General features: G+C 66.0%; 53 protein-coding genes, 3 tRNA genes and 2 pseudogenes (1 of these 58 running past the window's edge). 30 read left to right on the forward strand and 28 right to left on the reverse strand.

Going from position 1 to position 55,187, the window contains the following annotated elements; all coding sequences use genetic code 11:
* The 5 genes from SRAH_RS00850 to hrcA form a co-directional block, all read right to left on the reverse strand.
* Positions 1 to 1,628, reverse strand: a 1,628-nt coding sequence (locus SRAH_RS00850; protein ID WP_369403331.1) for a DNA methyltransferase, incomplete at its 3' end; no start/stop codon positions are given.
* Positions 1,629 to 1,691: 63 nt separating this feature from the next.
* Positions 1,692 to 2,105, reverse strand: coding sequence for a type IIL restriction-modification enzyme MmeI (locus SRAH_RS12920; protein ID WP_232840957.1), 414 nt, complete (start codon positions 2,103 to 2,105; stop codon positions 1,692 to 1,694).
* A gap of 83 nt (positions 2,106 to 2,188) precedes the next feature.
* The gene (locus SRAH_RS00855; RefSeq protein ID WP_029461468.1) at positions 2,189 to 3,247 is read right to left on the reverse strand and encodes a Fic family protein; all 1,059 of its coding nucleotides are present in this window, start codon (positions 3,245 to 3,247) and stop codon (positions 2,189 to 2,191) included.
* Between the two features lie 133 nt (positions 3,248 to 3,380).
* A tRNA-Ile gene (locus SRAH_RS00860) sits at positions 3,381 to 3,459 on the reverse strand.
* A gap of 127 nt (positions 3,460 to 3,586) precedes the next feature.
* Entirely contained in the window at positions 3,587 to 4,612 is a 1,026-nt protein-coding gene (gene hrcA / locus SRAH_RS00865; protein WP_029461469.1) for a heat-inducible transcriptional repressor HrcA, read from the reverse strand.
* A gap of 36 nt (positions 4,613 to 4,648) precedes the next feature.
* On the opposite strand from hrcA, the gene SRAH_RS00870 reads away from it, so the two are divergent.
* From SRAH_RS00870 to rapZ, 3 genes are read left to right on the forward strand one after another with little or no spacing between them, the layout of a single operon-like run.
* A complete protein-coding gene (locus tag SRAH_RS00870; RefSeq protein WP_045475708.1) occupies positions 4,649 to 5,569 on the forward strand; it encodes an NAD kinase in 921 nt (306 codons plus the stop codon).
* On the forward strand, positions 5,566 to 7,221 hold the full coding sequence (recN, locus tag SRAH_RS00875; protein WP_029461471.1) for a DNA repair protein RecN: 1,656 nt from the start codon (positions 5,566 to 5,568) through the stop codon (positions 7,219 to 7,221). The genes SRAH_RS00870 and recN overlap by 4 nt, the downstream gene beginning before the upstream one ends.
* A gap of 8 nt (positions 7,222 to 7,229) precedes the next feature.
* Positions 7,230 to 8,072 carry an RNase adapter RapZ gene (rapZ, locus tag SRAH_RS00880; protein WP_052369035.1) on the forward strand — a complete coding sequence of 281 codons (843 nt, stop codon included), beginning with the start codon at positions 7,230 to 7,232 and terminating at the stop codon, positions 8,070 to 8,072.
* A 21-nt stretch (positions 8,073 to 8,093) separates the two neighbouring features.
* Here the strand turns inward: rapZ and mutY are convergent, their stop codons facing one another.
* From mutY to mutM, 3 genes are read right to left on the reverse strand one after another with little or no spacing between them, the layout of a single operon-like run.
* Positions 8,094 to 9,164 carry an A/G-specific adenine glycosylase gene (gene mutY, locus SRAH_RS00885; RefSeq protein ID WP_045475711.1) on the reverse strand — a complete coding sequence of 357 codons (1,071 nt, stop codon included), beginning with the start codon at positions 9,162 to 9,164 and terminating at the stop codon, positions 8,094 to 8,096.
* 9 nt (positions 9,165 to 9,173) lie between these two features.
* Positions 9,174 to 11,171 (reverse strand): dynamin family protein, encoded by a 1,998-nt coding sequence (locus SRAH_RS00890; RefSeq protein WP_029461474.1) that lies wholly within the window; start codon positions 11,169 to 11,171, stop codon positions 9,174 to 9,176.
* 54 nt (positions 11,172 to 11,225) lie between these two features.
* Positions 11,226 to 12,041 (reverse strand): bifunctional DNA-formamidopyrimidine glycosylase/DNA-(apurinic or apyrimidinic site) lyase, encoded by an 816-nt coding sequence (mutM, locus tag SRAH_RS00895; protein WP_029461475.1) that lies wholly within the window; start codon positions 12,039 to 12,041, stop codon positions 11,226 to 11,228.
* Between the two features lie 116 nt (positions 12,042 to 12,157).
* On the opposite strand from mutM, the gene SRAH_RS00900 reads away from it, so the two are divergent.
* The 7 genes from SRAH_RS00900 to pth all read left to right on the forward strand — a co-directional run bounded on the left by SRAH_RS00900 (position 12,158) and on the right by pth (position 18,103).
* Entirely contained in the window at positions 12,158 to 13,945 is a 1,788-nt protein-coding gene (locus SRAH_RS00900; RefSeq protein WP_149028895.1) for a tetratricopeptide repeat protein, read from the forward strand.
* Positions 13,942 to 14,478: a lipoprotein insertase outer membrane protein LolB gene (locus SRAH_RS00905; protein ID WP_029461477.1), complete on the forward strand. Its 537-nt coding sequence runs from the start codon at positions 13,942 to 13,944 to the stop codon at positions 14,476 to 14,478. Before SRAH_RS00900 ends, SRAH_RS00905 begins: the two co-directional genes overlap by 4 nt.
* A gap of 66 nt (positions 14,479 to 14,544) precedes the next feature.
* Positions 14,545 to 15,399 carry a 4-(cytidine 5'-diphospho)-2-C-methyl-D-erythritol kinase gene (gene ispE / locus SRAH_RS00910; RefSeq protein WP_029461478.1) on the forward strand — a complete coding sequence of 285 codons (855 nt, stop codon included), beginning with the start codon at positions 14,545 to 14,547 and terminating at the stop codon, positions 15,397 to 15,399.
* 87 nt (positions 15,400 to 15,486) lie between these two features.
* Positions 15,487 to 15,563 (forward strand) — tRNA-Gln (locus tag SRAH_RS00915).
* A gap of 45 nt (positions 15,564 to 15,608) precedes the next feature.
* Complete coding sequence (locus SRAH_RS00920) at positions 15,609 to 16,574, forward strand: ribose-phosphate pyrophosphokinase (protein WP_029461479.1); 966 nt, start codon at positions 15,609 to 15,611, stop codon at positions 16,572 to 16,574.
* A 115-nt stretch (positions 16,575 to 16,689) separates the two neighbouring features.
* Positions 16,690 to 17,316 carry a 50S ribosomal protein L25/general stress protein Ctc gene (locus tag SRAH_RS00925; RefSeq protein WP_029461480.1) on the forward strand — a complete coding sequence of 209 codons (627 nt, stop codon included), beginning with the start codon at positions 16,690 to 16,692 and terminating at the stop codon, positions 17,314 to 17,316.
* Positions 17,317 to 17,485: 169 nt separating this feature from the next.
* Positions 17,486 to 18,103 carry an aminoacyl-tRNA hydrolase gene (gene pth, locus SRAH_RS00930; RefSeq protein ID WP_029461481.1) on the forward strand — a complete coding sequence of 206 codons (618 nt, stop codon included), beginning with the start codon at positions 17,486 to 17,488 and terminating at the stop codon, positions 18,101 to 18,103.
* Here the strand turns inward: pth and SRAH_RS00935 are convergent.
* The 5 genes from SRAH_RS00935 to SRAH_RS00955 all read right to left on the reverse strand — a co-directional run bounded on the left by SRAH_RS00935 (position 18,083) and on the right by SRAH_RS00955 (position 22,461).
* The gene (locus tag SRAH_RS00935) at positions 18,083 to 18,343 is read right to left on the reverse strand and encodes a YfhL family 4Fe-4S dicluster ferredoxin (protein WP_029461482.1); all 261 of its coding nucleotides are present in this window, start codon (positions 18,341 to 18,343) and stop codon (positions 18,083 to 18,085) included. The genes pth and SRAH_RS00935 overlap by 21 nt on opposite strands.
* A 13-nt stretch (positions 18,344 to 18,356) precedes the next feature.
* The gene (gene coaD / locus SRAH_RS00940; protein ID WP_082209995.1) at positions 18,357 to 18,905 is read right to left on the reverse strand and encodes a pantetheine-phosphate adenylyltransferase; all 549 of its coding nucleotides are present in this window, start codon (positions 18,903 to 18,905) and stop codon (positions 18,357 to 18,359) included.
* A gap of 75 nt (positions 18,906 to 18,980) precedes the next feature.
* Positions 18,981 to 19,682: a 16S rRNA (guanine(966)-N(2))-methyltransferase RsmD gene (gene rsmD, locus SRAH_RS00945; protein ID WP_082209996.1), complete on the reverse strand. Its 702-nt coding sequence runs from the start codon at positions 19,680 to 19,682 to the stop codon at positions 18,981 to 18,983.
* On the reverse strand, positions 19,679 to 21,046 hold the full coding sequence (locus SRAH_RS00950; protein ID WP_082209997.1) for a M16 family metallopeptidase: 1,368 nt from the start codon (positions 21,044 to 21,046) through the stop codon (positions 19,679 to 19,681). Before SRAH_RS00950 ends, rsmD begins: the two co-directional genes overlap by 4 nt.
* Positions 21,043 to 22,461, reverse strand: a complete 1,419-nt coding sequence (locus SRAH_RS00955; RefSeq protein ID WP_149028896.1) for a M16 family metallopeptidase — start codon at positions 22,459 to 22,461, stop codon at positions 21,043 to 21,045. The genes SRAH_RS00950 and SRAH_RS00955 overlap by 4 nt, the downstream gene beginning before the upstream one ends.
* A gap of 93 nt (positions 22,462 to 22,554) precedes the next feature.
* Here SRAH_RS00955 and ftsY point away from each other — a divergent pair, with 93 nt between their 5' ends.
* The 4 genes from ftsY (at position 22,555) to SRAH_RS00975 (ending at position 26,261) form a co-directional block, all read left to right on the forward strand.
* Positions 22,555 to 23,664, forward strand: coding sequence for a signal recognition particle-docking protein FtsY (gene ftsY / locus SRAH_RS00960; RefSeq protein WP_029461487.1), 1,110 nt, complete (start codon positions 22,555 to 22,557; stop codon positions 23,662 to 23,664).
* 227 nt (positions 23,665 to 23,891) lie between these two features.
* The gene (locus tag SRAH_RS00965) at positions 23,892 to 24,254 is read left to right on the forward strand and encodes a c-type cytochrome (protein WP_052369032.1); all 363 of its coding nucleotides are present in this window, start codon (positions 23,892 to 23,894) and stop codon (positions 24,252 to 24,254) included.
* A 16-nt stretch (positions 24,255 to 24,270) separates the two neighbouring features.
* Complete coding sequence (locus tag SRAH_RS00970; RefSeq protein WP_029461489.1) at positions 24,271 to 25,557, forward strand: NAD(P)/FAD-dependent oxidoreductase; 1,287 nt, start codon at positions 24,271 to 24,273, stop codon at positions 25,555 to 25,557.
* An 83-nt stretch (positions 25,558 to 25,640) separates the two neighbouring features.
* Positions 25,641 to 26,261, forward strand: coding sequence for a c-type cytochrome (locus SRAH_RS00975; protein WP_029461490.1), 621 nt, complete (start codon positions 25,641 to 25,643; stop codon positions 26,259 to 26,261).
* Positions 26,262 to 26,265: 4 nt separating this feature from the next.
* On the opposite strand, the gene SRAH_RS00980 is transcribed toward SRAH_RS00975, so the two are convergent.
* The 7 genes from SRAH_RS00980 to msrA form a co-directional block, all read right to left on the reverse strand.
* A complete protein-coding gene (locus tag SRAH_RS00980) occupies positions 26,266 to 27,594 on the reverse strand; it encodes a DUF3422 family protein (RefSeq protein ID WP_029461491.1) in 1,329 nt (442 codons plus the stop codon).
* Positions 27,591 to 27,947, reverse strand: coding sequence for a 50S ribosomal protein L19 (gene rplS, locus SRAH_RS00985; RefSeq protein ID WP_029461492.1), 357 nt, complete (start codon positions 27,945 to 27,947; stop codon positions 27,591 to 27,593). The genes SRAH_RS00980 and rplS overlap by 4 nt, the downstream gene beginning before the upstream one ends.
* Before the next feature lie 125 nt (positions 27,948 to 28,072).
* Positions 28,073 to 28,846 (reverse strand): tRNA (guanosine(37)-N1)-methyltransferase TrmD, encoded by a 774-nt coding sequence (trmD, locus tag SRAH_RS00990; protein WP_045475715.1) that lies wholly within the window; start codon positions 28,844 to 28,846, stop codon positions 28,073 to 28,075.
* A gap of 42 nt (positions 28,847 to 28,888) precedes the next feature.
* Positions 28,889 to 29,476, reverse strand: a complete 588-nt coding sequence (gene rimM, locus SRAH_RS00995; protein ID WP_029461494.1) for a ribosome maturation factor RimM — start codon at positions 29,474 to 29,476, stop codon at positions 28,889 to 28,891.
* 56 nt (positions 29,477 to 29,532) lie between these two features.
* A complete protein-coding gene (gene rpsP / locus SRAH_RS01000; RefSeq protein ID WP_029461495.1) occupies positions 29,533 to 29,793 on the reverse strand; it encodes a 30S ribosomal protein S16 in 261 nt (86 codons plus the stop codon).
* Positions 29,794 to 29,925: 132 nt separating this feature from the next.
* Positions 29,926 to 30,897 carry an AEC family transporter gene (locus SRAH_RS01005; RefSeq protein WP_029461496.1) on the reverse strand — a complete coding sequence of 324 codons (972 nt, stop codon included), beginning with the start codon at positions 30,895 to 30,897 and terminating at the stop codon, positions 29,926 to 29,928.
* A 64-nt stretch (positions 30,898 to 30,961) separates the two neighbouring features.
* Positions 30,962 to 31,489 (reverse strand): peptide-methionine (S)-S-oxide reductase MsrA, encoded by a 528-nt coding sequence (gene msrA / locus SRAH_RS01010; protein WP_029461497.1) that lies wholly within the window; start codon positions 31,487 to 31,489, stop codon positions 30,962 to 30,964.
* A gap of 410 nt (positions 31,490 to 31,899) precedes the next feature.
* Here msrA and SRAH_RS01015 point away from each other — a divergent pair, with 410 nt between their 5' ends.
* From SRAH_RS01015 to SRAH_RS01045, 7 genes are all read left to right on the forward strand, one after another.
* On the forward strand, positions 31,900 to 33,717 hold the full coding sequence (locus SRAH_RS01015) for an NAD(P)H-dependent oxidoreductase subunit E (RefSeq protein WP_029461498.1): 1,818 nt from the start codon (positions 31,900 to 31,902) through the stop codon (positions 33,715 to 33,717).
* On the forward strand, positions 33,714 to 34,436 hold the full coding sequence (locus SRAH_RS01020) for a 2Fe-2S iron-sulfur cluster-binding protein (protein ID WP_045475720.1): 723 nt from the start codon (positions 33,714 to 33,716) through the stop codon (positions 34,434 to 34,436). Before SRAH_RS01015 ends, SRAH_RS01020 begins: the two co-directional genes overlap by 4 nt.
* On the forward strand, positions 34,420 to 35,058 hold the full coding sequence (locus SRAH_RS01025; protein ID WP_029461500.1) for an NADH-quinone oxidoreductase subunit B family protein: 639 nt from the start codon (positions 34,420 to 34,422) through the stop codon (positions 35,056 to 35,058). The genes SRAH_RS01020 and SRAH_RS01025 overlap by 17 nt, the downstream gene beginning before the upstream one ends.
* A gap of 22 nt (positions 35,059 to 35,080) precedes the next feature.
* Positions 35,081 to 36,547, forward strand: a complete 1,467-nt coding sequence (locus tag SRAH_RS01030) for a Ni/Fe hydrogenase subunit alpha (protein ID WP_029461501.1) — start codon at positions 35,081 to 35,083, stop codon at positions 36,545 to 36,547.
* The gene (locus tag SRAH_RS01035) at positions 36,531 to 37,022 is read left to right on the forward strand and encodes a hydrogenase maturation protease (RefSeq protein WP_045475724.1); all 492 of its coding nucleotides are present in this window, start codon (positions 36,531 to 36,533) and stop codon (positions 37,020 to 37,022) included. The genes SRAH_RS01030 and SRAH_RS01035 overlap by 17 nt, the downstream gene beginning before the upstream one ends.
* 21 nt (positions 37,023 to 37,043) lie before the next feature.
* Positions 37,044 to 37,547 carry a Crp/Fnr family transcriptional regulator gene (locus SRAH_RS01040; RefSeq protein ID WP_029461503.1) on the forward strand — a complete coding sequence of 168 codons (504 nt, stop codon included), beginning with the start codon at positions 37,044 to 37,046 and terminating at the stop codon, positions 37,545 to 37,547.
* Positions 37,548 to 37,612: 65 nt separating this feature from the next.
* On the forward strand, positions 37,613 to 39,133 hold the full coding sequence (locus SRAH_RS01045; RefSeq protein ID WP_045475727.1) for a potassium/proton antiporter: 1,521 nt from the start codon (positions 37,613 to 37,615) through the stop codon (positions 39,131 to 39,133).
* Between the two features lie 29 nt (positions 39,134 to 39,162).
* Here the strand turns inward: SRAH_RS01045 and SRAH_RS01050 are convergent, their stop codons facing one another.
* On the reverse strand, positions 39,163 to 40,374 hold the full coding sequence (locus SRAH_RS01050) for an FAD-dependent monooxygenase (protein WP_029461505.1): 1,212 nt from the start codon (positions 40,372 to 40,374) through the stop codon (positions 39,163 to 39,165).
* Between the two features lie 48 nt (positions 40,375 to 40,422).
* Positions 40,423 to 41,388, reverse strand: a complete 966-nt coding sequence (locus SRAH_RS01055; protein ID WP_052369033.1) for a S49 family peptidase — start codon at positions 41,386 to 41,388, stop codon at positions 40,423 to 40,425.
* 318 nt (positions 41,389 to 41,706) lie between these two features.
* Here SRAH_RS01055 and SRAH_RS01060 point away from each other — a divergent pair, with 318 nt between their 5' ends.
* The 4 genes and pseudogenes from SRAH_RS01060 (at position 41,707) to SRAH_RS01070 (ending at position 43,638) form a co-directional block, all read left to right on the forward strand.
* Entirely contained in the window at positions 41,707 to 42,474 is a 768-nt protein-coding gene (locus SRAH_RS01060) for an oxygen-binding di-iron domain-containing protein (protein ID WP_029461507.1), read from the forward strand.
* Between the two features lie 81 nt (positions 42,475 to 42,555).
* A pseudogene (locus SRAH_RS12520) lies at positions 42,556 to 42,732 on the forward strand (YgjP-like metallopeptidase domain-containing protein); the annotation flags it as partial.
* A gap of 127 nt (positions 42,733 to 42,859) precedes the next feature.
* Entirely contained in the window at positions 42,860 to 43,147 is a 288-nt protein-coding gene (locus SRAH_RS01065; protein ID WP_029461508.1) for a type II toxin-antitoxin system TacA family antitoxin, read from the forward strand.
* A complete protein-coding gene (locus tag SRAH_RS01070; RefSeq protein ID WP_029461509.1) occupies positions 43,144 to 43,638 on the forward strand; it encodes a GNAT family N-acetyltransferase in 495 nt (164 codons plus the stop codon). The genes SRAH_RS01065 and SRAH_RS01070 overlap by 4 nt, the downstream gene beginning before the upstream one ends.
* A gap of 112 nt (positions 43,639 to 43,750) precedes the next feature.
* Here SRAH_RS01070 and SRAH_RS01075 read toward each other — a convergent pair.
* Positions 43,751 to 43,827, reverse strand: a tRNA-Arg gene (locus tag SRAH_RS01075).
* A gap of 197 nt (positions 43,828 to 44,024) precedes the next feature.
* On the opposite strand from SRAH_RS01075, the gene SRAH_RS01080 reads away from it, so the two are divergent.
* Positions 44,025 to 44,924: a recombination-associated protein RdgC gene (locus SRAH_RS01080; protein WP_029461510.1), complete on the forward strand. Its 900-nt coding sequence runs from the start codon at positions 44,025 to 44,027 to the stop codon at positions 44,922 to 44,924.
* Here the strand turns inward: SRAH_RS01080 and SRAH_RS01085 are convergent.
* Positions 44,921 to 45,982 (reverse strand): MBL fold metallo-hydrolase, encoded by a 1,062-nt coding sequence (locus SRAH_RS01085; protein WP_045475730.1) that lies wholly within the window; start codon positions 45,980 to 45,982, stop codon positions 44,921 to 44,923. The two genes, SRAH_RS01080 and SRAH_RS01085, sit on opposite strands and share 4 nt — an antisense overlap.
* A gap of 25 nt (positions 45,983 to 46,007) precedes the next feature.
* Positions 46,008 to 47,228, reverse strand: coding sequence for a bifunctional phosphopantothenoylcysteine decarboxylase/phosphopantothenate--cysteine ligase CoaBC (coaBC, locus tag SRAH_RS01090; protein ID WP_029461512.1), 1,221 nt, complete (start codon positions 47,226 to 47,228; stop codon positions 46,008 to 46,010).
* Positions 47,229 to 47,302: 74 nt separating this feature from the next.
* Here coaBC and SRAH_RS01095 point away from each other — a divergent pair, with 74 nt between their 5' ends.
* Positions 47,303 to 47,590, forward strand: a complete 288-nt coding sequence (locus SRAH_RS01095; protein ID WP_029461513.1) for a BrnT family toxin — start codon at positions 47,303 to 47,305, stop codon at positions 47,588 to 47,590.
* Positions 47,583 to 47,897, forward strand: a complete 315-nt coding sequence (locus SRAH_RS01100) for a hypothetical protein (protein WP_029461514.1) — start codon at positions 47,583 to 47,585, stop codon at positions 47,895 to 47,897. The genes SRAH_RS01095 and SRAH_RS01100 overlap by 8 nt, the downstream gene beginning before the upstream one ends.
* Before the next feature lie 72 nt (positions 47,898 to 47,969).
* Here SRAH_RS01100 and SRAH_RS01105 read toward each other — a convergent pair whose 3' ends face one another.
* The 3 genes from SRAH_RS01105 to SRAH_RS01115 form a co-directional block, all read right to left on the reverse strand.
* On the reverse strand, positions 47,970 to 49,475 hold the full coding sequence (locus SRAH_RS01105; protein ID WP_029461515.1) for an amidase: 1,506 nt from the start codon (positions 49,473 to 49,475) through the stop codon (positions 47,970 to 47,972).
* Between the two features lie 86 nt (positions 49,476 to 49,561).
* Positions 49,562 to 52,153, reverse strand: coding sequence for an ABC transporter permease (locus tag SRAH_RS01110; RefSeq protein ID WP_082209998.1), 2,592 nt, complete (start codon positions 52,151 to 52,153; stop codon positions 49,562 to 49,564).
* 44 nt (positions 52,154 to 52,197) lie between these two features.
* Complete coding sequence (locus tag SRAH_RS01115) at positions 52,198 to 54,045, reverse strand: acetate--CoA ligase (protein ID WP_082209999.1); 1,848 nt, start codon at positions 54,043 to 54,045, stop codon at positions 52,198 to 52,200.
* A 26-nt stretch (positions 54,046 to 54,071) separates the two neighbouring features.
* Here SRAH_RS01115 and SRAH_RS01120 point away from each other — a divergent pair, with 26 nt between their 5' ends.
* A complete protein-coding gene (locus SRAH_RS01120) occupies positions 54,072 to 55,052 on the forward strand; it encodes an alpha/beta fold hydrolase (RefSeq protein WP_029461518.1) in 981 nt (326 codons plus the stop codon).
* Between the two features lie 72 nt (positions 55,053 to 55,124).
* Positions 55,125 to 55,187: pseudogene (locus tag SRAH_RS01125) on the forward strand (type II toxin-antitoxin system RelE/ParE family toxin) (it continues 315 nt past the right edge of the window).

Genomic DNA, 55,187 nt, shown 5'->3' on the forward strand with positions numbered 1-55,187 from the left:
CCGGCGCCCGCCCGCCCCGCCGCCGCCTCAACCGCCCCAGCCCCAGCCCCAGCCACCGAAGCCAAAGCCGAAGCCGAAGCCGCCGATAAGGCCCCATCCAAGGCCGCCTGCACCACCCGCCGGTTGAAGGTCTGCCGCAAGCTGTTGGTGGTGATCAGACCCATGCGCTGCACCGCGCCGGCCCCCACGAGCGCCGCCGCCCGAGCCCACCAGAACATCACAAAGTCGGCACTGTCCGGCACATCCGGCCACGCGGCGCGCAAAGCGTCCACATACCCATCGCCTAACGCCGCCCGCATCGTGGACGCGCCTATAAACGGCGGGTTGCCCACTATGAAATCGGCCTGCGGCCAATCGGCCTGCCGGGGGTTCACGTAGCGCCACTGCAGCACCTGCGCGGCCTCGTCGGGTACCCGCTGGCCAGTGACGGGGTGCGGCTTGAAGGCAGCGCCATCCCACCGGGTTAGAACCTTGCCGCTGGCGTCGGTCATCGGCTCTTGGCGGTCGTAGGCCAACACCGCATCGCGGTGCTCAATGTTGCCGTAATCGTGCACCACCGGCTCAACCATGCTGGCGCGGCCATAAGTGCGGATGTGCCACTGCAAAAAGCCTATCCACAGCACCAACTCGGCCAGCGCAGCGGCGCGCTGGTTCAGCTCCACCCCGCGCAACTGCTGCAAGGTCACGGTCTCGCGGCCCAGGTCCAGCGCATCTTGCGTATCGCCCAAGGCGTTGAGTTGGTTCAACACCTCGCCCTCTAGGCGCTTGAGGTGCTCCAGCGTCACATACAAAAAGTTGGCACTGCCGCAGGCCGGATCCAGCACACGCAGGGTACACAGCCGGTGCAAAAAATCTTTCACCTGCTGACGCGCCTCGGCCCACTTGGCACGCACGGCGGCGTGGTGGCGGTCCAGCGCGGCAAAATCTTTTTTGATCTTGACTTCGGGCGGATGCGCTTCCAGCTCGGCGGCTTCGTGCGCCAGCAGCAAGGCGGCAGCCTGGGCGTTGGCCCACTCGGCGCGCAGGGGCTCAATCACGGCGGGCAGCACCAAGCGCTCCACATAGGCGCGCGGCGTGTAGTGTGCGCCCAAGGCGTGGCGCTCGGTGGGGTCCAGCGCACGCTCCAGCAAAGTGCCAAAAATAGCAGGCTCCACCTCGCGCCAATTGGCCCGGGCGGCTTGGAGCAGCAGATCGATTTGCTCGGGCCGCAGCAACAGGCTGTAACCGTCGGCGCTGCTGCCCTTGAACAGCTTGCCGTTGAATTTGAGCACGTCTGCAGTCAGCGCCGCCGAAAAACCGCCTCGGTCCATGTCGGCCCACAGGATGCGCAGCATCTGTTGCAAGGTGGCGGGGCTTGCGCGGTGCTTGAGCAACAAGTCTTGGAACGCGCCCTTGGGCAACAGCTCCACATCCTCGGCAAACATGGAGAACAGGCAGCGCGACAGGTAGGCCGCCACCGTGTGGGGGTCGTGCCCGTCCTGCTCCAAAGAGCGGGCCAGCAAGGCCAACTGCTGGGACACCTCCCGAGTGACTTGCGCGGCAATCAGCGCCGGGTTTAGGTCATTGGGTTGCGTCCAAATCAGGCGCAGCCGCTCCTGCACTTCTGGCTTGGCCAGGTCGGCCAGCAAGATGCGGTGGCTGCGCGGGTCGGGGAACGGCGTGTAGGTGCCGCCACTGCGGCTGAACTCGGCCTACACCTCGATCACGGTGCCCACGTCCAGCACCAGCACAAAGGGCGGCCGCCCTTCGTCGGCGGGCAAGGCGCGGGCGTAACCCTCGCCTTGGCTGCGGGCGCGCAACAAGCCATCATCAAAGCCTTTGGTGTGGGCCAGCGCTTTAAGCTTCTTGGCTTCCAGCACGAAGTGGCCGCGCTTGTAGCAGTCGATGCGGCCCGCGCTGGTCGAGCCGTCGCCGTGGCTGAAGCTGACGGGGCGCTCGAACATATAGTCTTGCGCGGGCGTGGGGTGCGGCTTGGGCACGCCCAGCAACTCGCACAGGTCGATGACGAAGGATTGAGCCGTGGCCAGCTCGCTCGCGCTGACTCCCTGCCAGCGTTGAATGAAGGCCTGCGCCGTGGTGCTTGTCGTTGTTGTGCTTGTGCCCATCTGGCAAATGATAGTCGCAGGCAGCATGGGGCAAGGGCCAGTTCAATTCCCAAAACGGAAATCGATGCCGCGTCCCGCAGCCCTTAGCGCAGGCCGTACCAGACTCCCCGGCCACTGCCGTGCTGATCAAGCGTGCCGCGCTCGACCAAGGCCCGGAAATGCTGCTTGAGCGTGTTGCGGCTGGCCCCGCTTAGTTTGATGGCCTCGCCGATGGTAACGCGGCCGTGCTCGCGGGCAAACTCGACGATCTGTAGCTGCAGTTCCGGCAGGGCCGCCAGCACGATCTTCTCGCGCTCGACTTTTTTCTCTAGGCGCCGCACTTGCTCGGCCAAGGAGCGCAGAAAAAACACCAGCCACGGCTGCCAGTTTGGCGACTCCGTGCGGATCGTGCCTTGGGTCTGCCGCAGCGCTTTGTAATAGGCTTCCTTGCTCTGCTCGATCACACTCTCCAGCGAGCTGTAAGGCACGTAGGCATAACCGGCCTGCACAAGCAGCAGCGTGGTCAACACGCGGGAGAGTCGCCCGTTGCCGTCCTGAAACGGATGGATCTCCAGGAACACGACGATGCACAGGGCAATCATCAGCAGCGGGTGCAAGCGGGCCCCATCCTGGCGTTGGCGCTCCTGGTTCACCCAGGCGACCAGCTCCGCCATCAGGCGGGGCGTGTCGAAAGGCGCGGCCGTCTGAAACACAATTCCAATCTGCGCGCCGGTTTCGTCGAAAGCGGCGACGCTGTTCGAGTGGGTCTTGTAATTGCCGCGATGCCAACTGTCCTTCTCGCTGTAGCGCAGCAGGATCTGGTGCAACTGCTTGAGGTGGTTCTCGGTGAACGCAATATCCCGCCAAGACGAGAACACCAAGTCCATCAGTTCGGCGTAGCCGGCCACCTCCTGCTCGTCGCGGCTGGCGAAGGACTGGATTTCTAGGTTCGACAGCAACTGCTCCACCTCGCGGTCGGTCAGCTTGCTGCCCTCTATGCGGGTCGATGAGCCGATGCTCTCGATGGTGGCCACGCGGCGCAATGCCGACAGGCGGTCGGGTGCGAGCGTGCCCAAGGCGCGCCAAGCGCCCTTGAACTCTTCGATCCTGGCGATGAGGCTCAGGATCTCCGGGGTGATCTGAATGGCGTCGGCTCGCAGCATGAACCAATACTACACCCATTTACACCCAATACCGCGCCGGCACAAATCGGCGCGTCTGACTACATGGTGGCTACATGGCGTCCAAGCAACAAAAAAGGCCAGTCCGAAAACCTGCCTAAGTTGTTGATTTATTTGGTGGGCCTCCCGTGAGTCGAACACGGCACCAACGGATTATGAGTCCGCTGCTCTAACCAAGCATGAGCTAGAGGCCCGTCTGGCAATCTCTGCGGCAGGGTTGCCGTGGCAAGGTCAGGCAGGCTGGGCAAGCCGTTTTGCCTGACACATGGCGCAGAAACACACAAAGCCGGGATTTTATCTCTTGCGCCACCGACTTGGGCTTTATTGCCGCGGCTGGCTCAGGGCGTTGCCCACCAGCTTGGCCGTGATGTCCACGATCTGGATCATGCGCTCGTAGGGCATGCGCTGCGGGCCGATCACGCCCAGGGTGCCCACCACGGTGCCATCTACGGTGTAGGGGGCACTGACCACCGACAAATCCTCGAAGGGCACGCCGCCTTGGCTGTCGCCACCGATGTAGATGCGCACCCCATCGGCCTGGTGCGAGACTTCAAGCAGGCGCATGAGCTGTGTTTTTTGCTCGAACAGGTCAAAAAGGCGCCGCAACTGCCCCAGGTCGTGCGTGAAATCGCTCACCGACAGCAGGTTGCGTTCGCCTGCCACCACCACGGCGTCTTGTTGCGCATCCGACTCGCTGCCCAGCTCGACCGCTTGCAGCATGAGGGAGGAAATTTCACCGCGCAGGCTCTCGACCTCGGTGCGCAGGCGGTCGCGCACTTCGGTCAGCGTCAGGCCCGCGTAATGGGCGTTGAGAAAGTTGGCGGCTTCTTGCAGTCGGCTTTGCTCCAGTTCGGTCTGGGTGTGGATGACGTGGTTTTGCACCTCGCCATCGGGCGAGACCAAAATCACCAGCACGCGCCGTTGCGACAGGCTGAGAAATTCGATGTGCCTAAACACGCTGGCGCGCTTGGGCACCCGCACCACCCCGACGAAATGCGACAGGCTGGAGAGCAGTTGCGCCGCCTGGTTGATCACCTGCCGCGGTTGTTCGCCTTGCAAGGTGGCTGGGGGCATGGCATCGACGGCCTGCATGTCGTCGCGGCGGGCGGTGAGCATGGTGTCGACGAACAGGCGGTAGCCGCGCGCGGTGGGCACCCGGCCGGCCGAGGTGTGCGGGCTGGCGATCAGGCCCAGCTCTTCCAGGTCGCTCATCACGTTGCGCACGGTGGCGGGCGACAACTCCAGCCCGGCCGCGCGCGCGAGGGTGCGCGAACCCACCGGTTGGCCGTCGGCAATGTAGCGTTCTACCAAGGCTTTGAGTAAGAGCTTGGAGCGGTCATCGAGCATGGGAAGATTTTAAGCAGCTTGTGCTTTAATTTAAGCATGGATTCGCAAAGTCGCTCACCCGCTGCACCACCACCCCCGGCGCAACTGCGCTTTCGCCACGTGGCGGTGATCGGCAAGTACAACGCCGTGGGCTCGCGCGGCGCCATCGACACCCTGGCGCATTTTTTGTTGCAACAAGGTTGCGCCGTCAGCCTGGAGCGCGAAACCGCCCTCAACACCGGGCTGGAGCAGCACCCGGTGCTCGATGTGAGCGAGATCGGCCAGCACTGCGATCTGGCGCTGGTGCTGGGTGGCGACGGCACCATGCTGGGCGTTGGGCGCCAGTTGGCGCGCCAGCAGGTGCCGCTGGTGGGCATCAACCAGGGCCGCTTGGGCTTTATCACCGACATCCCTTGGGAAGGCTACGCCCCGGTGCTGCAAGCCATGCTGCACGGCGAGTTTGTGCAGGACCGGCGCGACCTGATTCAGGCCGAGGTCTGGCGCGACGGTGCCTGCATTTTCGAGACCATCGCCATGAACGATGTGGTGGTCAACCGTGGCAGCGCGCCCAGCATGGTGGAGCTGCGGGTGGAGGTCGATGGCCATTTTGTGGCCAAGCAGCGCGCCGACGGGCTGGTGATCGCCACGCCCACGGGTTGCACCGCTTATGCTTTGTCGGCTGGCGGGCCGCTGCTGCACCCGGCCATCGACGGCTGGATCATGGCGCCCATTGCACCGCACACGCTCACCAACCGCCCCATCGTGCTGCCGGCCAGCGGCGAGATCGCGGTCGAGGTGGTCTCGGGGCGCGACGCCAGCGCCCACTTTGATATGCAAAGTTTTACCAGCCTGCTGCACGGCGACCGCATCGTGGTGCGGCGTGCGGCGCACCAGTTGTGCCTGCTGCACCCACTGGGCTGGAGTTTTTTTGACACCTTGCGGCGCAAGCTGCACTGGACCGAAGGGGGTGTGGGTTGAGCTGGCAACGCATGGCGCTGCGCGACTTTGTGATCGTGCGCGAACTGGAACTGGATTTGAGCCGCGGCTTTACCGTGCTCACCGGAGAGACCGGGGCGGGCAAGTCGATTTTGATTGACGCGCTGCAACTGGCCTTGGGCGCGCGCGCCGATGCCTCGGTGGTGCGCGAGGGCGCGGCGCGGGCCGAGATCGTGGCCGAGTTCGAACCCACGCCCGCTGCGCTGCTCTGGCTGGCCGAGCAGGGCTTCGAGGGCGAGGTGGGCGAACCCTTGCGGCTCAAGCGCCAGCTCGACGCCCAAGGCCGCAGCCGGGCTTGGATCAATGGCAGCGCCGCCAGCGCGACCCAGTTGCGCGAGCTGGGCGAATTGCTGCTCGACATCCACGGCCAGCACGCCTGGCAGAGCCTGACGCGGCCCGAGGCGGTGCGCCTGCTGCTCGACGACTACGCCCGCATCGACTCCCGCAGCCTGCGCCAGCTCTGGAGCGACTGGCGCAGCGCACAGCGCAGCCTAGAGCAAGCGCACACGCAGCAGAGCCAGTTGCAGCAGGAGCGCGAACGCCTGCAATGGCAAATGGGCGAGCTCGAACGCCTGGCCCCGCAGCCGGGCGAATGGGAAGAACTCAACCTGCAACACGGCCGGCTGGCGCACGCCCAGGCGCTGCTGGAGGCGGCGCAAACGGCGCTGCTTTGCCTGAGCGAAGACGAAGCCAGCGCCCGCACCTTGCTGCACCGCGCCGCGCAGGCGCTGCAAGCGCAGCAACACGTGGAGCCGCGCTACCAGGGGCTGGCCGAGCTGCTGGCCAGCGCGCTGGCGCAGGTGGACGACGCCTGCCACGACCTGCAGCAGCACGCCCAGCGCAGCGAGCTCGACCCGGCGGCGCTGCAGGCGCTGGACCAGCGCCTAGGCCTGTGGTTGGCGCTGGCGCGGCGCTTGCGCTGCGAGCCGCAGGCGCTGGCCGAGCGGCTGCAAGCCTGCCGCCAGGCGCTGGCCGAACTCGAACGCAGCGCCGACCTGGCTGCACTTGAGGCGACCGAAAGCGCCGCCAAGGCGCGCTTTCGCGCCGAAGCCGAGCGCCTGAGCGCCCTGCGGCTGGAGGCCGGCGCCCGGCTCGGGCAAGCCATCACGCAGGCCATGCAGGGCCTGGGCATGGCCGGCGGGCGCTTCGAGGTGCGGCTGCAAGCCTTGCCCGAGCCGCAGGCGCATGGGCTAGACCAAGTCGAATTTTTGGTGGCCGCGCACCCCGGCAGCACGCCGCGCCCGGTGGGCAAGGTGGCATCGGGGGGCGAGTTGTCGCGCATCGCGCTGGCGATTTCGGTTTGCACCAGCGAGGTCGGCAGCGCCCCGACGCTGATTTTTGACGAGGTCGACAGCGGCATCGGCGGCGCGGTGGCGCACACCGTGGGCCAGCTCATGCGCCGCCTCGGGCACGACCGCCAGGTGCTGGCCGTAACGCATCTGCCGCAGGTCGCGGCCTGCGCGCACCAGCATCTGCGCGTGAGCAAAGGGCAAGACGCGCACGGCAGCAGCAGCCAGGTCGAGCCCCTAGACGGGGAGCAACGGGTAGCCGAAGTGGCGCGCATGCTCGGCGGCCAGCAACTCACCGCCACCACTTTGGCGCACGCCCAGGAGCTGCTGTGCAACTCGTCCTGATCACCGGCATGTCGGGCTCGGGCAAATCGGTGGCCCTGCACGCGCTCGAAGACGCCGGCTTTTACTGCGTAGACAACCTGCCGCCCGATCTGCTGGAGCCGCTGATCGAGCTGCAGCAGGCCGAAGCCACCGAGCGCGTGGCGGTGGCCATCGACGTGCGCAGCGCCCGCGCCCTGCCCACCCTGCCCTTGCGGCTGCGCCAGTTGCGCGAGCGCGGCCTGCCGCTGACGGTGCTGTTCCTCGACACCAGCACCGAAACCCTGGTGCGCCGCTTCTCCGAAACCCGGCGCCTGCACCCGCTCTCGCTCAAAGACAGCAGCGACCAGCGCCGCGCCTTGTTCGAGGCGATCGAGCTCGAGCGCGAGCTGCTCAGCAGCCTGCGCGATCTGGCCCAGGTGCTCGACACCAGCCAGCTCAAGGCCGCGCACCTGCGCAGCTCGGTCAAGGCGCTGCTGCAACTGGCCCCGGCCCGGCTCACGCTGGTGTTCGAGTCTTTTGCCTTTAAGCGCGGGGTGCCAATGGACGCCGATTTTGTGTTCGACGTGCGCATGTTGCCCAACCCGCATTACGAACCCGAGCTGCGCCTGCTAACCGGACGCGATGGCCCCGTGGCCAAATTTTTGCTGGCCGAAGCCGAAGTCGCTGCCATGCAAGAGCAGATCGGGGGCTTTTTGCAACACTGGCTGCCACGGCTGGAGGCGGATCATCGCAGCTACGTCACGGTGGCCATCGGCTGCACCGGCGGGCAGCACCGCTCGGTGTATCTGGTCGAGCGCCTGGCCGAGCGCTTTGCGGGTCTGGCCAGCGTGCAAATCCGGCACCGCGAACTTGACGCCTTGCAGCACCCCTAGCGCCTAGGCGCCCGGCGCAGGCTACAGGTTTTCCAGCAACCAGGCGCGGATCGGGGCTGGCAGCGCGATGGGCTGCTGCGCTGGATGCTGCTGCGGCTTGCCCAAGGTGTGCACCCAGCGCCCCGGCCCGTCGGCGATAGGGTCCTGCGCACCCGCAGCCCATTGCCACTGCACCGGGTGCAGGCGCAGCTCGCGGTGCGTCAGGCTGTGCGGGATGACCGGATGCAGGATCGGCGTCTGGCCAGCGCCCACCCCCGGCGGCGCTTGCAGCGCGGCCTGCTCGGCGTGCAAGACCGGCGGCGCGTACAAGCCGGCCCAAATGCCACGCGGCGGGCGCTGCTGCAGCCAGATGGCCCCGTCGGGGCGGCGCAGCAGCAGCAGCCACCAGTCCTCGTGGCGGCGCGGGCTGCGGCGCGATTTTTGTGGCAGCTCTGCCACGCGCTGCTGTGCCAGCGCTTGGCAGTATGCGGCGGCGGGGCAATCGGAGCAGCGCGGCCGACTGCGGGTGCAGATTTGCGCCCCCAAGTCCATCAGGCCTTGGGTGTAGGCGGCCATGTCAGCGGCGCTGGCTTGTGGGGCCAGCAGCGCTTGGGCCTGCTGCCAGAGCACGCGCTTGGTGGGCGCGTGCGCCAGATCGCCCTCAAAGGCCAGCAGCCGCGCCAGCAGGCGCTGCGCGTTGCCGTCCAAAATCGACACCCGCTCACCAAAGCAAAAGGCCGCAATCGCCGCCGCCGTGCTGGCCCCGATGCCGGGCAGGCGCTGCAGCTCGGCCGCCGTGCTAGGCCAGTGCCCGCCCTGCTGCACCAGCTGGCGCGCGCAGGCGTGCAAGTGGCGCGCCCGGCTGTAATAGCCCAGCCCGCTCCAATGCGCCAGCACCTCGTCCGGCTCGGCCTGGGCCAGTGCGTTCAAATGCGAAAAGCGCTGCAAAAAACGCTGGTAATAGGGCAGCACGGTAGCGACCTGGGTTTGCTGCAGCATGATTTCAGACAGCCAAACCCGGTATGGGTCGCGCGTGCCCTGCCAAGGCAGGTGGTGGCGGCCGTGGCGGCGCTGCCACGCCACCAGCGTGTCAAAAAAATCCGCCGGCTCCACCGATGGGCTTCAAGCCGAGGCTGGGGACAGCGCGGGCTCGGGCCGCAGCAAACGGGCCGCCCCGGTCGGCCCGGGAGCCACCGTGTCCTCAGCCGCTTCAGGCCGACACACCTCGGTGCACAACTGCTCCCAGCGCGTCCGCTCGGCGTCGACTTCGGCTTGGCGCGCCTGCAACTCGTCAATGCGCTCATCCAAGCTGCCTGCGGCCTCTTGGATGCGGTGCACCGCCTCGATGCGGCGGGCAAAATTGCGCCGGCGCTCACGCAACTGGCCATCGAGCCGCGCCGCCGCCGTCTTGCTCCAGAGTTCGACCTCGGTGGAGGCTTCTTCGTACAACTTGCGCAAGCGCGACAGCACCGCCTTGGCCAGGCGCTCGCAAAAGCCGGCCTGCGTCAGGCGCAGCAGATTGGTCACGCCCAAATACTGCACGTGCGTGTTTTCGATCTCGTCGATCGCCTGCCAATAGCGCGACAGATCGAGCCGCTGCGGAGCCTGCAGGGTAAAACCGTATTCTGCGTTGAGGTTGCGAAACATGCCCGTGAGCATTTCATGCACCTCGTCGGCCAAGCCCTGGGTTTCGGCCAAATTTTGGCGCAAACTGGCAAAGGTGGTGGTGTAGATTTTCTTGACGCCCAACTTCACCCCCGGCTGCTTGAGCGCCTCGGCCAACTCGGCCACCTCGGCCTTGATCTGGTTGCTGCCCAGCAGCGCAAACAAGCGCCGCAGCGTTTTAAGGTGCACCGAACGCAGGGCCTGGATGCGTGCTGCGCTTTGATCGAACTCGGTTTGTTCGAGCTCGATGCGGGCGCGCATTTGCCGAATTACCGTGGCGTTTTTGCCACGCAGGGATTGCAGCTCTTGCACCTGTTCTTCGATTTCGTGTGCGCGCACCTGCAACTGGCGCTCCACTTCGGTGCGCAAATGGTGCACCGCCTGCTCCAGGCCCGACTGCAACAGGCGCCGCCGCTGCCCCAGCACGTCATCGGCCAGCGCGCGCTCGAGCTCAGGCAGGCGGCTTTGCTGCAACAACTGCGCATCTTGGCGCACCTTGGCCAGCAGGCCTTTTTGGGCCGACACCGCGAACACCTGCTGCCCTTGCAGCCCCAGCACCTCGGCGCTGTGTTGGCGCTGGCGCTCGATCTGCGCCTCGATGGCCTCGGGGGTGCTCAACTCGTCCCAGAGCACATCGATTTTGTTGAGCACCACCAAGCGCGCCTCGCTGCGCTCGGCCACCGGCGCCAGGTGTTCGCGCCAGATGGTCAGGTCGGATTTGCTTACCCCGGCATCGGCCGCCAGAATGAACACCACCGCATGCGCCTGCGGCAGCAAACCCACCGTGAGCTCGGGTTCGGTGCCAATCGCGTTCAGACCCGGCGTATCGACAATCACCAGCCCCTGCTTGAGCAAGGGGTGCGCCATGTTGATGAGGGCGTGGCGCCAGCGCGGCACCTCCACCAGCCCATCGGGGCCTGGCACGGGGTTGTCCTTGGGGTTGTCCTCGTGCCAAAAACCCAGTGCGCGCGCTTGCTCAAGGGGCACGCGCACGGTCTGCGCCACCCGCTCGATGGCTTGCGCGAGCTGCTCGGGCTGGTTCACGTCGAGGTCGATGCGCTGCCACTGCTCGGGTGCGCTGCGCCATTCCAACAGCGACTGCGCCTGCATGCGGGTTTCGATCGGCAGCAGGCGCAAACAAGGCGGCAGATCGGCCTCGTAGCCCAGTTCGGTGGGGCACATGGTGGTGCGCCCCGCGCTGGCGGGCATGATGCGGCGCCCATAGCCCGCAAAAAAAATGGCGTTGATCAGCTCGGATTTGCCGCGCGAAAACTCGGCCACGAAAGCCACCATGACCCGGTCACTGGCCAACTGGGCCTGCAAATTGGCCAAGCGCGCGCGCGAACCCTCGTCGAGCAGGTCGTGCGCATCAAGCCACTGACCCAGCCGCGTCAAATCTTGCGTCCGCAGCTGACGCCAGCGGTTGTGCTGCTCAAATTGTTGGATAAAAGCCATGGCAGCAATATAGCACCGGCGGCGGCGCAGCGGCTACCGGTGCGCCGCCACCGCTCAGGCTTTTTGACACTGCGCGCAGTAATAACTCGAACGCTGCCCCTGGCGCAGCAGCCGAATGGGCTTGCCACAGACCCGGCACGGCTGCCCGGCCCGGTCGTAGACTTGGGTTTGCAGTTGAAAGTGGCCGCTTTGCCCGTCGGCGTTGGAGAAGTTGCGCAAGCTGCTGCCCCCGGCTTGCAAGGCCTGTTGCAGCACCTGCACGATCGCCGCATGCAGCCGCTGCACCCGGGGCCGGCTCAGGCGTGCCGCCACCGTGGTGGGGCGAATACCCGCAGCAAACAGCGCCTCGGAGGCATAAATATTGCCCACGCCCACCACCACCTCGCCCGCCAGCAACACCTGCTTGATGCAGGCGCGGCGCTGGCGCAAAGCGGCAAAAAAGGCCTTGGGTTCGAAATCCGGCGTCAGCGGCTCCACCCCCAGCCGGCCCAGCAGCTTGCGCGCCACCGGGTCCGACTCGCTCTGGGCATAGACCACCGCCCCAAAACGGCGCGGGTCGTGCAGGCGCAGCACGCCATGGTTGGTCACCATATCAAAATGGTCGTGCGGGCCCGGTGGCGGCAACTCGGTGGCCAAACGCAGGCTGCCCGACATGCCTAGGTGCAGCAACAGCAGGCCATGGTCCAAATCGAGCAGCAGGTATTTGCCCCGCCTGCGCACCCCCAGCACCTGGCGCTGCAACAGCGCTTCGGGCGCCACCCCGAGGGGCCAGCGCAGCGGCTGGCCCAGCCCGATGCGCTCAATGCGGGCCCCGAGCAGCCGCTCGGCAATGTTGAGGCGGGTGGTTTCGACTTCGGGCAGTTCGGGCATGGGTCGGGCTTGAGAAAAACACAGAATCGGTGCCACGCCCCGCAAGGCAGCAGCCCATCCATTATCATGGGCGCATGCTGACGGCTCCCCCCACTGCTCTCGCTGCCCCTATGGGCATGGCCACCCGACTGCGGGGCTTTTTAGGGGCTGGTCTGAGCAGCCTGGCGCTGTTCGGGTTCGGATTCGGGCACGGCCCGGCTGCGGCCCAAGCGGGTGCGAGCCCGCCCGCCCTCCAATTGCAATTTCCCGGCCCACCCACCGCGCTCGACGCCGAGACTTTTTATCAGCTGCTGCTGGCCGAATTCAAATTGCAGCGCGGCGACCCGGGCGGCGCGCACTCCCTTATGCTCGACGCTGCGGTGCGCTTGCAACGCCCCGATCTGTTTCGCCGCGCCGTCGAAATGGCCCTGCAAGGCCGGGCCGGCAACTCCGCCTTCAACGCCGCGCGCGACTGGTCCAGCGCCTTTCCCCAGAGCGACGAGCCGCTGCGTTTTCAGTTGCAGATTTTGCTGGCCCTCAACCGCCCCGGTGAAATCGGCCCGGTGCTGCAGCGCCTGATCCAGCTCACCCCAGTCGAGCGGCGCCACGAGGTCATCAGCGCCATTCCGGCCACGCTGCACCGCCTGAGCGACCGCGCCGCCGCCCGGCGCGTGGTGCACGAGGCGCTGCAAGCCGCGCTGGCCGACCCCGCCACCGCCGCCACCGCGCACGCCGCCTTGGGGCGCATGGACCTGCTGCAAGGCGAGCGCCGGGCGGCCCTGCAAGCGGCGCAGCAGGCCCTGCGGCTCCAACCCGATTCGCAACCCGGTGCCGCCTTGGCGCTGGAGCTGCTGCAGCAGCAACACAGCGAAGCCGAGCCGCTGCTGCGCGCCTACCTTGACCGCAGCGACGCCGCCGATGCCACGCCGCGCCACGACCTGCACCTAGCCTACGCGCAAAGCCTGATCGAACTGCGGCGCGTCTCCGACGCCCAGCGCGAGCTGCGCCTGCTGACCGAGCGCGCGCCCAATCTGGCCCCGGCTTGGCTGCTGCAGGGGATTTTGCAGACCCAGTCGCGCCGGCCCGGCCCAGCGCGCATCGCCTTGCTGCGTTTTTTGGAGCTGGCCCCCGATCTGCCGGCTGAGCAAGGCGCTCGCGGGCGCACCCAAGCCTATCTGCACTTGGCTCAACTCGACGAATTGCAGCGCGATTTTGCCGCCGCTCAAGGCTGGCTCGATCGCATTGCCGACCCCGACGCGGCCGGCTTCTCGCTGCAGATTCGGCGCGCGCACCTGATGGCCCGCCAAGGGCAGGTCGAGGCGGCGCGGCAACTCTTGCGCCAACAACCCGAGTCAGACGACGCGCAGGCGCGGCGCAAGCTGGTGGCCGAAGCGCAACTGCTGCGCGAACTCGGCCAGTACGACAACGCCCTGCAGATTTACGGCCAGGCGCTGCAACGCTTCCCCGACGACCCCGACCTGCTCTACGAAAAAGCCCTCACCGCCAAACGCACCGGCCAATACGAGGCCATGGAGCAGATGCTGCGCCTGCTGATGCAGCGCCACCCCGACTACCACCACGCCTACAACGCCCTGGGCTATTCGCTGGCCGACCGCAACCTGCGCTTGCAAGAAGCGCGCTCGCTGATCCAAAAAGCCTTGGCCGTTGACCCCAACGACGCCTACATTCTCGACAGCATGGGCTGGGTCGAATTTCGCTTGGGCAACCACACCGAAGCGCTGCGGCTGTTGCTGCAAGCTTTTGAGCGTTTGCCCGACGCCGAGATCGCCGCCCATCTGGGCGAAGTGCACTGGGTACTGGGGCAGCGCGAGCAGGCGCTGGCCGTCTGGCGCCAAGGGCTGGAGCTCAACCCCGACAACGAAACCCTGCTCCAGACCATGCGCCGCCTGCAGGTCCAGCCATGAAACGCCCCGTTTGGTTGAGCCGCCGCCGGTGCGTGGTGGCGCTGGGTTGGGGCGCCGTGCTGGCGCTCGGCGGTTGCGCCAGCCCCGCACCCTTGCGCCCGCCGCTCCCCGAGGCCATGCCCACGCAAGCCAGCCCCGAGCCCACCCACTGGAGCGGCCGCTTGGCGCTGACGATCGAATCCGACCCGGTGCAGCACTTCAGCGCCAACTTTGAACTGTGGGGCAACGCCGACCAAGGCGGCCTGAGCCTGTCGAGCCCGCTGGGGCAGCAACTGGCGCTGGCCCAATGGGATGCGCAACAGGCGCTGCTGCAGCACAACGGGCGCAGCAACATCTATCCCAATATGGACCAGCTCAGCGCCGCCCTCACCGGCGTGGCGCTGCCGCTGCGGCCGCTGTTTGCGTGGCTGCGTGGGCAGCCGGCAGAACTCGAAGGCTGGCAGGCCGATCTCTCGCGCCACGCCCAAGGCCGGCTGCAGGCGCGGCGCTGGCAGCCCGCGCCGGCGGTTGAGTTGCGCCTGGTTTTGCACTGAGCGCCGCCGCTCCCCCCGCACCCCCTGCACCCCCTGCCCCTTCAGCAGCCCCATCGCCCCATGACCCTGCGCCAACTGCTCGACGTACCGGCTCCGGCCAAGCTCAACCTGTTTTTGCACATCGTCGGTCGGCGTGCCGACGGCTACCACCTGCTGCAATCGGTGTTTATGCTGATCGACTGGTGCGACACGCTGCATTTCGAGCGCCGCCAGGCGGGCCAGCTCAGCCGCCAAGACCTCAACAGCACCCAGGCCCTGCCCGAGCACGATCTGGTGCTGCGCGCCGCCCACGCCCTGCAAAGCGCCACCGGCTGCCCTTGGGGCGCACACATCGCGCTCGACAAACAGATCCCGCAGCAAGCTGGCTTGGGCGGCGGCTCGTCGGACGCGGCCAGCACCTTGCTGGCGCTCAACCAACTTTGGGGCTTGGGGCTGGGTGTTGCCGATTTGCAACGCATCGGCCTCGCCCTTGGGGCCGACGTGCCCTTCTTTCTGGGCGGACGCCATGCCTGGGTCGAAGGCATCGGCGAGTCCCTGCAGCCCATCGAGCTGCCGGAGGCGCGCTACCTGGTGCTCAAACCCCCCAGCGGCACCTCCACCCCCGAGATTTTTCGCCACCCCGGCTTGAAAAGAGACACGCCACGCGTTAGAATCGAAGACTTTGCTGCAAACAGCATGCAGGCGCAGCCAAGCGCATTTGGTTGCAACAACCTGCAGCCAGTGGCCCTTGAGCTGTGTCCCGACATCGCTTGGGGCCTTGAGTGGATGGCAAAGCAAAGTTTGGATGCGCGCATGTCCGGTTCCGGCAGCGCCTTGTTTGCGCCCTTGGTGCAAGAGCCGAGCTTAAGCAGCTTGCCAGCGCACTGGAGCGCCAGAATTTGCAGCAATTTGAGGGAGCATCCGCTGATCGGATGGTGTTAGCGGCTATAATCGCAGACGCTGTCCAATCCGAATCAGTGATGGTTCAGCACTGCATTCGGTGGCAGGCCTTCGGCCTGTTACCCGTGTAGGGGAGTCGCCAAGTTGGTTAAGGCACCGGATTTTGATTCCGGCATTCGAGGGTTCGAATCCTTCCTCCCCTGCCAAACCCTTTCATCTGCGCCGGTATTTCCATGCAATTTCAATCTCCTGTGCAAGCACCGGATTTCATGATCTTTACCGGCAATTCCAACCCGGTATTGGCGGCCGAAATCGCGCAGCATCTGCAAACGCCTCTGGGTGCGGCCAGCATCGGGCGCTTTTCCGACGGCGAGGTCACGGTCGAGATCACCCAAAACGTGCGCGCCCGCCACGTGTTCGTGATCCAGTCCACCTGCGCGCCCACCAACGAAAACCTGATGGAGCTGCTGATCATGGTCGATGCGCTCAAGCGCGCCTCGGCCGTCAGCATCTCGGCCGTCATTCCCTACTACGGCTATGCGCGCCAAGACCGGCGCCCACGCAGCAGCCGGGTGCCCATCAGCGCCAAAGTGGTGGCCAACATGCTGCAAGTGGTGGGTGTCAATCGGGTCCTGACCATGGACCTGCACGCCGACCAAATTCAGGGTTTTTTCGACATCCCGGTTGACAACATCTACGCCTCGCCGGTGCTGCTGAGCGACCTGCGCGCCAAAAACTACGAAAACCTGCTGGTGGTCTCGCCCGACGTTGGCGGCGTGGTGCGCGCCCGCGCCCTGGCCAAGCAGCTCGACTGCGACATGGCGATCATCGACAAGCGCCGCCCCAAACCCAATGTGTCCGAAGTGATGCACGTGATCGGCGACATCGAAGGCCGCAACTGCGTCATCATGGACGACATGATCGACACCGCCGGCACCCTGACCAAGGCCGCCGAGGTGCTCAAGGAGCGCGGCGCCAAGAGCGTCTATGCCTATTGCACGCACGCCATTTTTTCCGGCCCGGCGATCGAACGCATCGCCAAGGGCGGCGCGCTCGACGAGGTGGTGGTCACCAACACCATCCCCCTGAGCCAGGCCGCGCAGGCCTGCCCCAAAATCCGCCAACTCTCCGTGGCACCGCTGATGGCCGAAACCATCGTGCGCATTGCCAGCGGCGAGTCGGTCATGAGTTTGTTTGCCGACACCGACAGCGACTGATGCGCTGGATAGGCTGCGGCAGCCAAAGCCGCGCCAGCGCCCCTGGTTGGGTGCTGGCGTTTTTTTAATCTGGGTTCAGAGCTGGTCGCGGCCGGGCCCAAGCAGGAGTTGAAACATGAAATTTGTCGCTTTTGAGCGCAACACGCAAGGTACGGGTGCGAGCCGCCGTCTGCGCAATTCTGGCCGCACACCGGCCATCGTTTTTGGCGGGGAACAACAACCGATCGCCATCGAACTCGACCACAATGCCCTGTGGCACGCCGTGCACAAAGAGACCTTCCACGCCTCGGTGCTGGACATGGAACTCGGCGGCGCGGTGCAAAAAGTGCTGCTGCGCGATGTGCAGTACCACCCCTTCAAGCCGCTGGTGCTGCACGTGGACTTTCAGCGCGTCGATGACAAAACGCGCCTGCACAAGAAGGTGCCGCTGCACTTCATCAACGCCGACACCTCGCCGGCAGTGAAGATCGACAAGTGCACCGTCAACCACGTGCTGACCGAAGTCGAAATCGAGTGCCTGGCCATCCAGTTGCCCGAATTCATCGAAGTCGATCTGGGCCAAGCCGTCAAAGGCCAAGCCATCCACGCCAACGACCTCAAGCTGCCTGCAGGCGTCAAGCTGGTCACGCATGGCAAACCCAACCCGACGCTGGCCACCGTGATCGAGCCGGTGGAAGAAGTCATCATCGCCCCCGTGGCTTCTGCCGCTGGCGACAAAAAAGGCAAAAAAGCCAAGAAGTAAGTGCTGGCGCTCTGGTGCCCAAGCAGCGCCCAAGCTGCCGGTACCAGACCTGCGGCACCGCTTTGCAAGGCCCGCTCGTCGGGCCTTTTTCACGTACACGCGCCCCGCCTAAGGGGCCTGCCCGCTTCGTGGCTTGGCCGCGCAGCGGGTTTCGCTTAAGCTCACGCACATGTACAAACTGCTGGTCGGCCTGGGCAACCCCGGGCCCGAATACCACGACACGCGCCACAACGCCGGCGCCTGGTGGCTGGAGGCGGCGGCGCAAGCGCTCAAGGCCGAACTGCGCCCGGAGCGCAGCTTTTTTGGCCGCGCCGCCCGCACCCAAGTGGGCGAGCACACGCTCTGGCTGCTGGAGCCGAGCACCTACATGAACCGCAGCGGGCAGGCGGTGGCGGCGCTGGCGCGCTTTTACAAAATCGAGCCGCAGCAAATTTTGGTTGCGCACGACGAACTTGACCTGCCGCCGGGCGAAGTCAAGCTCAAGCGCGGCGGCGGCCATGCCGGCCACAATGGCCTGCGCGACATCCACGCCCAACTGGGCAGCGCCGACTACTGGCGGCTGCGCATCGGCATCGGGCACCCCGGCCACAAGGCCGAGGTGGTGCATTGGGTGCTCAAAAAACCCGCCCCGGAGCAGCGCAGCGCCATCGAGGAGGCGATCAGCCGCTCGCTGGCCGCCCTGCCCGAGTTGCTGGCGGGCCAGGTCGAGCGCGCCACCTCGGCCATCCACACCTCCAAGCCGGTGCGGCCCAAGCCGCCGCGCAATTCAAACGCTGCAAGCGCTTGATGTCAAACGCCGGTATTTCTGCTCTAGGCTGGCTCGGTCTTCGATGTGCAGCGGGTGCACCGGAATGCACTGCACCGGGCAGAGTTCGACGCACTGGGGCTGCTCAAAGTGGCCCACGCATTCGGTGCAGCGCGCTGGGTCGATCTGGTAGAAGTCGGGGCCCATCGAAATGGCCTGATTCGGGCACACGGGCTCGCAGACGTCGCAGTTGATGCACTCGGCGGTGATGGTCAGGGCCATGCGTGCCGCCCTTTCAGTGCAGGGCGGCGCTGTGGGCGCTGCGCAACTGCGCCGCCACCGCCGGGTTGACCAGGGCCGACACGTCGCCGCCAAGCTTGGCAATCTCGCGCACCAGGGTGCTCGAGATGCACTGCAAATCGGGCTGCGGCAGCACGAACACCGTCTCGACGCTGGGCAGCAGCTTGCGGTTCATGGCCGCCATCTGGGCCTCGTAGTCGAAATCGCTGGCGTTGCGGATGCCGCGCACCACCGCACAGGCCCCGTGCTGGCGGCAAAAGTCCATGATCAGGCCATCGAAGGGCAGCACGCGCACCTGGGGCCAGTCGGCCAGGCTCTGGCGCGCCAGGCTCAGGCGCTGCTCCAAGTTGAACTGGGTTTTTTTGTGGTGCGCAGCCGCCACGGCAACGATGAGCTGATCGAACAGGCGCGCTGCGCGCCCGATCACGTCCTCGTGCCCCAAGGTGAGCGGGTCGAAGGTGCCGCTGTAGACGGCCAAGCGCAGCTCGGAGGCAGGCTTGGTGGCGGGCTTTGCTGCAGGCTTGGGGGGGGCGGAGCGGCTCATGGGTGTGGATTATGCGCGGTGGCCGTGACGGTTGCATGGGGCAGCAGCGACAAACGTGGGTGATGCCCCAGCACCCTAGACTGGCTTGAGCAAATGGTAGTGCACCTGCCCGGCCCGGCCGTGGCGCTGCACCTGCAAGCCCAAGGGCTGGAGCATGGCCTCGCTCCATGGCAGCGGGGCTTCGAGGTAGATCAGGCCACCCGCCGCCAGCAGTGGGCGCGCGGCGGCCAAGGCCACTTGCACCGCCTCGGCGGTTGCAGAAAAAGGTGGATCCAAGAACACCACATCCCACGCGCCGGGCGCGGCCGAGCGCATCCATGCCAGCGCATCGGCCTGCTGCACCTGCACCTGCGCGGCACCCAGACGCTGCGCTTGGGCGCGCAGCGCCTGCACCAGCGCTGGGTCGCGCTCCAGCAGGCGCACCGCCGCCGCCCCGCGCGAGGCCGCCTCCAGCCCGAGCGCGCCGGTGCCGGCAAAGGCATCGAGGCAGCGCAGCCCGCGCAAATCTTGCCCGAGCCAGTTGAACAGGGTTTCGCGCACCCGATCGGGCGTGGGGCGCAAGCCCGGACTGTCGGGCACCTGCAGCTTGCTGCGCTTGTACAGGCCGCCGATCAGGCGCACGCTGCCGGGTGGGCGTGCGGGTTGTTGCGGGGCAGCCCCCTGCCCGGCGGCCTTGGCGGGGCGCTGGCGCGGCGACACCGCTGCAGCCGCTGCCGCCAAGCCTTGCCGGGGCACGCCCTGCGCCGCCAGCGGTTCGGCCAGTTCGCGCCGCCTCATGGTGCGGGGGCCCCAAACAGCACCGTCACCATGCGCTCGGGCTGCAGCACGCGCTGCAAGGCGCGGTGCACCTGCTCGCGGTTGAGCGCCGCCACCCGCGTGCTCCAGGTCTGCAAATCGTCCAGCGGCAGGTCGTTCCAAGCCAGCGCTGCCACTTCTTGCAGCAGCTCGCGGTTGCTGTCTAGGCGCAGCGCAAAGCCGTTGATCAGCGCCGCTTGGGCGTGTTCAAGCTCCTGCTGCGTGGGGCCTTGCTCCACGAAGCGGCGGATTTCCTGCTGCACCAGTTCCAGCGCCTGTTGCGCGCGCTGCGGCTCGGTGGTGGTCGCCACCAGAAAAGCCCCGGCATGGCGGCCGGGCACGAAGCGGCTGTGGATGTCGTAGGTCAGGCCACGACGCTCGCGCACCTCTTGCATCAGGCGCGAACTGAAACCGCTACCGCCCAGGATGTGGTTGCCCAGCATGAAGGCCAAAAAGTCCGGGTCGCGCCGCGCCAGGCCCGGCTGGCCGATCAGGAGCTGCGCCTGCGCCACGGCGAAGGGCTGCGCGATGGTGCGCCCTTGCGCCAGCGGCTGCACCTCGGGCAGCGGCGGCAAGGCGCTGCAGCCGTGCGGCTGCCAGCCAGCCAGCAGGTGGCGCACCAAGGCATCGGCGCGGCTGCGCTCGATGTCGCCCACCAGCGTGACGCGGGCCGTGCAGGCCTGCGCGTGGGTGCGCCAAAAGGCGCGCAGATGCTCGGCCTCGATGGCGGCCCAGGTTTCGGGCCGGGCCTGCTGGCCGTAGGGGTGTGCGCCATAGATGGCGGCCGTCAGCAACTGCTCGGCCAGCACCTCGGGTTCGGTTTGCGCTTGTTGCCAGCGCGCCACCCAGCGCGGGCGCTCGCGCTGCCACACCGGCGCGGCAAAGGCCGGGGCGGCAAGCTGCTGCGCGAGCAAATCCTGCGCCGCTTGCAGCAGCTCGGGCTGCGTCAGGGTGCGCAGGCGCAGGCTCAGGCGGTCGCGCGTGGCGGCGGCGCTGAACTGGGCCCCCAGATCGGCCCAGGCTTCGGCCAAGGCGTTTTCGTCCAGCGCTGGCCGGCCGGCGTGGGCCTGCACGCCTGCGCGCAGCAGCGCCGCCGTGGCTTGCGCCAGCCCGGCTTGGGGCGCGGGGTCGCGGCGGCTGCCGGCGTCGAGGTCGATCTGCACATCGAGCATGGGCAAACCAGGGTTGCTCACCAGATAGACCCGCGCCCCGCTGGGCTGCACCCAGTGCTCGATGGCCGGCGCGGCTTGGGCGAAACCAGACGCCATCAGGGCCAGGCCCAGCGCCAACAGCCTGCCCCAGCCCATAAACCGCGCCGCAGCGCCGCAAGAAATCAACTGCTTCATGGCGCCTGCTCCGGAATCAACACCCCCACGGTGAGCCGCTGCGCCGAAAAATGGCGCGCTGCCACCGCTTGCACCTGCTGCGGCGTGACCGCATTCAGGCGCCGCATGAGGCGCTCCGAACTGTCCACCGGCCAGCCCTGGGCCCAGTAGCTGCCCAGCAGCCGCGCCTGGGCAAACATCGAATCGCGCTGAAACACCTCGGCCGCCAGCCACTGGTTGCGCACCCGGCGCAGCTCAGCCTCGCTCACGCCCTCGCGCGCCACGCGGCCGATTTCGGCCACCAGCGCCGCCTCCAGCTCGGCCGGGCTCACCCCTTGCGCGGGGGTGCCCGAGAGCAAAAACAGTTGCGGCCCACGGCCCAGGTAGCCAAACGATGCGCTCACCTCCAGCGCCACCCGGCGCCCGGCTGCGCCCTGCACCAGTTGGCGCTCCAGCCGCGCCGCGCTGTGGCCGTCGAGCACACCGGCGAGCAGCAGCAGCGCCAGTGCGTCGGTGCTGGCGGCGTCGGTGGCGTCTGGGTGCGCCAGTTGCGGCACCTTGTAGCCCATCACCAGCAGGGGCCGGTCGGTGCGGCCCACGTATTCAATGCGGCGCGTGCCGCGCTGCTCGGGCTCGGTCTGCGGCTTGCGCTCGGGCACGGCGCGCGCGGGAAGGGCGCCGAAATAGCGCTCGGCCCAGGCGCGCACCTGCGCCACCTCTACGTCGCCTACCACCACCAGCGCCGCGTTGCCCGGCACATACCAGCGCCGGTAAAAAGCGCGCGCGTCCTCGGGCTGGAGCGAGTTCAGGTCGCTCATCCAGCCGATGATCGGGCGCCGGTAGGGGTGCGCCAGCCAGGCGCTGGCCGTGAACACCTCGAACATGCGCGCCTGCGCCGATTCCTCCACCATCTGGCGCCGCTCTTCTTTGATGACCGACATTTCGCGCCAGAACGCCTCGTCGGGCCAGGCGTTGTGGGCAAAGCGGTCGGCCTCCAGCCGCATCACGTCGGGCAGCCGGGTGGCCGGGATTTGTTGGTGAAAAGAGGTCACGTCGCGGCTCACAAAGGCGTTGTCGCGCCCGCCCATGGCCGCCACCAGGCGCGAAATCTCGCCCTCGGGCACAGTCGGCGTGCCTTTGAATAGCATGTGCTCGACCACATGCGCCACGCCCGACTGGCCATCGACCTCGTCCATCGAGCCCGCGCGCAGCCACAGCATCTGCAATGCCGTGGGGGCGCGCCGGTCGGGCTTGATGATCAGCGTCAGGCCGTTGGCCAGGGTGAACTGCTGCACCGTGGCGGGGGCTGTGGCGGGGGCTGGCGTCTGGGCGTAGGCGTGGACGGGCAGCAGCAAGCCAAGCAGCGCAGCCCACAGCAGCAGCCAAGATCGGAGCCGCCCACGCAACAAAATCGGGGGTGGCAAAGCAGGTTTCATAGAATGCATGGTTCAGATTGTCTACCAGATGGCCCAGTCAAGCCTGCGCGCTTCTCAATGAGCGCTTGGGCATGGATTCCTTAAGCGAGCCCCATGTTCAGTTACCTGAAGAAAAAATTTTTTGGCAGCAGCCCGACCGAGCCAGAAGTGCCGGTCGAGCCCAATGCGCCAGCCGTGCCTGCCGTGCCTGCCGTGCCTGCCGTGCCGCCCGCACCCCTTGCGCCCAATGCAGCGGTCAAGCCCGACACACCCACCTCCGAACCAGCGCCCAGCCCCGCCCCCAGCCGACTGTCTTGGTATGAGCGGCTCAAAACCGGCTTGCGCAAAACCGGCAGCAGCATCGGCAGCGTGTTCACCGGCACCCAGATCGACGAGGCGCTGTACGAAGAGCTCGAAGCCGCGCTGCTGCAAGCCGACACCGGGGTGCAGGCCACCCAATTTTTGCTCGACGACCTGCGCCGCCGCGTCAAGGCCAGCAAAGCCACCGACCCGGCCGCGGTCAAGGGGCTGCTGGCCGAGGCGCTGGCCGATTTGCTGCGGCCCTTGCAGCAGTCCTTGCCCATCGGGGCCCAGGCGGATGGCCCCACCGTGCTGATGATCGCCGGCGTCAACGGCGCCGGCAAGACCACCACCATCGGCAAACTCACCTGGCACCTGAGCCACGCCGGGGCCAGCGTGCTGCTGGCGGCGGCCGACACCTTCCGCGCTGCGGCGCGCGAGCAGCTCGGGGTTTGGGCCACGCGCAACACGGTCGAAATCATCAGCCAGCAAGGCGGCGACCCGGCGGCGGTGAGCTTCGACGCCGTGACTGCCGGGCGCGCACGCGGGCGCGACGTGGTGCTGATCGACACCGCCGGCCGCTTGCCGACCCAGTTGCACCTGATGGAAGAACTGAAAAAAATCAAGCGCGTGATCCAGAAAGCCGACCCCAGCGCACCGCACGAGGTGCTGCTGGTGATCGACGGCAACACCGGGCAAAACGCGCTGGCGCAGGTCAAGGCCTTCGACGCCGCGCTGGGCCTCACCGGGCTGGTGGTGACCAAGCTCGACGGCACCGCCAAAGGCGGCGTGCTGGCCGCCATTGCCATCTGGGGGCGCGAGCGCGGGGCCGTGGTGCCGGTGTATTTCATTGGCGTGGGCGAACAACTCGAAGACTTGCAGCCTTTTGACGCGCACGAATTTGCCAGCGCCTTGCTGGGCTAAGAGCAAGCCTTGCGCATGCGCACACAAGCCTTGTCGCCCAGATCGGATCTGGCCTCGTGGTTTTCCCTGGATCTCACCCTCAACCAAGGGCAAACACTTAGGTCTAGGCCGGCCCCCTGTAAGATTGCTGTCGGCAGCAGCCCTAAAATGGCAGCAATCAAAATATCAGCATTCATGGATACATCGCCATCCGTGCATTCGTCATTTAGTCCAAGGAGACCGCAACGATGAAAGTCCTCACCAAATTCATGGCCATCGGCCTGCTCGGAGCAGCTGCGCTGACAGCGCAGGCTCAGACCCCTGCTGCTGCACCGGCGGCGGCTGCAGCGGCTGCAACGCCAGCGGCCACGCCCACCCCGGCACAGATCCGCCTGTGGGCTTCTGCCTGCATGACTTGCCACGGCACGCTCGGGCGCGCCCAGCCCGGCATGGAATCCCTGGCCGGCATGAACCGCGAAGACATGACGCGCAAAATGATCAACTTCAAGACGGGTCGCGCCCCAGCGACCATCATGCACCACATCGCGCGTGGCTACAGCGACGAGCAAATCGCCGCCATCTCTGGCTACTTTGCCGCCCTGCCCCGCTGAACCAGGAGACCGAACCATGAAACGTCGTCAATTCGTACAAACGCTGTCTGCGGCTTCGGCCCTCGGCACCGCTGGCCTGCTCAGCGGCTGCGCCTCGGGTCCTGCCGGTGCCGGTGCCGCACACGTGGTGGTGGTGGGCGGGGGCTATGGTGGCGCCACGGCCGCCAAACACATCCGCATGTTTTCTGAGGGCCGGGTGCGCGTCACCCTGATCGAGCCCAACCCGCAGTTCATTTCCTGCCCGATCTCGAATCTGGTGATCGGCGGGCAGCGCAACATGGACTTCATCACCCACAGCTACGACAGCCTGCAAAACCGCCACGGCGTGCGCATGGTGCGCGATTCGGTTACAGCCATTGACGCCGTGCGCCGCACCGTGCGCCTGGCCGGTGGCAGCGAAATCGGCTACGACCGCCTGATCGTCTCGCCTGGCATCGACTTCATGTGGCAGGGCCTGCCCGGCATGGCCAGCCCAGAAGCCCGCGCGCGCATGCTGCACGCCTGGAAAGCGGGCGAGCAAACCGTGGCGCTGCGGCGCCAGCTCGAAGCCATGCCCGACGGGGGCGTGTATGCCATCAACATCCCGGCCGTGCCCTATCGCTGCCCGCCCGGCCCCTACGAGCGCGCCTGCTTGGTGGCCAACTACTTCAAAAAGGCCAAGCCGCGCAGCAAGGTCATCATTTTTGATGCCAACCCCGAAATCCAGTCCAAGCGCGGGCTGTTCAGCCGGGTGTTCGAGCAAGATTTCAAAGGCACGCTCGAATACCGCCCCGGCCATGTGCTCACCGATGTGCATGCCCCCACCAACGCCATGCGCTTTGAGGTGCAGGACGAATTCAGGCCGGCGGTGGCCAACGTGCTGCCGTCCATGCGCGCCGGCGACTTGGCCTTGCGTGCGGGTTTGGCCAACGTCAACAACCGCTGGTGCGAAGTGAACTTCCAGACCTTCGAATCGGTCGTGGCCCCCAACATCCACGTGCTGGGCGACGCGATCCAGGGTTCACCCGGCATGCCCAAGTCGGGCCACATGGCCAACCAGCATGGCAAGGTCTGCGCCATGGCCGTGGTTTCGCTGCTGCAGGGGCAGCCGGTGCCGCAGTTGCCGATCATCGCCAACACCTGCTACAGCTTCGTCAACGACACCGACGCCATTCACGTCTCCAGCGTACACCGCTGGGACGCCGAGCGCCGTACCCTGCTCACCGTGCCGGGCTCGGGCGGTGTATCGGTTGCTCCCAACGAGATGGAAGGACGCTATGCCATCGGCTGGGCGCTCAACATCTGGGCGGATACATTGGGTTGATCCCGCCCCCTGCACCACCCTGTTAAAAAATCCACCCCTGCTGCGGCAGGGGTTTTCTTGGCACCTTGCAGTTTGCTCGCACCATGAAACCCAAATCACTTAGCGCCTGGCTGGGCGGTCTGCTGGCCGCTGTGGCCGTCTCCTTGGCTCCTTCCGTCGCTTGGGCGCAAGCCGATCAGGTGCGGGCGCAGCGCCTGCACATGGGTTCGTGCTTTATTTGTCACGGCGCGCAAGGAGAATCGACCAGTGAAATGTTTCCCCGCTTGGCGGGGCAAAATGCCGAGTACATCGCCGCGCAGTTGCTGGCTTACCAAACCGGACAACGTCAGCACACCGCCATGGCCAACGCGGTGGCGCGCCTAACGCGAGACGAAATGCTGGCCTTGGGGCGTTTTTACGAGCAACTGACACCCCCGCGCGATCCCGCTCAAGACCCGATGCTCGCCGGCATGGGCAAGTACATTTACCACCACGGCAACCGTTTTACTGGCGTGCCCTCTTGCGCCAGTTGCCACGGCGCCGATGCGCGCGGTGCCGCCACCTTGCCGCGCCTAGCCAACCAGATTCCGGCCTACCTCAAGCACTCGCTCAAGCAGTTCAACACCCGCCAGCGCACCGACGCCAACATGGTGATGCACATGGTGGCCGAGCGCATGACCGAACTTGAAATGGCCGCCGTGGCCGAGTACCTGGGCGCGAAGTAAGGGTTCAGTGGGCTGCGTCGGGGTCGGTACCGCGCAGCTTTTCGTGGATGCGCCGCACCGTGCGCCAAACCCCATACAGCACCACCGGAATCAAGGCCCCGACGGCGATCTCGGGCTGTATCGGCACCCCGGCCTGCTCCACCGCCTTGGCCGCATACAGCAGCAGGCTGATCACGTAGTAAGAAATCGCCGCAATCGACAAGCCCTCCACCGTGGACTGCAAGCGCAGTTGCAGCGCCTGCCCACGCGTGAGTTTTTCCAGCAACTGCTGGTTCTGGCCTTCGGTGGCAATGTCGACGCGGGTGCGCAGCAAGGCGCTGGCGCGCGAGACGCGCTCCGACAAGGTGCTCAGCCGCTGTTCGGTGGAGGCCACCGTGGCCATGGCGGGCGACAAGCGCCGGCGCATGAACTCCCCGATGGTCTGGGTGCCGGGCACCGGTGTTTCGCGCAATTCGGCGATGCGCTGCGCCACCAGGGCATCGTAGGCGCGGGTGGCCGAAAAACGGTAGGAATGCTGGGCAATCGCCTTTTCCACCCGGGCCGCCAGCGCCACCAGGGTATCGAGCAAGGACTGATCCGATTGCTGGTTGTGCTCTAGGCTGGCAGTGATCTGAGCCAGTTGCGCCTCGGCTTGCGCCAACTCGGGCGCCAAGTCTTTGGCGGTGGGCAAGCCGCGCAGCGCCATCAGGCGGTAGGTTTCCACTTCCAGCAGGCGCTGAACGATGCGGCCCGCGCGGGTTTCGGTGGTGTCGGGCGCAGCCAGCACCAGCATGCGCTCAAAACCGCTAGTGCGCAAGCGGAAATCGGTCAGCACCATGGAATGGCGCTGGTTGCCCATCAGCGAAGCCGCCAGCGTGTGTTCACCCAAACGGGGCCGAAGCCGCTCCAGCAGGGCCTGCGGCTGCGACAGATCGGCCGCCAGCAAGGCCAATTCGATGGCGCAAAAGGTGCGCCCCGGCACCTGTGCCAGCCAGCCCTCGGGCAACAGGCGTTGCAACTGCCACTGCTCGCCTTCAAACCAGCCAGCGGGCTCGGCCTGCATGGGCAACACCAGCGAATAGCGCGTGAACTCGCTGTGGCGCTCCCACTTCAGGGTGTAGCCGGGCAGCGCCAAACGCAGAAAATTGTCTTGCAGGTCGGGCAGCCCGAGCTGCTCTTGACCGGGTAAGCGGCGCAGCAGGTCGAGCTCGGCCTGACGGCTCACGCCGTCGTTGAAAACCGCCAAATAGAGCACCCCCGCCGGCAGCGCCAAACGCGCTGGCGGCCGCGCATGCACTTCGTCGTGCAAGACGCGCCGCAGCGCGTCGTCGGGGGGCAGAGTGACTGGGCTCAAGCGCCGAGTTTTTCCTTGATGCGCGCCGATTTGCCGCTGCGCTGGCGCAGGTAGTAGAGCTTGGCGCGGCGCACGGCACCGCGGCGCTTGACCTCGATGCGCTCGATGCGTGGGCTGTAGAGCGGGAAGGTGCGCTCAACGCCTTCGCCGTTGGAGATTTTGCGCACGATAAAGCCCGAGTTCAGGCCACGGTTGCGCCGTGCAATCACCACGCCTTCGTAGGCCTGCACGCGCTTGCGTGTGCCTTCAACCACGTTGACGTGCACGATCACCGTGTCGCCAGGGGAGAAATCGGGGATTTGCTTGTTGAGACGAGCGATTTCTTCTTGCTCGAGGATCTGGATCAGATTCATGGCTTCCTGTTTACCGATCGTGGTCGCGCTGCACTAAAGGCCCCATAACCCGGCACACCCAGGTGCAAGGTTGGCCTGCAATGTGCAGGCCGAGGGCGGCCGACCAGAGGATCGAAAGCCCGCGATTATAGCTTGCTTTTGGCGTGCTTAGGCTCGCCGAGCTTAGGCCCGCCACCCTCGGCATGGCAATCTCGGAGCAAATCGGGCCGCAAGCGCGTGGTGGCGTCGCGCCGTTGCTGCAAGCGCCAGGCCTCGATGCGCGCATGGTGCCCCGATAGCAGCACCTCGGGCACCTCGGCCTCGCCTTGGGGGCCGCACCAGCGCTCGGGCCGGGTGTAATGCGGGCAGTCGAGCAAGCCGGCGATGGCCGGGTTGAAGCTGTCTTGCTGGTGGCTCAGCGCATCGTTGAGCACGCCAGGCAAGAGCCGCGCCACGGCATCGAGCAGCGCCAGCGCCGCCAGCTCGCCACCCGAGAGCACAAAATCGCCCAGGCTGATCTGGCCATCGACGCACTGGTCGATGAAGCGCTGGTCTATGCCCTCGTAGCGTCCGCACACCAAAATCGCTCCGCTGGCCTGCGCCTGCTCGGCCACCACGGCGTGATCCAGCCGCCGCCCTTGGGGGCTAAACAGCAGCGTGGGCACCGCCGGCAGCCCGAGCTGGGCGCGCTCGGCGCGGATCGCCTCCCAGCAGCGCCGCAGCGGCTCGGCCAGCATGACCATGCCGGGCCCGCCGCCAAAGGGGCGGTCATCGACGCGCCGATATGGCCCTTCGGCAAAGTCGCGCAAGGGCCACAGGCGCAGCTGCAAAGCCCCCGATTCGTAGGCGCGGCGCGTGATGCCGTGCTGCATGAAGGGCTCAAACAGCTCAGGGAACAGGGTGATGAGGTCAAAGCGCATGATCAAAAGACAGCGCAATGGGGCAGCGCAATGCGGGTGCGCTTAATAATCGAGCTGCCAATCGACCGTGATGCGCCGCGCCGCCAGATCGACCGCATCGACGTAGGCCGAGACAAAGGGAATCATGCGCTCGGCCACTTTGCCCTCGGCGGACAGGTACTCTAGGCACAGCACGCTGTGCGGGCCGGTGGTGAGCAGGTCGCGCACCACGCCCATCGGCTCGCCTTGGCGGTTGAATACGTCGAGCCCGATCAGGTCGACCCAATAAAATTCGTCGCCGCTGGCCGCAGCAGGGAAATCGGCGCGCGCCACGTAAATGCGCGCCCCTTTGAGCGCTTCGGCGGCGTTGCGGTCGGGCACTTCGGCCAGTTGCGCCACCAAGCCGTCGGCATGGGGCTTGATGCTGTGCACCCGCACCTCGACGCTGCCCTCAAAGGCATCAAAGCCCCTGGCAAAAGGGGCCTCGGGGGGCAGCAAATACCAGCGCCAGGCATGCAACAAGGCTTCGGGCTTGGCGCTGTGGCAGTGCAAGCGCACCCAGCCCTTGATGCCCCAGGCCTCTTGGATCCGGCCCAACTCCACCGCGTCGGCAGGCAGCGATGCGGGCTTGAGTCCGGTTAGGGCGACCATGGGGCAAGGGGCGGCAAATAACGGCAAATGGCAGCAGCGCCACAGCCGCAGCCAAATTAGGCCGCGACGGCCGTGGCTTTGGCGGCTTGCTTGAACAGGCGCACCGCGGTGTCGGAGGGCTGCGCGCCCACGCTCAACCAGTAATTGAGCCGGTCTTGGGCTACCCGCAGCGGCTCTTCGCCACCGGTGGCCATCGGGTTGTAAAAACCGATGCGCTCGATGAAGTTGCCGTCGCGGCGGCTGCGCTTGTCGGCCACTACGATGTTGTAAAACGGGCGCGCCTTGGCGCCGCCACGGGAGAGTCGAATGACGACCATAGTTGAATCCTTCGGGTGGAGCAAAGCCCCACGAAAAAGCCTCGCAACGCCTGAGACACACAACTGACCACCCGGCCAGCGAAACGTTGGGAACCCATGATTGTAGCCGATGGCCGGTGTCTTCCCAAAATATTAGAGATCCACCAGCCACGACAGCAGCAGCATCCAGCCGCTGAGCGTGAGCAGCGCCAGCAGGGTCGAGACGCCCATCGTCGCGGTCGTCAAATCCTGCACCACCCGGTAGCGCTGCGCGAACAAATACACATTGGCCCCCACCGGCAAGCCGGCCGCCACCACCAGCACCACCAAGGCCAGGCCCTCGATCCCAAAAGCCCAGGCGCTGGCACCCACCATCAAGGGCAGCAGCAGGTTCTTGCTCAGGGCCAGCCCCAGCGCCGGCTGCCAGTGGCCGCACAGGCTCAGGCCCGCCAGGCTTACCCCCACCAGCACCAGCGCCAGCGGGCCAAAGGCGCTGCCCAGCAGTTGCAGCGGCAGCTGCACCACTTGCGGCAGCGCCCAGCCAGTCTGGGCAAACAGCAGCCCGCAAATGATGGGCAGCGGCACCGGGTGGATGAGGGCGCTTTTGATGGCCGAGGCGGCGATCCGAACGATGCGCTGCGGCGTCAAGGGGCTGGCATGCTGTGCGCCCTCCTCGCGCGCCTGCGCCAATTCCAACAAGATCGTCGCCGCCGTGAGCAGCACCAGCGAGTGCACCGAAATCAGCGTCAGCAGCGTCACCAGCCCGTCTTGCCCATAGGCCAGCTTGACCAGCATGATGCCGATCATGACCAAATTGCTGAAGGTGCCCGCCAAGGCCAGCACCACGCTGCGGCAGCTCAGGCCGCGCAACAGCACGCTGAACCCAAACAGCAACCCGACCGCCACAAAATAGGCCCCGACCGGGCGCAAGTCGAGCTCGTCGATCTGCACCGTGCTCATGGTGGTAAACAGCAGCGCCGGGCCCAGCACCAAAAACACCAGGTTCGACAAATCCTGCACCGATGCGCTGCGAATCCAGCGCATCTGGCCGGCCAGGTAGCCGACTCCGATCAGCAAAAAAACCGGAGTCAGCGACAAAAAAACGGGGTGTTCGGTCAAAGCCACCGCCAGAGTGTAGCCAAGCCCGGCACGCTTCCTTGGCCAAGAACGGCCCGTATGGTCCTGGCTGTCAGCGCAGCCACTGCGCAAACTGCTGGCGCAAGTGGCGCACCTTGGGTGCGGCCACCGCCAGGCAGTAGCCGTGCTCCGGATGGCGGGCAAAAAAGCGCTGGTGCTCGGCTTCGGCGGGGTCAAAGCGCTGCAGCGCCACGAGCTCGGTGACGATCGGCGCCCCAAAGGCGTCGGCGGCTTGCAGCTCGGCCATCAAGTCGCGCGCCACCTGCGCTTGCTCAGGCTGTGTCCAGTAAATACCGCTGCGGTACTGGCTGCCCACGTCGGCCCCTTGGCGGTTTAGGCTGGTCGGGTCGTGGGTGGCGAAAAAAATCTGCAGCAAGCTGCGCAGATCGATTTGTTCCGGGTCGTACACCAAACGCAGCGCCTCGGCGTGGCCGCTGCGGCCGCTGCAGACCTGCTCGTAGCTGGGCTGGGGCCAGTGGCCATTGGCGTAGCCCGACTCCAGTTCCAGCACGCCGCGCACGCGCTCAAACACCGCTTCGGTGCACCAAAAACAGCCACCCGCCAGCACCAGCGTTGGCAAGCGACCCCGCTCGGGGTCGGGGCCGCCGGTTGCGACAAGGGATGATGGGGGGGCAGATGTTGCAGTCATTTGATCAAGCGCAAACCTTTGTAGGGCGGCACAGGGAAGAATGGTTCGTGTGAAATTTGTTGATTTCAGCGAAGGTTAAACTTGTTACCACCCGATCACCACAGTGAAAGGTTGGTTTCCACATGGGCAGCAGAGCTATCTTAGCGCGCACCCCAGAGAAAAAAAAACTTTAAATGCCACAAGGAGTTGAAAAACTGGCCAAGGGTAAACACGGACCACCCCCAAACTGGCCCCTTTGTTGCGTGAACCCAGACACGGTAACAGCGCGAGACAAGCTGGTCGCAAGGCGAGCAGCGCACGCAGCCCAAGCCGTCACCCAACTTAGAACAGAAAGGATTCCAATGGAGCAAGCCATTCAATCGATGCTGGAGCGCTACCGCAGTGACCGCACCCGGCTGATCGACATGTTGTGGGAGTTGCAGTGGCAACACGGCCACATACCCGCACAAGCCCTGCCCCCACTGGCGGCTGGCCTCAACCTGTCGGTGCTCGATGTCCGTGAAACGGCGTCGTTTTACCACTTTTTCCGGCTCGAACCCTCGGGCAAGTACGTTTTTTACCTCTGCAACTCGGTGCTGGCCAAACTCAACGGCTTCGACGCCGTGCGCGAGGCGCTCGAGCGCGAAACCGGAGCCCGTTTTGGCCAACCCAACCCCGATGGCCTGTTTGGTTTGTTCGAGACGCCCTGCATCGGCCTGAGCGACCAAGAGCCGGCCATGATGCTCGACAAGGTGGTGTTTACGCGCCTGACGCCGAGCAAAATCGCCGACATCGTCGAACAGCTCAGGCAAGGCAAAACCCCGGAAGAGATTGCCAACCCAGCCGGACTGCCCACCGACCAACTGGCTTATGTGGAATCGATGGTCGAGTCCAACGTACGCACCCAGCGCCCGATATTCTTTAGGGGCAAGCTCGACTTGGGCACGGCGTTGGAGCAAATGCTCGCCGATGAGCCCAGTCAGGTGATCGACTCGGTGACGGCCTCCAAGCTGCGCGGGCGCGGCGGCGCGGGTTTTTCCACGGGCTTGAAGTGGCGCTTGTGCCGCGACGCCTGGGGCGAGAGCAAAACCATCATCTGCAACGCCGATGAGGCCGAACCCGGCACCTTCAAAGACCGGGTGCTGCTCACGCGCTCGCCCAAGCAGGTGTTTTTTGGCATGGTGGCTGCGGCCTACGGCATTGGGGCCAGCACCGGCATCCTGTATTTGCGCGCCGAGTATTACTACCTGAAAGACTACTTGGAAGCCCAGTTGCAACAAATGCGCGACCAAGGCATGCTCGGGTGCAACATTGGCGGCAAAGCCGGGTTTGACTTCGACATCCGCATCCAGATGGCGGCCGGCGCCTACATTTGCGGCGAAGAAACGGCGCTGATCGAATCGTGCGAAGGCAAGCGCGGCACACCGCGCCTCAAACCGCCCTACCCGATCCAGAAAGGCTATCTGGGCCAGCCAACCAGTGTCAACAACGTCGAGACCTTCGCCTGCGTCAGCCACATCTTGGCTGAGGGCGCGGCTTGGTTTCGCAGCTTTGGCACGGCCGAATCCTCTGGCACGCGGCTGCTCAGCGTAGCGGGCGACTGCAGCAAGCCGGGCATTTACGAAGTCGAATGGGGCACCAGCGTCAACCAGGTGCTGCGCATGGCAGGCGCCTACGGTGCCATGGCGGTGCAGATCAGCGGCCCCTCGGGCGATTGCGTGTCGGTGGAAAAAGACGGTGAGCGCCTGCTCGGCTATGAGGATTTGTCGTGCAACGGCGCCTTCACGATTTTCAACAAGCAGCGCGACCTGCTCTGGATCGTGCGCGAGCACATGCAGTTCTTTGTCGATGAGTCGTGCGGCATCTGCGTGCCGTGCCGGGCCGGCAACGTCGATTTGCTGCACAAGATGGACCGCTTGATTGCCGGCCGCGGCTGCCAGCAAGACCTCGACGAGGCGGTGCAATGGGGCGCTGTGGTGCGCAACACCAGCCGCTGCGGTTTGGGCGCGACCTCGCCCAAACCCATCCTGACCACGCTGAGCCGGTTTCCAGAGGCCTACCAGGTCAGGCTGGCCAAACCCAGTGGTCCCTTGCTGCCCTCGTTCGATCTCGATGCGGCCTTGGCGGGCTACGCCGAAGCCAGCCAGGCACTGAAAGTAAAACTGGAGACCAGCACATGAAAATCGAAATCACCATCGATGGGCAGCCGGTGCAAACCGAATTGGGCCGCACCTTGGTCGATGTGGCGGCCGAAGTCGGGGTGTTCATCCCCACTTTGTGCTACGTCAAGGACAAGCCCTGCTTGGGCACGTGCCGGGTGTGCTCGGTCAAGGTCAACGGCACCGTCAGCGCCTCGTGCACCGTGCGGGTGGCCAACGGCATGCAAGTGGAGGTCAATACCCCGGCCTTGGTGGACTCCCGCAAAGCACTGGTCGAGTTTTTGTTTGCCGAAGGCAACCACAACTGCCCCAGTTGCGAGAAAAGCGGGCGCTGCCAGTTGCAGGCGGTGGGTTACGAGTCCGACATGATGGTCTCGCGCTTCCCTTACCGCTTTCCGGTGCGCGAAAACAGCCCGGGCAGCGACAAAATCTGGCTCGAGCGCGACCGCTGCATTTTCTGCCAGCGCTGCGTCGAGTACGTGCGCGACCAAGAAACGGGCCAAAAGATTTTCAGCATCAGCGGCCGCGGTGGATCGTCGCGCATCGAAATGGACGTGGAACTGGCCAACCGCATGAGCGAGGAACAGGTCAAGGAGGCGGTCGAACTGTGCCCAGTCGGCACCATTTTGCAAAAGCGCGTGGGCCACGATGTGCCCATCGGACAGCGCAAATACGAAATTCAAACGCTGCGCGCGCGCAGCCTCAACATTGAAGGAGCCAAGAATGAGCCACGCAGCTGAAGCCCTAGCCGGGCAGGAGTTCTCGCACGACCTCCCCATCACCCCGCTGGCCCCGGCTTTGATCGCCGGCCGAGCCGGCAAGATCAAAGTTGCCACCATCGGGCTGTGCGGCTGCTGGGGTTGCACCCTGTCGCTGCTGGACCTCGATGAGCGCTTGTTTGCGCTGCTCGACAAGGTGACCATCCTGCGCTCGTCCATCACCGACATGAAGCGCATCACCGAGCGCTGCGTGGTCGGTTTCGTCGAGGGCGGCGTGGCCAACGAGGAAAACATCGAAACGCTGGAGCATTTCCGCGAGAATTGCGACGTGCTGATCTCGGTCGGCGCTTGCGCGGTGTGGGGCGGCGTGCCGGCCATGCGCAACGTGGTGCCGCTGTCCGAATGCCTGATCGAGGCCTACGTGGATTCGCCCACCGCCGTTCCAGGCATCAAGCCCATCATCCCGCTGCACCCCGACATTCCGCGCATCACCACCAAGGTGTATCCTTGCCACGAAGTGGTCAAAATGGACTACTTCATCCCCGGCTGCCCGCCCGACGGCGATGCCATCTTCAAGGTGCTCGACGATTTGGTCAACGGCCGCCCGTTCGACCTGCCGATCTCGATCAACCGCTACGACTAAAACCGCTGCAGGAGCTACAAACATGAGCAGAAAATTGGTCATTGACCCCGTCACCCGAATCGAAGGGCACGGCAAGGTGGTGGTGCATCTGGACGACGACAACAATGTTGTCGATGCCAAGTTGCACGTGGTGGAGTTTCGCGGCTTCGAGCGCTTCATCCAAGGCCACCCCTACTGGGAAGCGCCGATGCTGCTGCAGCGCATCTGCGGCATCTGCTTCGTCAGCCACCACCTGTGCGGCGCCAAAGCGCTCGACGACATCGTGGGGCTGGGCCTCAAGCAGGGCTTTCAAGTCACGCCGACGGCCGAAAAAATGCGCCGTCTCGGCCACTACGCGCAGATGCTGCAATCGCACCAGACCGCGTACTTCTACCTGATCGTGCCCGAAATGATGTTTGGCATGGACGCCGCACCCGAGCAGCGCAACATCGAAGGCCTGATCGAAGCCAACCCGGAGCTGGTCAAGCGCGCCGTGATGCTGCGCAAATGGGGCCAAGAGATGCTGGTGGCGGTGTTCGGCAAGAAGATGCACGGCATCAGCTCCATACCTGGCGGCGTCAACAAAAACCTCAGCGTTGCCGAGCGCGACCGCTTCCTCAACGGGGCGCCGGGTTTGCTTTCCATGCAGCAAGTGATCGATTACTCGATCGAGGGCCTGCAGTTGTTCTACGACTTCCACGAAAAGAACCGCCAGCAGGTGGACAGCTTTGGCGTGGTGCCGGCGCTCGACATGTGCCTGGTCGATGGCAACGGCGACGTGGACTACTACCACGGCAACCTGCGCGTCACCGATGGCCAGAAAAAAGTGGTGGCCGAGTTCGACTACCACGACTACCTGAACCACTTCTCCGAGGCCGTGGAGGAGTGGAGCTACATGAAGTTCCCCTTCCTCAAGGGGCTGGGGCGCGAGGGCGGTTCGGTGCGGGTGGGGCCACTGGGGCGCATGAACGTGACGCGTTCGCTCTCTACGCCGCTGGCGCAAGAGGCGCTGGAGCGCTTCCATGCCTACACCAAGGGCAAAGCCAACAACATGACGCTGCACTACAACTGGGCGCGGGCGATCGAGATCTTGCACGCCGCCGAAATCATCCAAGGCCTGCTGCACGACCCGGACTTGCAAAAAGACCAGTTGCTGCTCACCCCCGCCCCGGGGGCTTGGAGCGGCGAAGGGGTGGGCGTGGTGGAAGCCCCGCGCGGCACCCTGCTGCACCACTACCGCGCCAATGAAAGCGGCGAGATCACCTCGGCCAACCTGATCGTGGCCACCACGCAGAACAATCAAGTGATCAACCGCACCGTGCGCAGCGTGGCCGAAGACTACTTGGGCGGGCGCGCCGAAATCACCGAAGGCATGATGAACGCGCTCGAAGTGGGCATACGCGCCTACGACCCCTGTTTGAGCTGCGCCACCCATGCGCTGGGCAAGATGCCGCTGCAAGTCACGGTGTTTGATTCGAGCGGGAACCTGGTCGATGAACGCGCCCGCTGAAAGCCTGCGGCTGGCCGACTTCGACCAGCCCTCGGCCCTCATCTACGGCATTGGCAACATTGGGCGCCAAGACGACGGCTTGGGCTGGGCCTTCATCGACTGGCTTGAGGAGCAAGGCTTGTGTCCGCAAGCCGACCTGATGCGCCACTACCAGTTGCAGCTCGAAGACGCCGAACTGATCAGCCACAAAGAGCGGGTGTTGTTTGTCGATGCCAGCGTGGAAGCGGGGCTGGAATCGTTCGAGTTGCGGCGCGTCGAGCCACGGCTTGATTACAGCTTCACCTCGCACGCCATTTCCATCGCCTCCATCGTGGCGACCTGCCGCACCTGCTTTGGCCGCACACCCGAGGTGTATGTGCTGGCCATACGCGGTTACGAGTGGGAACTGCAAACCGGCCTGAGCGCGCCCGCGCTGCTCAACCTGCAAGCGGCCCAACACCATTTGCAGCCCGCTTGTGCCACCGAATCCACTTAACTTTTACCATTGGAGCGCATCATGCAAGAACGAGAAGTTGAACGCATCGCCAACCTGATCTACCAGGCCCCCTTGGGTGAATACATTGGCCGCGACGGGGCTGCCATCATGGCCGCCCATGCCGGGAGCGAGCTGCGGGTGAAAGATCAGGAATTCCTGTTCCACCAAGGCGACATGACCAACAGCTTTTACATCGTCACCGAAGGCCGGCTGGGCTTGGTGCGCGAAAAAACCGAGACCCGGCGCGAAATCACCGTCCACGTGCTGGAAAAAGGCGATTTGGTCGGGGAGCTGAGCTTTATCGACCAGACTCCTCACGACCTCTCGGTGCGCGCCCTGGGCAATGCCGCAGTGCTGTGCTTCAAGGCCGGCGATATCCAGCCGCTGATCACCCAGCATCCGCAACTGGTTTACAACTTCATGCGCGCCGTGGTCAAGCGCGTGCATGCGGTGGTGACCACGCTGGCCGAGCACGAGATGGAGTTGCAGCAGTACATCCAGACTGGCGGGCGCGGGCGCATGTAAAAACGGGTGCTTGCGGGCGGCGGTGGGCCAAACCTTGGCGTGTTTTCTGCTAAGGTACGGCCGTTATGCTGCTCTCACTCGATTTTCTCGCCATCCCGCTGCTGATCGCTGCCGGGTTGGTCTTTGTCAGCCTGCTGGCAGGGCTGTTTTCGGTGCGGCTCGGGTTCTCGTTCTTGGTGGTGTTTCTCATCGCCGGAATGTTGTTGGGCGAAGACGGCCCGGGCGGGGTGGCGTTCAAGGATTTCGAGCTCGCTTTCTGGGTCGGCAACGTCGCATTGGCGGTGATCTTGCTCGACGGTGGCCTGCGCACCCAATACCGCAACTTTCGCACCGGGCTCAAACCGGCGCTGTGGCTGGCCACGCTCGGGGTCGTGGTCACGGCGGCGTTGACCGGGGTGGCGGCGCATTTTTTGCTTGGCCTGAGCTGGCCGATGGCGCTGCTGTTGGGGGCCATCGTCGGTTCCACCGACGCCGCAGCGGTGTTTGCGCTGCTCAAATCCAGCGGCGTGAAGCTCAACGAACGGGTCGCGGCCACGCTCGAAATCGAATCCGGCCTCAATGACCCGATGGCGGTTTACCTCACGCTGGCCCTGATCGGCTGGGTCTTGCTCGATGCCCAAAACGCTGGGGCCGACATGGCATGGTGGTGGCCGCTGCGCGATCTGGCGCTGCAGTTTGGTTGGGGCGCGGCGCTGGGCATCGGCGCCGGCTGGGCCTTTGCCCTGCTGCTGCGCCGGCTCACCGTGTGGGCGCGCCCCAGCGGCGGCGTGCGCGCGCTGTTGCTCACTTCGGCGGGCCTGAGCGTGTTTGCCCTCACCACTTGGGTCGGGGGCTCGGGCTTTTTGGCGGTCTACCTGTTTGGCGTGCTGGTGGCCAACCGGGCCACGCAGTGCGTGGCGCCCTCGCTGTCGGCCATGGACGGCTTTGCCTGGCTGGCGCAGGCCTCAATGTTTTTGCTGCTGGGGCTGTTGGTCACGCCTTCGGATGCGCTGGCGGCTTTGTTGCCGGCCTTGGGCGTGGTGGCGGTGCTGATGCTGCTGGCGCGCCCGCTCTCGGTCTGGATCATTCTCAAACCGCTGCGTTTTGACAAACGCGAGATCGCCTTCATTTCATGGGTGGGGCTGCGCGGCGCGGTGCCGATCGTGCTGGCCATTTTCCCGGTCATGGCGGGGGTGGAAGGGGCCGAGATTTTCATCAGCGTGGCCCTGATCGTGGTCATGGCCTCGTTGGTGCTGCAAGGTTCGACCATACCCTGGAGCGCACGGCGCACCGGCGTGGTGCTGCCCAACCACGACGACGTGGCGTTGGCGCGGCAGGTGTATGGCGATTTTGAGGTGCCCGGCAACGCCCGCATGAGCGATTTGTGCGGCTTTTATGGCTGGCCGCCGGTGCCAGACGACCATCTGGACGCGGCCCAGTGGCTGACGCAGGCGCTGGGCCGGCCACCGATCGAGGGCGACCACGCCAACTTGGGCGCGGCCGAACTGAGTGTGCGCCGGATGGAAGATGGCGAGATCGTGCGGGTGGGCATCCGCTTGCTGCGCGACCCGGCCGCACCCGACGTGGAAGCCGACCCATCCGACTAGTGCCCCCACGCCCTAGGGCTGGCGCAGCCTCAGATTGGTGGCGGCCCCGCGTACAGGCGCGGCACGTCGATGAGCTTGGGGCCCAGCAGCCGCATGGCGCTGTCGCGGCCCCAGCGCAACAGCCCGCCGGCATGAAAGATGGTGCCGTTGCGCTGCGAACGCGCTTGCACCCACGCACAGCGGCGCCAACGCGCCTGGGCCCAGCGCTGCAGCAAGGCTGGCCAATCGGGTGCAGCGCCGCCCCCTTGTGCCGCCAATAGGCGCCCCAAGGCCCATGCGTCTTCCAGCGCCATAGCAGCGCCTTGCGCCAGATAGGGCCGCATCGGGTGTGCCGCGTCGCCCAACAGCGCCACCGGGCCACGCACCATGTCGGCAGCACGGGCTACACGCGGGCGCCCAAACAGCGGCCACAGCCGCCACAGCGGCACCGCCTCCAACACCTGGTGCAAATCCCGGTGTGGCAACAGGCCCAGGCTGTGCCACAGCGCCTGTGGCTGCGCCGGATGGTCCCAGCCCACCGGCCCGTCGGGCAAATCGCCCTCCACCACCACCACCACATTGAGCCACTGGCCGGCCCGCACCGGGTAATGCACCGCATGCATGCGACGCCCCAGCCAAGCCGTTACGCCGTTGTGGCGCAGGTGGGGCGGCAAGCGCGCCATGTTGATGATGCAGCGGTAAGCCACATGGCCGCTGAACTGGGGCGTCCCGTCGGCCAGCAGTTGTTCGCGCACCCGGCTGCGCAAGCCATCGCAAGCCAGCAGCGCCGCCGCCGGCCAGCTGGCCCCGTCTTCGGTGCGCAGTTGCAGCCCAGCGCCGGGCAAGAGCTCGAGGGCTCCGATGCGCTGCTGCAGGTGCAAGCCGGTACCACCCTCGGCCCGCACCGCCTGCAGCAACAGGGTGTGCAAGTCGGCGCGGTGGATGGTGGCGTAGGGCGCACCGTAGCGGCGCTCGGCCCGTTGCGCCAGCGGCAAGGCACCCAAGAGGGCCCCGCCCGTGGCATCGCGCACCTGCAAATCGATCGGGAACGCCGCCACCTCGCGCAGCCCACCCTCTAGCCCCCAATCGCGCAACACCCGCACCGCATTGGGCCCGAGCTGCACGCCCGCACCCACCTCAGAAAATGCGTCGGCCTGTTCCAGCAAATCAAGGCTCAAACCCGGCGCGGCCTGGCGCAGCGCCAGCGCAGCCCCCAGTCCGGCCAAGCCCCCGCCGGCTATCAGCAAGCGCTCAGCGTCCATGCAACCCCCTCGCCCCTGTGCACACGGCAACCCTAGGTGCAGCGAAACTCAACGCAGCACCCAACCCCACTCTTTGAGCGTCTGCAGGGCGCTCTCGCCCGCCCCCGCGCCCAGGCGCCGCGCCAGTTGCTGCGCCACGTTTTCGCGCTGGGTGTAATCGATGATGTGCGCCGCCCCAATCACCTCGCTGGCCACGTGCTCGACGCTGCCAAAGCCATCAGCCAAACCCTTTTCGACTGCGCGCTGACCGTTCCAGATCAGTCCGCTGAAGGTCTCGGGGGTTTCGCGCAGGCGCTCGCCACGGCCTTTGCGCACCACGTCGATGAACTGCTGGTGGATGTCGTCCAGCATGGCCTGCGTGTGCCGCACCTGGGCTTCGTTGGGCGGGCTGAAGGGGTCCATGAAACCCTTGTTTTCTCCGGACGTCAGCAAGCGCCGCTCGACCCCCACCTTCTGCATCAGCTCGGTAAAGCCAAAGCCGTCCATCATCACGCCGATGCTGCCCACCAGACTGGCCTTGTCCACGTGAATGGCGGTGGCCGCCGACGCCACGTAATACGCCGCCGAGGCCCCCACCTCCTCGATCACGGCATGCACGGGCTTGTCGTGCAGGCCGCGCAAGCGGTGGATTTCGTCGGCAATGATGCCGGCCTGCACCGGCGAGCCGCCGGGTGAGTTGATCAACAACAGCACCCCCTTGGCCGTTGGCTCCTCGAAGGCGGCGCGCAATGAATCGACCACCGCCCGGGCATTGGCGTCGGCGTCGGAGGCGATCACGCCCCGCACCTCGATCAGCGCCGTGTGCGGCACCGTCAGCGTGGCGCGGGTGGCGACGTCGCGCATGAGCATGGCGATCACCAACAACACCGCCGCCAGCATGAGCAGGCGAAAGAAAATTTTCCAGCGCCGTGCCGCGCGTTGCTCGCGCAGGGTGGCAAAAACCAGCTTTTCTAGGGTTTCACGCTCCCAATCGGGCGTGATTTTGGCGCTCGGTGCCGGGGTGGGTTCGTCCATGGGGGGCGTGGCTTTGAAGGGTTGAGAGTCGGCGTGGCCGCTATTGTCGCCGGCAAAAGCGCAAATGTTATGCGCCGCGGGGCCAACTGCTGCAGCAATGTGGAATTATCTGTGTCTGCATACCCCTCGGCACGGGTTTACGGCAGGGCCGGTTTTGGCGGAAAATGGGCGCATTCCATGAAGCAACCCCAGCCTCTGGCGCTCCCAACTTGATGCACGTCAAGCCCGCCCGGAGCGGCGCTCACTACAGTTCACCCTTTGCTCTGCACGCCCGCCCGGCGGCGCAGCGGACTACCCACTTACGGAGCCTACTTGGCTATGGCGATCGAATTATTTAATCATGACGGACATGTGTGCCTGATGTTCGCGCACCTCAGCGATGAGGGCGGCGAAGCCGTGCAGGCCAACCAGTTTCTGGTGATCGACGGGCAACAGGGCGCCATCATCGACCCGGGCGGCAACGTGGCCTACAACGAGCTGCTGCTCACCATCAGCCGCTACTTTCCACCCAACAAACTGACCGAAATCCTTGCCTCGCACGCCGACCCGGACATCATCGCCTCGCTGGACCGCTGGATGACCAGCACCCAGGCCACGCTCTACATTTCGCGCCTGTGGGAGCGTTTTGCACCGCATTTCTGCAAGCCGGGCAAAACCGCCGGGCGCATCATCGGCATCCCCGACCAAGGCATGCGCATCCCGCTGGGCCGCGGCGAGATCGTGGCGCTGCCGGCGCATTTCATGCACGCCGAAGGCAATTTCCAGTTCTGGGACCCGGTCAGCCGCATCTTGTTTTCGGGCGATCTGGGCGTGTCGCTGGGCACCTCGGCCGAGGCCTCCCAACCCATCACCTCGCTGGCGCCGAACATCCCCCGCATGGAGGCCTTTCACCGCCGCTACATGGTCTCGCAAAAGGTGCTCAGGCTGTGGGCCCACATGGTGCGCAAGCTGCCCATCCACATGATCGTGCCCCAGCACGGCGCGCCGCTGGCCGGCCCCGCCGTGCATGAGTTTATCGACTGGATCGAAACCTTGAGCTGCGGCGTGGACCACCTGACGCAGGCGGACTATGCCATCCCCAAGTGAGGGTCTGCATACCAAGCCCCATGTTTATGCCATGACAGCCGGCAGTCAAGCCAGCCCCAGAATCTTTTCAGACGCGCACAAGAAAAACTGGCATGGATCCGGCAGCAGCAACGGGCGCTCCAGAGCCAGGCCAGAGAAGAGCCACGTCGGTACCTCACCCGCGAAAGCCACCAACTGTGGGGACGGCGTCACCTGTTGGTGGTCGTGGAACAGGGGGCAAAACCCAAGGATATGCTGGAAACATTGAAACGCCGATGAATTTTGCGGACATTCACCGGTAGCCAGTTGCCCACCTGCCTTGGAGGCGTTGAAGGGAGCTCCGTCTTGACGCTCAGCGTCATTTGTACTAACATTGAGCCCAATGTACTCCTCTAGGACGATTGCTATGCACGCCACCACCACTGCTGCTCGCTCGGCCCGACTTGGGCTGCGCGCAACCCCTGCGCAGGAAACCGTGCTGCGTCGCGCCGCCGAGGTCGCGCACAAGTCGCTGACCGATTTCATTCTCGATGCCGCTTACCAAGCCGCCGAGCAGACCTTGCTCGACCAGCGCCTGTTCATGGTTTCCGCCAGCCAGTACCAAGCGATCTTGGACATGCTGGATCGACCGGAATCTGACAACCCCGGTTTGGCCGATCTGTTCTCCCGGCCTGCGGTGTGGGCCAAGAAATGAGTTTGTCGGCACCGCAGCCACTCGAAGCGCAACATCGGCTGGAAGCGTTCGACTGCGGGAAATCTGGACTCACCCACTGGCTGCTGCGCCACGCACGCCAAGCCCAAGGGAGCGGCTCGGCGAGAACCTTCGTCGCCTGCGATGGGGCCCGCGTTGCCGGGTACTTCAGCTTGACCGTTGGCCAGATCGACACAATCGAGGCCCCCGAACGCATTCGTCGGGGGATGGGTCAGTACCCGATCCCTCTGGTCATTCTGGCCAGGCTTGCTGTCGATCTCGACTACCAAGGGCAAGGTCTTGGCTTGAGTCTGCTGCAGGACGCGATCCGCCGAACGGTTGCGATTGCCGAGCACGCGGGTGTCCGGGCTCTATTGACACACCCCATTGATGCCGATGCCGACTCGTTTTATCGCCGCTTTGGCTTCGAGGCGACGCCCGAGCATGAGCAGCAGCTGATACTCCTGCTCAAGGATGCTCGGCGTTTTGTTTAAGGCGACAACCAATTAGGCATGCGCCAAAGCTGCGCCCCCAAAAAGCCCCCCAGCAAAGAAAAATGGGTTAGCCGCCGAAGCGTCTAACCCAATTGATCTATAACTTAAATTTTGGTGCGGCTGGCAGGATTCGAACCCACGACCCCTTGGTTCGTAGCCAAGTACTCTATCCAACTGAGCTACAGCCGCATACTGAAGCCGTGATTGTATGCCAGTTTTAAGCCAGTTTTGAAAACGGGCCCAAAAATTCTGTGCCAGCAGCCTCTCACCCCCCAAGGGCAGGCTCAGGCTTGGACCAAGGGCTTGGGCTTGCACTAAAATGCGAAGTCTCTGGTTAGAGCATAACTAGCACTTTTAATTCGGAATCTGGCCTTCGGCTGCGCAACGTGTTCAAACAACTCACCCTCTACCTCCTCGACCCCCAGCAACTGCCCGCCCTAGAAGCCATGGAACAAGCCCTGGCTGCTGCGCCCTTTGTGCCTTGCCTGCCCAGCCAAGAACATTCCATCGGTTGGGTGCCGCCGCGCGGCAAGGCCAATGGGGCGCTGGTGGAATTGATCAACGGCCAGCGCCTGCTGCGGCTGCAAAGCGAGAGCAAGCGCGTGCCCGGCTCGGTGGTGCAGCGCCACCTCGATGAGCGGCTGGAACAGATTGAGGCCCGCGAAGGGCGCCAGCCGGGTCGGCGCGAGCAGCGCCAACTGCGCGACGAGATCGTGCAGCAGTTGCTGCCCATGGCTTTTGCCCAAAGCCGCAGCGTCTGCTTGTGGATCGACCCGGTGCATGGTCGCTTGGCGCTCGACAGCAGCAGCAGCGCGCGCTGCGACGAGGCCATCAGCACGCTGCTCAAGTCGTTTACCAGCCTGCAGCCGCGGCCCTGGAACACCCAAATGTCAGCGCAAGCGGCCATGACGGCCTGGCTCAGCGGCAGCGCCGACGACTGGCCACCCCACTTTGCCCCCGGGCAGGAGGTGGAGCTCAAGGCCAACGACGAACAAAAATCGGTGGTCAAGTTCACCCGGCACCCGCTCGACGACGAGCAGATGCGGCTGCACATCGGCCAAGGCAAGCTGCCCACCAAGCTGGCACTGGACTGGGAGGGGCGGGTGCGCTTCGTGCTGGCCGAGAGCGGCAGCCTGAGCAAGATCGCGTTTCTGGATGGGGTGTTTGCCGAACACGGACACGCCGAAGACGAGGGCGGCTTCGACGCCGACGCCACCATCGCCACCGCCGAACTGAGCGCCCTGATCAACGACCTGAGCACCGCCTTGGGCGGATTGCAGGCTTAAAACGCCAGTTGCTCGGCTTCCAAAAAGGCCAGGCTGATGTAGCGCCCGATGTTGGACTCGAAGCCGAGCATGGTGCTGGCATGGCGCGCCACCCGCGGGTCTTTGAGCACATTGGCACGCGCCACCTCGACGCCGTGGCCGTCTTTGACCGCCTGCAGGCTGGGCTCCCAAATGCCGCGAAAGAACTCGCCGTAGTCGCGCAGCAGGGTGCGGCTGGCGCGGCCGTGGCCGGGCACCCAAAGCTGTTCGCCCGCGGCCAGGCTGATCTTCTCGAAGTATTCGAGCGTGCCAGCAAAGGAGCCGTCGTCCATGTTGGCGATGCGGTTTTCCATGGCCACATCGCCCAGATAGGTGAGGCGGTCCGGCCGCACCTCGATCGACAAGTCGTAGGGGGTGTGCGCAACGCCGTAGTGGTGCATCACCAGCTCGACCTGGCCAAAACGCAGCCGCTGCCCGTGCTGCACCACGCGGTTGGGCGGCACCACCTGGGTGCCAGCGGTGGCCTGGTTGGTCCAGCGCTCCATCAGGTTGCGCCACAGGTTGCCCTCCACCCCCACGATCCGGTCTTTGCTGCCTTGCAGGGCGTAGATCGGCAGCTCGCGCCCAAAGGCGTTGACGAAGGCGTGGTTGCCGAGCCAGTGGTCGCCGTGGTAGTGGCTGTTGAACACCGCCACCACCGGCTGCGGCGTGACGCGGCGGATCATGCGGATCGCCATCTCACCGATCTGCAAAGAGCTGCCCGAATCCAGCACCACCACCCCGGCGCTTGTGACAACGAACAGCACGTTGGCAAAAAGCCCAAGGTTTTCCGGGGTCGGAAAGCCGTCGCGGGCCTGGATGGTCCAGACGTGCGGCGACAACTGCAATGGCGCCACGTCGGGCACCGGCGGGCCAGCAATGAATTCTTGCACCTGCTGCGCCAGCGAGCGCACCGGGGCCGTGAGCGCCAGCGCCGTAACCGCCGCCCCGGCCCCGGCCGCGCCCAAGAGCAGGCGGCGGCGCGAGCGGTTGAGGGGCTGCTGACCCGGTGCGTTTTGGGGGGCGCTTGGCGGTGTCATGTGTGGGTTCTCCGTTAAGAGCGGCTTAAACCGCCGGCCCCAGGCGCCGCGCAATATCGGCCACCAGCGCGCGCGCCAGGTGCAGCTTGGGGCCCGCGGGCAGCGCCTTGCAGCCCTGGGCATCGAGCAGCAACAAGGCGTTGTCGTCGCGGCCAAAGGTGGCTGGGCCGATATTGCCCACCAGCAGCGGCACGCCCTTGCGCCGCCGCTTGGCTTCGGCCTGGGCCTGCAGGTCGTGGCTTTCGGCGGCAAAGCCGACGCAAAAAAGCTGCCCGGCACGCGCACGCTCGCTGGCGGCGGCCTCGGCCAAAATGTCGGGGTTTTCTACGAACTGCAAGCTCGGCGGCTGGCCGCTGCCGTCTTTCTTGATTTTTTGCTCGGCGCTGTGCGCGGGGCGCCAGTCGGCCACGGCGGCGGCGGCCACGAACACGCTGGCCCATTCCAGCTCGGCCTGCACCGCCGCCTGCATTTGCAGCGCCGATTGCACGTCGGTGCGGCGCACCCCCAGCGGCGTGGGCAGGTGCACCGGCCCGGCCACCAGCCGCACCTCGGCCCCGGCCTCGCGGGCGGCGCGGGCGATGGCAAAACCCATCTTGCCCGAGGAATGGTTGCTGATGCCGCGCACCGGGTCGATGGCCTCGAAGGTCGGCCCGGCCGTGACCAGCACCCGCTGCCCGGCCAAGCACCGGGGCTGGAACTGCGCTTGCAGCAACTCCAGCAACTGCTCGGGCTCCAGCATGCGGCCGTCGCCGCTCTCGCCGCAGGCCTGCTCGCCCTGCCCCACCGGCCACACGGCCGCGCCGTCGGCACGCACTTGCGCCACATTGCGCTGGGTGGCCGGGTGCGCCCACATCTCGCGGTTCATGGCCGGAGCCAGCAGCAGCGGCACGCGCTCCTGCGGGCGGGCTAGGCACAGCAGCGTGAGCAGGTCGTCGGCACGCCCCTGCGCCAGCTTGGCCAGCAAATCGGCGCTGGCGGGGGCGATGAGTATCGCGTCGGCCTCGCGCCCTAGGTTGATGTGCGGCATGTTGTTGGGTTCGCGCGCGTCCCACTGGCTGGTCGCCACGGGTCGGTTGCTGAGCGCCTGCATCGTCACGGGGGTGATGAACTGGCACGCGGCCTCGGTCATCACCACCTGCACCGTGGCCCCATCCTTGATCAGCAAGCGACACAGTTCGGCCGCCTTGTAACAGGCAATGCCGCCCGATAGCCCCAAGACGATGTGTTTGCTAGCCAAGTCGTTCATCATGGGCGCGACTGTACACCAGCGGGCTTCGGGGGCATGACAAAAGGCCTGCACTCATGCTAGGATGATTGCCCATGAAACCCTTGCGCTGGCCGTCCGACAAAAACGCGCTGCTCAAGGCGGAGCGCGGCGTGTCCTTTGAAGATGTCACGGTTGCCCTGAGCGCAGGTGCCTTGCTAGAAATCCTTGAACACCCCAATCCGCAGCGCTACCCGCGCCAGCGGATCATGGTGGTGGCGATCAGGCGGTACGCTTATCTTGTGCCTTTTATCGAAGAAAGCGATCACTACTTCCTCAAAACCATCATTCCCAGCCGCAAAGCCACGCGCGAATTGCTCGTGAAGGAGCCCGACGATGTCTAATCTCAACCCCGACGAACTCGACATCTTGCACGCCTACGAATCGGGCGAACTGCAGCCCGTGCCCGACTTGGCCGAGTTTGGGCGGCTGCGCGCTGCGGCGCGGGCGACCGCGATCAAAGACAAACGGGTCAATATTCGCCTCTCATCCATCGACTTGCTGGATCTGCAGGCCAAGGCGCTGGAGCAGGGCATGCCGTACCAAACCCTGATTGCCAGCGTGCTGCACCGCTACGCCAGCGGTGAATTGGCCGACCGTGCGCACGCACCCCAAGCCAGCCCGCAGCCATCCAGTTCGATCACAAGCTGACAAGGCCTGATCACTCGCGCAGCGACGGTTGCCCTCCACCCGAACCAGCACCCCGCACCAGCACCCATTGCCTCACTGCGCCAGCAAAGGCGGCCGCCGCTGTTGCCATGGCAGCTCGCGCTCCAACTGGCCCGCCAGCCGCAGCAAACAAGCCTCATCAAGGTAACGGGCAGTGAACATCATGCCTATGGGCAACCCTTCGCTGCTGTGCTGCAAGGGCAGCGAGAGGCTGGGGTTGCCGGTGAGGTTGGCCAGCGGCGGCGCGGCAACCCAATCGAAGTTCTTTTGCACCAGCGTGGGCAGCATGGCGTCTAGCATCCGCGTCAGCGGCCCGAGGCCGGCGTGGGTCGCGAGCCAAGCGGCGATTTTGTCCATGCCGTGCAACTCGAATTCGCCATGCGGCACCGGCGGCTTGGCCAGCGTGGGCGTGAGGAACACATCGAACCCCTGCATGAAGCGCTCGAATAGGTAGCGCTGCGGGTGCAGGTCGCGCGCCACCAGCTCCAGCCGGGCGCAAGAGAGCGATTCACCAAAGCGCGCCAGCAGCCAGGTGGCGGGCTCGAAGTCGTCGGGCTGCAAGCGCCGACCCAGCAGGCGGCGTGCCTCGCGCAGGTCGGCGGCGGCGGCGCACATCACGCGCAGCACATAGCTGCTTCCCACCACGGCACGGTCTATCGGCGGCGCCGCCTCGACCAGCTCGTGCCCCAGGGCCTGCAACTGCGCCACCGTCTGCTGCAAGGCGCGCTGGCATTCGGCGCTGATCTCGCCTTGGCGCATTAGGGGTTGCGCGCTCCAAGCAATGCGCAACTTGCCCGGCGGCTGCGCCACTTCCTGCAAAAAGGGCCTAGGCGGCGCAGGCGCGGTGTAGGGGCAGCCCAGGTCTGGCCCGCAGGTGGCGTCGAGCGCGGCGGCCGTGTCGCGCACGCTGCGGCTGATCACGCCCTCTTGCACCTGCCCAAACCAGGGTTCGCCCACCAGCGGCCCGTAGGGGTTGCGGCCGCGCGAGGGCTTGAGCCCCACCGCGCCGCAGGCCGAGGCCGGAATGCGCAGCGAGCCGCCGCCGTCGCCACCGCTGGCCATGGGGACGATGCGCGCCGCCACCGCCGCCCCGGAGCCGCCGCTGGAGCCGCCGGCCGAGCGCTGCAAATCCCAGGGGTTGCGCGTGATGCCGTGCAGGCGCGATTCGGTGCTGCCCAGGTAGCCGTTTTCGGGGCAACTGGTCTTGCCAAAAATCACCAGCCCGGCGGCCTTGAAGCGGCGCACCATTTCGCTGTCGCGCTCCGGCACGTAGTGCCTTAGGGCGCGGCTGCCATGGGTCAGCGGCACCCCGGCGTAGGCGGCCAGCAGGTCTTTGAGCAAAAAGGGCACACCATGAAACGGCCCCTCGGGCAGGCCGGCTTCGATGGCCGCATAGGCTTGCTCGTCCATGGCCTGCACCACCGCGTTGAGCTGCGGGTTGAGCGCGTCACGGCGGCGGATCGCCTCGTCGAGCAGATCGCGTGCGCTCACGGCGCCTTGCCGCACCAGCTCGGCCAAGCCGAGGGCGTCGTGTTGATCGTAGTCGTTGAAATTGGGCATGGGGCTGGCCGTTGAAAACCGCGTTGTCACGCATTAGAGCGCAGTTGTGCCCTTGGGAGGCTCCGTACATCCCCTAGCGGGGCACCCTACTGAGCGGCTTGGCGCAGCGTTTGCACCACCGGGGTGCGCAACACCGAACGCAGCCCCGCCCACCCCGCTGCCAGCGCCAGCAAGGCGCCGGCCACGGCACCGGCCAAGGGCACCCACAGCGCTGGTGTCCAGTCAAAGCCAAACACCCAGCGCGCCAGCGCCCAGTTCGTGGCCAGCGCCGCCAGCCCCGCCATCAGGCCGGCCAGCAGGCCGACCCCGGCCAACTCGGCCCGCTGCACGCGCCGCAACAGGTGGGTCTGGGCGCCCAGGGCGCGCAAAATGGCGTACTCGCGCTCGCGCTCGCCGCGCGTGGCCCCGATGGCGGCAAACAAAACCACCAGCCCCGCCGCAAGGGTGAATGAAAACAAGAACTCCACCGCCCGGGTAACCTGCGTGAGCACCTGCTGCAACTGCGCCAGCGTGCTGCTCAGGTCAATCACCGTGACGTTGGGGTAGGCGCGCACCAGATCGGCGTCAAAGCCTGCGGTGGCCGGGGCCCGAAAGGCGCTCAGGTAGGTCACCGGCACCTCGGGCAACTGCGACACCGGAAACAGCACGAAAAAGTTGGCCCGCATCGACGACCAATCGACCTCGCGCAGGCTGCTGATGCGCGCCTGCACCGGTGCCCCGGCGATCTCGAAGGTGAGGCGGTCGCCCAGTTGCAGGCCGAGCTCTTCGGCCAAGCCGTCTTCCACGCTGATGCTGCCCGCCTCTTCGGGCTGCCAGCGGCCGGCGACGATGGCGTTGTGGGTGGGCGCCAGCGCGCTGTGCGAGAGGTTGAATTCGCGCTCTACCAAGCGGCGGCCACGGTCGGTCGGGATCGCATCGACGTCCACCGGCCGGTCGTTGATGGCCACCAAGCGGCCACGAAACATCGGGTACCAGTCAAAACCTTCGACGCCCTGGGCGCGCAAATTGCCCTGGAAGGCATCGGCCTGATCGGGCTGGATGTTGATGACGAAGCGGTTCGGGGCGTCGGCGGGCGTGGCCTGCTGCCAACTGCTGATGAGGTCGGTGCGCAGCAGCACCAGCAACAACAGCGCCAGCAAACCAATGGCCAGCGCAGTGATTTGCAGCACCGCATAGGCGGGGCGGGCCGCGATCTGGCGTGTTGCCAAGCGCAGCCAGGTGGGGGCCGTGGCTTCATTGACAAAGCGGCGCAGCAGCCGCACCGCCGCGTAACTGCCAAGGGCAAAGAGCGCCGCCGCCGCGGCAAAACCGCCCACCGCGATCAGGCCCATAGACAGGTCGTGGCTGACGGCCAACAGCAGCGCGGCAAAACCCAGCGCCCCCAGAACCAAGACCCCGAGCGAGGCTGGCTTGATGCCGCCCACCTCGCGCCGGATCACGCGCAGCGGCGGCACCCGCGCCAGTTGCAACACCGGCGGCAGGCCAAAGGCCAGCATCAGGGTCAGGCCCACCCCCAAGCCAAACAGCACCGGCCAGCCGCTGGGGGCCGGCAGGTCGGCGCGCAGCAACTCGGCCAGCAGCAGCACGAAACCGTGGTGCACCAAGTAGCCCAACAAGACCCCGATCAGGCTGGCCAACAGGCCCACCAGCACAAACGACAGCGCGTAGGCGCGCGCCATGGTGGCCTGCGACAGGCCCAGCACGCGCAGCATGGCGCAGTCGTCGAGGTGGCGCGTGGCATACACGCGCGCGGCAATGGAGACCGCCACCGCGCACAACAGCGCCGCCAGCAGCGCCACTAGGCTGAGGAACTGCTCGGCGCGTTGCAGGGTTTGCTGCAACTCGGGCCGCCCGGTCTCAAAAGATTCGAGTTGCGCCCCACGCAGGCCGCTGCGCTCAATCTCGGCTGCGGCCCAGGCCACGTATTGCTGCACGGCCGCATCTTGCCCGGCCACCACCAGCCGATAAGAGATGCGGCTGGCTGGCTGCACCAGGCCGGTGGCGGCCAAGTCATCTTGATGCAGCAGCACCCGGGGTTGCAGGCTCGCAAAGCCGCCGCCGCGATCGGGCTCCAGCACGATCAGGCGCTCGATCGTCAGGCGGCTGTCACCCAGCCAAAGCGCCTGCCCAAGCTGCACCCCCAGCGCCGCCAGCAAGGCCGGATCGACCCAGACCGTGCCCGGGCGCGGCACCTCGGTGGTGGCTTGCCCTGGGTCGCCCAAAGCCGTGCCCACCAGCAATTGGCCGCGCAGCGGGTAGTTGTCTTGCACCGCCTTGAGCGCCACCAGGCGCACGGTGCCGCCCTGGGCGTCGTCGGCACGCGCCATGGTGGGAAAGCCCAGGTGCTGTGTCAGCTCCAACTCCAGCGCTTGCGCCTGCTGCACAAAGGCCGGCGGCAGGGGCCGGTCGCTGCGCACCACGGCGTCGCCGCCCAGCAAATGGCGCGCATCGCGCTGCAGGCCCTGTTGCAGCCGGTCGGCAAAGAACCCCACCGCCGTCAGGGCCGCCACCGCCAAGGCCACCGCCAGCAGCAACAGGTGCAGCTCGCCGGCGCGGGCGTCGCGCCGCAGGGCACGCCAGCCTATGCCCCAAAACGAGGCGGATCGGGGGGCCGGTGGAATCGGGGGTGGGAGCGCTGAGGCGGGCTCAGGCTTGGGGGCGGCAGCGTGGGCGTTCATGACCCCCCGAGCCTAACCCAAAGCCGATAACCCAGCGGACGGCTCTACTGGCGCCCGCCCGCAGCCGGTTGCGCCCGCTCCAGCTCTTGCAGTCGCAGCAGCCGGCGCTGCACCTTGCCGCTGCTGGTCATGGGCAGGGCGTCGATGAATTCGATCTCTTTGGGGTACTCGTAGGGCGCTAGCCGGCCTTTCACGTGGGCCTGCAACTCGACCACCAGCGCCGCGTCGAAGTCTTGCGCCGGGTCGAGGCAGCGCGCGCGCCGCTGCGCCGCCTCTTGCGCCAGCACCACATAGGCCTTGACCAAGGCCCCGCGTTGCGCATCGGGTTTGGGCACCACGGCGGCGTAGAGCACGGCAGGGTGCTTGATCAGGCAGTTCTCGATCTCGCCCGGCCCGATGCGGTAGCCAGCCGACTTGAACACGTCGTCGGCGCGGCCCTGGTACCACAGGTAGCCCTCGGCGTCGCGCTGCGCCAGGTCGCCGGTGCGGCACCAACTGGAGGCCGGGTCGGCGCTGAACTTGGCGCGCGTGGCACCGGGGTTGTTCCAGTAACCCAGAAAAAACACCGGATCGGGCTGGCCATGCCGGTCCAGCCGGTGCACCGCCACCTCGCCGATCGCGCCCTCGGGGCACTCCTGCCCCTGCTCGTCGAGCAGCGCCACCCGGTGCCCAGGGTAGGCCTGGCCCATGCTGCCAGGCCGCGCTGGCCACAGGCGCGCGCAGTTGCCGACCACGTAGTTGATCTCGGTCTGGCCGTACATTTCGTTGAGCGTCACGCCGAGCTGCTGGCGGCAGTAGTCAAACACCGCATCGCCCACCGCCTCGCCCGCGCTCATCACGGCCTGCAGGCGCAGCCGGTAGCGCTGGCGTGGCCGGGGGCAGTCTTTCATCATCGCCTTGAGCGCGGTCGGGAACAAAAACGTGTGCGTGACGCGGTGCCGCTGCAGCAGCGCAAAGGCGGCCTCGGCAGAAAAACGCCCGCTCCAGGCCACGATAGGGCGGCCAAAATACAGCGTCGGCAGCAGCGCATCGAGCAGGCCGCCGGTCCAGGCCCAATCGGCGGGGCTCCAGAACACCGCCTGCGAGGGCTGGCTGGCGTCCAGCGGGTCGAAGCCAAACCAGTTTTGGCTGCAGACAAAGCCGCTCAGGTTGCCGATCAGCGCCCGGTGCGGGATCAGCGCGCCCTTGGGGTTGCCCGTGGTGCCGCTGGTGTAGATCAGCAGCGCCGGGTCGTCGGCGCAGGTGGGCACCAGCGCAAAATCGGCGTTTGCCGCCTGCTGCACCGCGGGCCAATCGATGATGTCGGGGTCGCAAGCGCCGGTCAAGCCCAGCACGTGGCGCAGCGCCGGGCACTGGGCGCGCACACCCTGCAGCACGGCGCTGGTGCTGCCGTCCACCAGCGCCACGCTGGCGGCGCTGTCTTGCAGCCTGAACTCCAGCGCCTCGGGGCCAAACAGTTGCGACAGCGGCACCGCCACCGCCCCCAGTTGCAGCACCGCCACGTAGGCCACGGCGGTCTCGAAACACTGCGGCAGCGCAATCGCCACCCGCTCGCCCGCACGCACCCCGAGCAGCCGCAGGCCGTTGGAGAGTCGGTTCGCCGCCTGCTGCAGCTCGGCGTAGCTGTGCGCGCGCGGCTTGCGCTCGGGCCCATCGGCAATCACCGCCGTCTGGCTGGCGCTCTGCGCCTGCTCGGCCCAGCGGCGCGAGCAAGCTTGGGCGATATTGAAAAACGCCGGCACCTGCCAGTGGAAATCGGCGTGCAGGGCAGCGTAGGGGTCGGCGCTGTCAGAGCCGGATACATTGGGCGCCTTGCTGCGCTTTGCCTCAGCAGCACCGGGCTTTTTGCCGGGCTTGGGGTGTGGCCTGTCCGCTGTTTGACACCTGGGCATGGTCGGTCTCCTGAATAATCCCTGCAATGTACCCAATCCGCCACCCCAGCCACACCTTTTTTGTGCCCCTACGCGGGCAAAACCACCACCTGCGCCAATGGGGCCACTACCCGCCGGGCTCAACCCCGCTGCTGCTGCTGCACGGCTGGATGGATGTGTCGGCCTCGTGGCAGTTTATGGTCGATGCCTGGCCCGCCGCTTGGCTGGACCAGCGCCTGATCGTCGCCCCAGATTGGCGCGGCTTTGGCCAGACGCGCCCGCTCGCGTCTGAATCCACCCACCCCGCCGAACACCCGCAGGACTACGGCAGCGCCGACCACTACCAGTTCGCCGACTACCTGGCCGACCTCGACGCCCTGATAGCGCGCCTCAACACCGATTTGGGCCGCCCGGCCGAGGCCCCGATCGACCTCGTCGGCCACAGCATGGGGGCCAATGTGGCCATGCTCTACGCCGGCATCCGGCCCGAACGGGTGCGCCGCTTGGTGAATGTGGAGGGCTTTGGCCTGCCGCACAGCCAGCCCGAGCAGGCCCCGCAGCGCTACGCCCGCTGGTTGGACGAAATCCGTGCGCTGCGCCAGGGCACGCTGGCCCTTAAAAGCTACCCCAGCGCGCAGGCCGTGGCGCAGCGGCTGCGCAAAACCAACCCGCGCTTGGCCCCCGATAAAGCCGACTGGCTCGCCAGCCACTGGGCCGCCCCCGATGCCAGCGGCCAGTGGCAGATACTGGGCGATGCGGCGCACAAAATCGTCAACCCCCAGTTGTACCGGGCCGACGAGGTGCTGGCGGTGTGGGCCAGCATCCGCGCCCCGCTGCTGGTGCTAGAGGCCGAGGCCGACAGCCTAGGCCAGTGGTACCGCCAGGGCGAATACACCCGGGCCCAGTTCCACCAGCGCCTGCAGGTGCTGCCCGACTGCCGCATCGAGCGCCTGCCCGATGCCGGCCACATGCTGCACCACGACCAGCCCGAAGCGCTGGCGGCCTTGCTGCAGGAATTTTTGGCCTAGCTCGCCTGGTGTCTCACGGCTTCGGGGCGCAAGCCCCTTGACCACATATTCCCTGCAGGTTATATTTCAGCCATGATCTGGGACATCGAATACACCGATGAATTCGGTCGCTGGTGGGGCACGCTATCTGAGGCA

This window comes from Serpentinimonas barnesii, from assembly GCF_000696225.1.
In the GTDB taxonomy this organism is placed as follows: Bacteria; Pseudomonadota; Gammaproteobacteria; order Burkholderiales; family Burkholderiaceae_C; genus Serpentinimonas; species Serpentinimonas barnesii.

Bases quoted from the DNA above. Each gene is read 5' to 3' on its own strand.
- SRAH_RS12920 (WP_232840957.1), bottom strand. From the start codon at position 2,105: ATGGGCACAAGCACAACAACGACAAGCACCACGGCGCAGGCCTTCATT.
- SRAH_RS00855 (WP_029461468.1), bottom strand. From the start codon at position 3,247: ATGCTGCGAGCCGACGCCATTCAGATCACCCCGGAGATCCTGAGCCTC.
- hrcA (WP_029461469.1), bottom strand. From the start codon at position 4,612: ATGCTCGATGACCGCTCCAAGCTCTTACTCAAAGCCTTGGTAGAACGC.
- SRAH_RS00870 (WP_045475708.1), top strand. From the start codon at position 4,649: ATGGATTCGCAAAGTCGCTCACCCGCTGCACCACCACCCCCGGCGCAA.
- rapZ (WP_052369035.1), top strand. From the start codon at position 7,230: ATGTCGGGCTCGGGCAAATCGGTGGCCCTGCACGCGCTCGAAGACGCC.
- SRAH_RS00890 (WP_029461474.1), bottom strand. From the start codon at position 11,171: ATGGCTTTTATCCAACAATTTGAGCAGCACAACCGCTGGCGTCAGCTG.
- mutM (WP_029461475.1), bottom strand. From the start codon at position 12,041: ATGCCCGAACTGCCCGAAGTCGAAACCACCCGCCTCAACATTGCCGAG.
- SRAH_RS00900 (WP_149028895.1), top strand. From the start codon at position 12,158: ATGGCCACCCGACTGCGGGGCTTTTTAGGGGCTGGTCTGAGCAGCCTG.
- SRAH_RS00905 (WP_029461477.1), top strand. From the start codon at position 13,942: ATGAAACGCCCCGTTTGGTTGAGCCGCCGCCGGTGCGTGGTGGCGCTG.
- SRAH_RS00925 (WP_029461480.1), top strand. From the start codon at position 16,690: ATGAAATTTGTCGCTTTTGAGCGCAACACGCAAGGTACGGGTGCGAGC.
- pth (WP_029461481.1), top strand. From the start codon at position 17,486: ATGTACAAACTGCTGGTCGGCCTGGGCAACCCCGGGCCCGAATACCAC.
- SRAH_RS00935 (WP_029461482.1), bottom strand. From the start codon at position 18,343: ATGGCCCTGACCATCACCGCCGAGTGCATCAACTGCGACGTCTGCGAG.
- coaD (WP_082209995.1), bottom strand. From the start codon at position 18,905: ATGAGCCGCTCCGCCCCCCCCAAGCCTGCAGCAAAGCCCGCCACCAAG.
- rsmD (WP_082209996.1), bottom strand. From the start codon at position 19,682: ATGAGGCGGCGCGAACTGGCCGAACCGCTGGCGGCGCAGGGCGTGCCC.
- SRAH_RS00950 (WP_082209997.1), bottom strand. From the start codon at position 21,046: ATGAAGCAGTTGATTTCTTGCGGCGCTGCGGCGCGGTTTATGGGCTGG.
- SRAH_RS00955 (WP_149028896.1), bottom strand. From the start codon at position 22,461: ATGAAACCTGCTTTGCCACCCCCGATTTTGTTGCGTGGGCGGCTCCGA.
- ftsY (WP_029461487.1), top strand. From the start codon at position 22,555: ATGTTCAGTTACCTGAAGAAAAAATTTTTTGGCAGCAGCCCGACCGAG.
- SRAH_RS00965 (WP_052369032.1), top strand. From the start codon at position 23,892: ATGAAAGTCCTCACCAAATTCATGGCCATCGGCCTGCTCGGAGCAGCT.
- SRAH_RS00970 (WP_029461489.1), top strand. From the start codon at position 24,271: ATGAAACGTCGTCAATTCGTACAAACGCTGTCTGCGGCTTCGGCCCTC.
- SRAH_RS00975 (WP_029461490.1), top strand. From the start codon at position 25,641: ATGAAACCCAAATCACTTAGCGCCTGGCTGGGCGGTCTGCTGGCCGCT.
- rplS (WP_029461492.1), bottom strand. From the start codon at position 27,947: ATGAATCTGATCCAGATCCTCGAGCAAGAAGAAATCGCTCGTCTCAAC.
- trmD (WP_045475715.1), bottom strand. From the start codon at position 28,846: ATGCGCTTTGACCTCATCACCCTGTTCCCTGAGCTGTTTGAGCCCTTC.
- rimM (WP_029461494.1), bottom strand. From the start codon at position 29,476: ATGGTCGCCCTAACCGGACTCAAGCCCGCATCGCTGCCTGCCGACGCG.
- rpsP (WP_029461495.1), bottom strand. From the start codon at position 29,793: ATGGTCGTCATTCGACTCTCCCGTGGCGGCGCCAAGGCGCGCCCGTTT.
- SRAH_RS01015 (WP_029461498.1), top strand. From the start codon at position 31,900: ATGGAGCAAGCCATTCAATCGATGCTGGAGCGCTACCGCAGTGACCGC.
- SRAH_RS01020 (WP_045475720.1), top strand. From the start codon at position 33,714: ATGAAAATCGAAATCACCATCGATGGGCAGCCGGTGCAAACCGAATTG.
- SRAH_RS01025 (WP_029461500.1), top strand. From the start codon at position 34,420: ATGAGCCACGCAGCTGAAGCCCTAGCCGGGCAGGAGTTCTCGCACGAC.
- SRAH_RS01030 (WP_029461501.1), top strand. From the start codon at position 35,081: ATGAGCAGAAAATTGGTCATTGACCCCGTCACCCGAATCGAAGGGCAC.
- SRAH_RS01035 (WP_045475724.1), top strand. From the start codon at position 36,531: ATGAACGCGCCCGCTGAAAGCCTGCGGCTGGCCGACTTCGACCAGCCC.
- SRAH_RS01040 (WP_029461503.1), top strand. From the start codon at position 37,044: ATGCAAGAACGAGAAGTTGAACGCATCGCCAACCTGATCTACCAGGCC.
- SRAH_RS01045 (WP_045475727.1), top strand. From the start codon at position 37,613: ATGCTGCTCTCACTCGATTTTCTCGCCATCCCGCTGCTGATCGCTGCC.
- SRAH_RS01050 (WP_029461505.1), bottom strand. From the start codon at position 40,374: ATGGACGCTGAGCGCTTGCTGATAGCCGGCGGGGGCTTGGCCGGACTG.
- SRAH_RS01055 (WP_052369033.1), bottom strand. From the start codon at position 41,388: ATGGACGAACCCACCCCGGCACCGAGCGCCAAAATCACGCCCGATTGG.
- SRAH_RS01060 (WP_029461507.1), top strand. From the start codon at position 41,707: ATGGCGATCGAATTATTTAATCATGACGGACATGTGTGCCTGATGTTC.
- SRAH_RS01065 (WP_029461508.1), top strand. From the start codon at position 42,860: ATGCACGCCACCACCACTGCTGCTCGCTCGGCCCGACTTGGGCTGCGC.
- SRAH_RS01070 (WP_029461509.1), top strand. From the start codon at position 43,144: ATGAGTTTGTCGGCACCGCAGCCACTCGAAGCGCAACATCGGCTGGAA.
- SRAH_RS01085 (WP_045475730.1), bottom strand. From the start codon at position 45,982: ATGACACCGCCAAGCGCCCCCCAAAACGCACCGGGTCAGCAGCCCCTC.
- coaBC (WP_029461512.1), bottom strand. From the start codon at position 47,228: ATGAACGACTTGGCTAGCAAACACATCGTCTTGGGGCTATCGGGCGGC.
- SRAH_RS01095 (WP_029461513.1), top strand. From the start codon at position 47,303: ATGAAACCCTTGCGCTGGCCGTCCGACAAAAACGCGCTGCTCAAGGCG.
- SRAH_RS01100 (WP_029461514.1), top strand. From the start codon at position 47,583: ATGTCTAATCTCAACCCCGACGAACTCGACATCTTGCACGCCTACGAA.
- SRAH_RS01105 (WP_029461515.1), bottom strand. From the start codon at position 49,475: ATGCCCAATTTCAACGACTACGATCAACACGACGCCCTCGGCTTGGCC.
- SRAH_RS01110 (WP_082209998.1), bottom strand. From the start codon at position 52,153: ATGAACGCCCACGCTGCCGCCCCCAAGCCTGAGCCCGCCTCAGCGCTC.
- SRAH_RS01115 (WP_082209999.1), bottom strand. From the start codon at position 54,045: ATGCCCAGGTGTCAAACAGCGGACAGGCCACACCCCAAGCCCGGCAAA.
- SRAH_RS01120 (WP_029461518.1), top strand. From the start codon at position 54,072: ATGTACCCAATCCGCCACCCCAGCCACACCTTTTTTGTGCCCCTACGC.